General features: G+C 54.7%; 56 protein-coding genes, 1 tRNA gene, 1 other RNA gene and 1 pseudogene (1 of these 59 running past the window's edge). 32 read left to right on the top strand and 27 right to left on the bottom strand.

The features are described from left to right. The 5 genes in view from ACILP4_RS01110 to ACILP4_RS01090 are tightly spaced (each overlapping or abutting the next) and all read left to right on the top strand, a layout consistent with a single transcriptional unit that may run on beyond the window. A protein-coding gene (locus ACILP4_RS01110) for an HPr kinase/phosphorylase (protein ID WP_395618916.1) crosses the window boundary here: on the top strand, positions 1 to 323 show its 3' portion. Its footprint begins 151 nt before the window's first position; 323 of the gene's 474 nt are visible here — the last part of the coding sequence; its start codon lies beyond the left edge, outside the window; the stop codon is at positions 321 to 323. Next, positions 320 to 1285 carry an RNase adapter RapZ gene (rapZ, locus tag ACILP4_RS01105; protein ID WP_395618915.1) on the top strand — a complete coding sequence of 322 codons (966 nt, stop codon included), beginning with the start codon at positions 320 to 322 and terminating at the stop codon, positions 1283 to 1285. Before ACILP4_RS01110 ends, rapZ begins: the two co-directional genes overlap by 4 nt. Beyond that, positions 1282 to 1686, top strand: a complete 405-nt coding sequence (locus ACILP4_RS01100) for a PTS sugar transporter subunit IIA (protein WP_295491264.1) — start codon at positions 1282 to 1284, stop codon at positions 1684 to 1686. Before rapZ ends, ACILP4_RS01100 begins: the two co-directional genes overlap by 4 nt. After that, positions 1683 to 1961: an HPr family phosphocarrier protein gene (locus ACILP4_RS01095; protein WP_395618914.1), complete on the top strand. Its 279-nt coding sequence runs from the start codon at positions 1683 to 1685 to the stop codon at positions 1959 to 1961. Before ACILP4_RS01100 ends, ACILP4_RS01095 begins: the two co-directional genes overlap by 4 nt. Beyond that, positions 1961 to 2773, top strand: coding sequence for a TrmH family RNA methyltransferase (locus tag ACILP4_RS01090; RefSeq protein ID WP_395618913.1), 813 nt, complete (start codon positions 1961 to 1963; stop codon positions 2771 to 2773). Before ACILP4_RS01095 ends, ACILP4_RS01090 begins: the two co-directional genes overlap by 1 nt. Before the next feature lie 3 nt (positions 2774 to 2776). Here ACILP4_RS01090 and ACILP4_RS01085 read toward each other — a convergent pair whose 3' ends face one another. From ACILP4_RS01085 to ACILP4_RS01075, 3 genes are read right to left on the bottom strand one after another with little or no spacing between them, the layout of a single operon-like run. After that, a complete protein-coding gene (locus ACILP4_RS01085) occupies positions 2777 to 4117 on the bottom strand; it encodes a DNA recombination protein RmuC (RefSeq protein WP_395618912.1) in 1341 nt (446 codons plus the stop codon). A gap of 54 nt (positions 4118 to 4171) precedes the next feature. Continuing rightward, on the bottom strand, positions 4172 to 4906 hold the full coding sequence (locus ACILP4_RS01080) for a CDP-alcohol phosphatidyltransferase family protein (RefSeq protein WP_395618911.1): 735 nt from the start codon (positions 4904 to 4906) through the stop codon (positions 4172 to 4174). A 32-nt stretch (positions 4907 to 4938) separates the two neighbouring features. Next, positions 4939 to 5673 (bottom strand): phosphatidylserine decarboxylase, encoded by a 735-nt coding sequence (locus ACILP4_RS01075; RefSeq protein ID WP_395618910.1) that lies wholly within the window; start codon positions 5671 to 5673, stop codon positions 4939 to 4941. A gap of 151 nt (positions 5674 to 5824) precedes the next feature. On the opposite strand from ACILP4_RS01075, the gene ACILP4_RS01070 reads away from it, so the two are divergent. Both ACILP4_RS01070 and ACILP4_RS01065 read left to right on the top strand, forming a co-directional pair. After that, complete coding sequence (locus ACILP4_RS01070) at positions 5825 to 7045, top strand: NADP-dependent isocitrate dehydrogenase (RefSeq protein ID WP_395618909.1); 1221 nt, start codon at positions 5825 to 5827, stop codon at positions 7043 to 7045. 99 nt (positions 7046 to 7144) lie between these two features. Next, on the top strand, positions 7145 to 8905 hold the full coding sequence (locus tag ACILP4_RS01065; RefSeq protein WP_395618908.1) for a cation:proton antiporter: 1761 nt from the start codon (positions 7145 to 7147) through the stop codon (positions 8903 to 8905). Here the strand turns inward: ACILP4_RS01065 and alaS are convergent. The 8 genes from alaS to dapA all read right to left on the bottom strand — a co-directional run bounded on the left by alaS (position 8902) and on the right by dapA (position 18908). Then, entirely contained in the window at positions 8902 to 11544 is a 2643-nt protein-coding gene (alaS, locus tag ACILP4_RS01060; RefSeq protein ID WP_395618907.1) for an alanine--tRNA ligase, read from the bottom strand. The genes ACILP4_RS01065 and alaS overlap by 4 nt on opposite strands. 64 nt (positions 11545 to 11608) lie before the next feature. Continuing rightward, positions 11609 to 12235 carry a glutathione S-transferase family protein gene (locus tag ACILP4_RS01055; RefSeq protein WP_395618906.1) on the bottom strand — a complete coding sequence of 209 codons (627 nt, stop codon included), beginning with the start codon at positions 12233 to 12235 and terminating at the stop codon, positions 11609 to 11611. 10 nt (positions 12236 to 12245) lie between these two features. Further along, entirely contained in the window at positions 12246 to 13064 is an 819-nt protein-coding gene (speB, locus tag ACILP4_RS01050; RefSeq protein WP_395618905.1) for an agmatinase, read from the bottom strand. A 173-nt stretch (positions 13065 to 13237) separates the two neighbouring features. Continuing rightward, positions 13238 to 14317 (bottom strand): recombinase RecA, encoded by a 1080-nt coding sequence (recA, locus tag ACILP4_RS01045; RefSeq protein WP_395618904.1) that lies wholly within the window; start codon positions 14315 to 14317, stop codon positions 13238 to 13240. A 135-nt stretch (positions 14318 to 14452) separates the two neighbouring features. Further along, positions 14453 to 16852, bottom strand: coding sequence for a response regulator (locus tag ACILP4_RS01040; protein ID WP_395618903.1), 2400 nt, complete (start codon positions 16850 to 16852; stop codon positions 14453 to 14455). A 135-nt stretch (positions 16853 to 16987) separates the two neighbouring features. After that, positions 16988 to 17554: a DUF2062 domain-containing protein gene (locus ACILP4_RS01035; protein ID WP_395618902.1), complete on the bottom strand. Its 567-nt coding sequence runs from the start codon at positions 17552 to 17554 to the stop codon at positions 16988 to 16990. Further along, positions 17551 to 18033 carry an SsrA-binding protein SmpB gene (gene smpB, locus ACILP4_RS01030; protein ID WP_125230014.1) on the bottom strand — a complete coding sequence of 161 codons (483 nt, stop codon included), beginning with the start codon at positions 18031 to 18033 and terminating at the stop codon, positions 17551 to 17553. Before smpB ends, ACILP4_RS01035 begins: the two co-directional genes overlap by 4 nt. Continuing rightward, the gene (gene dapA, locus ACILP4_RS01025; protein WP_395618901.1) at positions 18033 to 18908 is read right to left on the bottom strand and encodes a 4-hydroxy-tetrahydrodipicolinate synthase; all 876 of its coding nucleotides are present in this window, start codon (positions 18906 to 18908) and stop codon (positions 18033 to 18035) included. The genes smpB and dapA overlap by 1 nt, the downstream gene beginning before the upstream one ends. 87 nt (positions 18909 to 18995) lie before the next feature. Between dapA and ACILP4_RS01020 the strand changes: the two genes are divergently transcribed. Both ACILP4_RS01020 and ACILP4_RS01015 read left to right on the top strand, forming a co-directional pair. Next, positions 18996 to 21017, top strand: a complete 2022-nt coding sequence (locus ACILP4_RS01020) for a lytic transglycosylase domain-containing protein (RefSeq protein WP_395618900.1) — start codon at positions 18996 to 18998, stop codon at positions 21015 to 21017. Between the two features lie 101 nt (positions 21018 to 21118). Then, the gene (locus ACILP4_RS01015) at positions 21119 to 21607 is read left to right on the top strand and encodes a GreA/GreB family elongation factor (protein ID WP_395618899.1); all 489 of its coding nucleotides are present in this window, start codon (positions 21119 to 21121) and stop codon (positions 21605 to 21607) included. Here ACILP4_RS01015 and ACILP4_RS01010 read toward each other — a convergent pair. After that, positions 21589 to 22374 carry a polyphosphate kinase 2 family protein gene (locus ACILP4_RS01010; RefSeq protein ID WP_395618898.1) on the bottom strand — a complete coding sequence of 262 codons (786 nt, stop codon included), beginning with the start codon at positions 22372 to 22374 and terminating at the stop codon, positions 21589 to 21591. The genes ACILP4_RS01015 and ACILP4_RS01010 overlap by 19 nt on opposite strands. 95 nt (positions 22375 to 22469) lie before the next feature. Continuing rightward, positions 22470 to 24254: an aspartate--tRNA ligase gene (gene aspS / locus ACILP4_RS01005; protein WP_395618897.1), complete on the bottom strand. Its 1785-nt coding sequence runs from the start codon at positions 24252 to 24254 to the stop codon at positions 22470 to 22472. Positions 24255 to 24348: 94 nt separating this feature from the next. On the opposite strand from aspS, the gene rnd reads away from it, so the two are divergent. Next, on the top strand, positions 24349 to 25545 hold the full coding sequence (gene rnd / locus ACILP4_RS01000; protein WP_395618896.1) for a ribonuclease D: 1197 nt from the start codon (positions 24349 to 24351) through the stop codon (positions 25543 to 25545). A gap of 1 nt (position 25546) precedes the next feature. On the opposite strand, the gene ACILP4_RS00995 is transcribed toward rnd, so the two are convergent. Both ACILP4_RS00995 and ACILP4_RS00990 read right to left on the bottom strand, forming a co-directional pair. Next, complete coding sequence (locus ACILP4_RS00995) at positions 25547 to 26131, bottom strand: ATPase (protein WP_395618895.1); 585 nt, start codon at positions 26129 to 26131, stop codon at positions 25547 to 25549. 17 nt (positions 26132 to 26148) lie between these two features. Beyond that, complete coding sequence (locus ACILP4_RS00990; protein WP_395618894.1) at positions 26149 to 27204, bottom strand: heavy-metal-associated domain-containing protein; 1056 nt, start codon at positions 27202 to 27204, stop codon at positions 26149 to 26151. A 61-nt stretch (positions 27205 to 27265) separates the two neighbouring features. On the opposite strand from ACILP4_RS00990, the gene purM reads away from it, so the two are divergent. After that, a complete protein-coding gene (purM, locus tag ACILP4_RS00985; RefSeq protein ID WP_395618893.1) occupies positions 27266 to 28372 on the top strand; it encodes a phosphoribosylformylglycinamidine cyclo-ligase in 1107 nt (368 codons plus the stop codon). Positions 28373 to 28507: 135 nt separating this feature from the next. Continuing rightward, positions 28508 to 29270 (top strand): annotated as a pseudogene (gene purN, locus ACILP4_RS00980) (phosphoribosylglycinamide formyltransferase). A gap of 84 nt (positions 29271 to 29354) precedes the next feature. Here purN and ndk read toward each other — a convergent pair. From ndk to ACILP4_RS00965, 3 genes are all read right to left on the bottom strand, one after another. Next, positions 29355 to 29777, bottom strand: a complete 423-nt coding sequence (gene ndk, locus ACILP4_RS00975) for a nucleoside-diphosphate kinase (RefSeq protein WP_395618892.1) — start codon at positions 29775 to 29777, stop codon at positions 29355 to 29357. 69 nt (positions 29778 to 29846) lie between these two features. Further along, on the bottom strand, positions 29847 to 30278 hold the full coding sequence (locus ACILP4_RS00970) for a DNA polymerase III subunit chi (protein WP_395618891.1): 432 nt from the start codon (positions 30276 to 30278) through the stop codon (positions 29847 to 29849). Between the two features lie 12 nt (positions 30279 to 30290). Next, positions 30291 to 31748, bottom strand: coding sequence for a leucyl aminopeptidase (locus ACILP4_RS00965; protein ID WP_395618890.1), 1458 nt, complete (start codon positions 31746 to 31748; stop codon positions 30291 to 30293). Between the two features lie 207 nt (positions 31749 to 31955). On the opposite strand from ACILP4_RS00965, the gene ACILP4_RS00960 reads away from it, so the two are divergent. From ACILP4_RS00960 to ACILP4_RS00930, 7 genes are all read left to right on the top strand, one after another. Further along, a complete protein-coding gene (locus tag ACILP4_RS00960) occupies positions 31956 to 34157 on the top strand; it encodes an LPS-assembly protein LptD (RefSeq protein WP_395618889.1) in 2202 nt (733 codons plus the stop codon). Positions 34158 to 34263: 106 nt separating this feature from the next. Further along, a complete protein-coding gene (locus tag ACILP4_RS00955; RefSeq protein ID WP_395618888.1) occupies positions 34264 to 35604 on the top strand; it encodes a peptidylprolyl isomerase in 1341 nt (446 codons plus the stop codon). Further along, positions 35604 to 36620: a 4-hydroxythreonine-4-phosphate dehydrogenase PdxA gene (pdxA, locus tag ACILP4_RS00950; RefSeq protein WP_395618887.1), complete on the top strand. Its 1017-nt coding sequence runs from the start codon at positions 35604 to 35606 to the stop codon at positions 36618 to 36620. Before ACILP4_RS00955 ends, pdxA begins: the two co-directional genes overlap by 1 nt. Beyond that, a complete protein-coding gene (rsmA, locus tag ACILP4_RS00945) occupies positions 36620 to 37441 on the top strand; it encodes a 16S rRNA (adenine(1518)-N(6)/adenine(1519)-N(6))-dimethyltransferase RsmA (protein WP_395618886.1) in 822 nt (273 codons plus the stop codon). Before pdxA ends, rsmA begins: the two co-directional genes overlap by 1 nt. A gap of 51 nt (positions 37442 to 37492) precedes the next feature. Further along, complete coding sequence (locus tag ACILP4_RS00940) at positions 37493 to 38701, top strand: hydrolase (protein WP_395618885.1); 1209 nt, start codon at positions 37493 to 37495, stop codon at positions 38699 to 38701. Continuing rightward, complete coding sequence (locus tag ACILP4_RS00935; RefSeq protein WP_395618884.1) at positions 38698 to 39729, top strand: arginine N-succinyltransferase; 1032 nt, start codon at positions 38698 to 38700, stop codon at positions 39727 to 39729. The genes ACILP4_RS00940 and ACILP4_RS00935 overlap by 4 nt, the downstream gene beginning before the upstream one ends. Further along, positions 39729 to 40982 carry an N-succinylarginine dihydrolase gene (locus ACILP4_RS00930; RefSeq protein WP_395618883.1) on the top strand — a complete coding sequence of 418 codons (1254 nt, stop codon included), beginning with the start codon at positions 39729 to 39731 and terminating at the stop codon, positions 40980 to 40982. The genes ACILP4_RS00935 and ACILP4_RS00930 overlap by 1 nt, the downstream gene beginning before the upstream one ends. Before the next feature lie 115 nt (positions 40983 to 41097). Here the strand turns inward: ACILP4_RS00930 and ssrA are convergent. The 4 genes from ssrA to ACILP4_RS00910 form a co-directional block, all read right to left on the bottom strand. Beyond that, positions 41098 to 41441, bottom strand: a transfer-messenger RNA (tmRNA) gene (gene ssrA, locus ACILP4_RS00925). Positions 41442 to 41447: 6 nt separating this feature from the next. Continuing rightward, positions 41448 to 41780, bottom strand: a complete 333-nt coding sequence (locus ACILP4_RS00920; RefSeq protein ID WP_395618882.1) for a 2Fe-2S iron-sulfur cluster-binding protein — start codon at positions 41778 to 41780, stop codon at positions 41448 to 41450. After that, positions 41777 to 42823, bottom strand: coding sequence for a cysteine desulfurase family protein (locus ACILP4_RS00915; RefSeq protein ID WP_395618881.1), 1047 nt, complete (start codon positions 42821 to 42823; stop codon positions 41777 to 41779). Before ACILP4_RS00915 ends, ACILP4_RS00920 begins: the two co-directional genes overlap by 4 nt. Then, entirely contained in the window at positions 42820 to 43869 is a 1050-nt protein-coding gene (locus tag ACILP4_RS00910) for a cysteine desulfurase family protein (protein ID WP_395618880.1), read from the bottom strand. Before ACILP4_RS00910 ends, ACILP4_RS00915 begins: the two co-directional genes overlap by 4 nt. A gap of 105 nt (positions 43870 to 43974) precedes the next feature. Between ACILP4_RS00910 and ACILP4_RS00905 the strand changes: the two genes are divergently transcribed. Then, complete coding sequence (locus ACILP4_RS00905) at positions 43975 to 44631, top strand: alpha/beta hydrolase (protein WP_333568008.1); 657 nt, start codon at positions 43975 to 43977, stop codon at positions 44629 to 44631. 157 nt (positions 44632 to 44788) lie between these two features. Here ACILP4_RS00905 and ACILP4_RS00900 read toward each other — a convergent pair whose 3' ends face one another. After that, positions 44789 to 45094 carry a hypothetical protein gene (locus ACILP4_RS00900; RefSeq protein WP_395618879.1) on the bottom strand — a complete coding sequence of 102 codons (306 nt, stop codon included), beginning with the start codon at positions 45092 to 45094 and terminating at the stop codon, positions 44789 to 44791. A gap of 18 nt (positions 45095 to 45112) precedes the next feature. On the opposite strand from ACILP4_RS00900, the gene rpiB reads away from it, so the two are divergent. Genes rpiB through ACILP4_RS00875 form a run of 5 tightly spaced genes read left to right on the top strand, consistent with a single transcriptional unit; the run spans position 45113 to position 48447 of the window. Then, complete coding sequence (gene rpiB / locus ACILP4_RS00895) at positions 45113 to 45565, top strand: ribose 5-phosphate isomerase B (protein WP_395618878.1); 453 nt, start codon at positions 45113 to 45115, stop codon at positions 45563 to 45565. After that, on the top strand, positions 45562 to 46875 hold the full coding sequence (gene glyA / locus ACILP4_RS00890) for a serine hydroxymethyltransferase (protein ID WP_395618877.1): 1314 nt from the start codon (positions 45562 to 45564) through the stop codon (positions 46873 to 46875). The genes rpiB and glyA overlap by 4 nt, the downstream gene beginning before the upstream one ends. Positions 46876 to 46921: 46 nt before the next feature. Further along, on the top strand, positions 46922 to 47266 hold the full coding sequence (locus ACILP4_RS00885; RefSeq protein ID WP_395618876.1) for a hypothetical protein: 345 nt from the start codon (positions 46922 to 46924) through the stop codon (positions 47264 to 47266). After that, positions 47267 to 47728 carry a transcriptional regulator NrdR gene (nrdR, locus tag ACILP4_RS00880; protein WP_395618875.1) on the top strand — a complete coding sequence of 154 codons (462 nt, stop codon included), beginning with the start codon at positions 47267 to 47269 and terminating at the stop codon, positions 47726 to 47728. It begins immediately after the preceding gene. Next, the gene (locus ACILP4_RS00875; protein ID WP_395618874.1) at positions 47725 to 48447 is read left to right on the top strand and encodes an RNA methyltransferase; all 723 of its coding nucleotides are present in this window, start codon (positions 47725 to 47727) and stop codon (positions 48445 to 48447) included. Before nrdR ends, ACILP4_RS00875 begins: the two co-directional genes overlap by 4 nt. Before the next feature lie 35 nt (positions 48448 to 48482). On the opposite strand, the gene ACILP4_RS00870 is transcribed toward ACILP4_RS00875, so the two are convergent. Then, positions 48483 to 48800, bottom strand: a complete 318-nt coding sequence (locus ACILP4_RS00870; protein ID WP_395618873.1) for a chorismate mutase — start codon at positions 48798 to 48800, stop codon at positions 48483 to 48485. Positions 48801 to 48979: 179 nt separating this feature from the next. On the opposite strand from ACILP4_RS00870, the gene rpsD reads away from it, so the two are divergent. From rpsD to ACILP4_RS00835, 7 genes are all read left to right on the top strand, one after another. Further along, positions 48980 to 49594 carry a 30S ribosomal protein S4 gene (rpsD, locus tag ACILP4_RS00865; RefSeq protein WP_395618872.1) on the top strand — a complete coding sequence of 205 codons (615 nt, stop codon included), beginning with the start codon at positions 48980 to 48982 and terminating at the stop codon, positions 49592 to 49594. A gap of 113 nt (positions 49595 to 49707) precedes the next feature. Beyond that, entirely contained in the window at positions 49708 to 51387 is a 1680-nt protein-coding gene (locus ACILP4_RS00860) for a M28 family metallopeptidase (protein ID WP_395619023.1), read from the top strand. A 3-nt stretch (positions 51388 to 51390) separates the two neighbouring features. Further along, complete coding sequence (locus tag ACILP4_RS00855) at positions 51391 to 52371, top strand: agmatine deiminase family protein (protein ID WP_395618871.1); 981 nt, start codon at positions 51391 to 51393, stop codon at positions 52369 to 52371. A gap of 64 nt (positions 52372 to 52435) precedes the next feature. Beyond that, positions 52436 to 53296 carry a class I SAM-dependent methyltransferase gene (locus tag ACILP4_RS00850; RefSeq protein ID WP_395618870.1) on the top strand — a complete coding sequence of 287 codons (861 nt, stop codon included), beginning with the start codon at positions 52436 to 52438 and terminating at the stop codon, positions 53294 to 53296. A gap of 91 nt (positions 53297 to 53387) precedes the next feature. Next, positions 53388 to 54254 (top strand): N-carbamoylputrescine amidase, encoded by an 867-nt coding sequence (gene aguB, locus ACILP4_RS00845; protein WP_395618869.1) that lies wholly within the window; start codon positions 53388 to 53390, stop codon positions 54252 to 54254. Beyond that, positions 54238 to 54771, top strand: a complete 534-nt coding sequence (folK, locus tag ACILP4_RS00840) for a 2-amino-4-hydroxy-6-hydroxymethyldihydropteridine diphosphokinase (RefSeq protein ID WP_395618868.1) — start codon at positions 54238 to 54240, stop codon at positions 54769 to 54771. Before aguB ends, folK begins: the two co-directional genes overlap by 17 nt. 40 nt (positions 54772 to 54811) lie before the next feature. Then, positions 54812 to 54887 (top strand) — tRNA-Lys (locus ACILP4_RS00835). A 414-nt stretch (positions 54888 to 55301) separates the two neighbouring features. Here ACILP4_RS00835 and ACILP4_RS00830 read toward each other — a convergent pair. The 3 genes from ACILP4_RS00830 to ACILP4_RS00820 form a co-directional block, all read right to left on the bottom strand. Then, the gene (locus ACILP4_RS00830; RefSeq protein WP_395618867.1) at positions 55302 to 55955 is read right to left on the bottom strand and encodes a hypothetical protein; all 654 of its coding nucleotides are present in this window, start codon (positions 55953 to 55955) and stop codon (positions 55302 to 55304) included. 1 nt (position 55956) lies between these two features. Then, the gene (locus ACILP4_RS00825; RefSeq protein WP_395618866.1) at positions 55957 to 56166 is read right to left on the bottom strand and encodes a helix-turn-helix transcriptional regulator; all 210 of its coding nucleotides are present in this window, start codon (positions 56164 to 56166) and stop codon (positions 55957 to 55959) included. Positions 56167 to 56469: 303 nt separating this feature from the next. Continuing rightward, positions 56470 to 57083: rod shape-determining protein (locus ACILP4_RS00820; RefSeq protein WP_395618865.1), on the bottom strand; the 614-nt coding region annotated here is incomplete at its 5' end.

The following is a 57083-nucleotide window of genomic DNA, read 5'->3' as shown; positions in this document are numbered from 1 at the left end:
GCGGCAACAGCCTGCCACTACTGGCCTGTGCACCGAATATAGCTGGAAAAATTGAAGTGCGTGGTATCGGGATATGCTCCATCGATTTCGTCCATTCCGCGCCACTGCGCCTCATCGTGCAATTGGCACAGGACGTGGACCGCATGCCGCCGGAACATCAGCGCATCTCTTTAGCGGGGTATTCGGTACCGATGTTCAGGCTGCCCCCTTTTCACCCCAGCAGTGCAATAAAGGTGGAATGGGCGCTGCGCTCGGTTATTGATGCGGGATTGCACCCATTGGCAAACGCGGACGCCGCATTCAATGAAAGCGTAACAATGTGACCAAGAACGCAGCTTCCGAAACACAGAAAATCCTGCTGGTTACGGGCGTATCCGGGGCCGGCAAGACCACCGCGCTGAAAACACTGGAAGATATTGGCTGGGAAACGGTCGACAATTTTCCAATCAAGCTGGCAGGCCAGTTGCTTAAAATTCCCGCATCGGGTGGCGAAGACGGGCCGAATATTCCGCTGGCGCTGGGTTTTGATAGCCGCACACGCGGGTTTGACGCGGAGGCATTGATTCAGCAAATCAAGAAGCTGCAGTCCCAACCTAATCTAGAGATAATGACACTGTTTTTGGATTGCGCGGGCGTCGAGATTGAACGGCGCTATGCGGAAACCCGCCGCCGTCATCCCATGGCTCAAGACCGGCCCGCGATGGACGGCATCTCCATTGATCGGTCCGTGATGGAGCCATTTCGCCGATGGGCGGAGTCCGTGATTGATACCAGCAAGCTGTCGGCACATGATTTGCAAGTCGTCATCCGTGAACGATTTAGCAGTGATACGTCCCCGCACACTAATATCACGGTTTCAAGCTTTGGCTTTTCGCGCGGGGTCCCGCACAATGCCGACCTGCTATTCGACTTGCGTTTTTTGCGGAACCCGCATTGGGACAGCCATTTGCGGCCCATGACAGGTTTGGATGCGGCGGTTGCCGATTATGTTGCCGCCGACCCGAAATATGATGAAGCCTTGCAGAAAATCCGTGACCTGCTGGGTTTCCTGCTGCCGCTCTACGACGCGCAGGGGAAGGCTTATGTCAACATCGCTTTTGGGTGCACGGGTGGGCGTCACAGGTCCGTGCATGTTGCGGAAACTTTTGGCAATTGGTTGCGTGAAGATGGCTTTACCTTGCAGGTGGCACATCGCGATCTGGCATCAAGACCAATTGACGCGCTGGAAGAGCCTGCTAACGGCGCAGACAGAGTAACGTCGCGACAAGGCAGCAACATCACATGATCGGTTTGATTTTAGTCACGCATGGCAAACTGGCGAACGAGTTTCTGGTCGCGCTTGAACATGTTGTGGGGCCACAAAAGGATGTCGCGACCATCTGCATCGGCCCGCATGATGACATGGAAGCGCGGCGCAATGAAATCGCGGCAGCCATCAAAAAGGTCGACACCGGTAAAGGCGTCATCATCCTATCCGATTTATTCGGGGGAACGCCCTCAAATCTCTCCATTTCCTTGCTGGATAGTGGGCGCGTTGAAGTGATCGCGGGCGTGAACCTCCCGATGCTTATCCGCCTAGATAGCGCGCGCAAGAACCTCGACGTGAAAGAAGCGGTCGCAGCCGCGCGTGAAGCAGGACGTAAATATATCAGTGTTGCGTCTGAAGTGCTTGAAGCGTCAAGATGACCCGGATCAGCCGCACCGTCACTATTGTTAACATAAAGGGCCTCCACGCCCGTGCCAGCGCAAAATTTGTGACCTTCGTGTCCCGTTTACCCGAAGGGATCAGCGTTGAGGTCGAAAAGGATGGTCAATCCGTGACTGGCACTTCCATCATGGGCTTAATGATGCTGGGCGCGGCCAAGGGTAGCGAAATCACGATTCATGTCGAAGGTGAACAGGCCGAACTCGCGATTGAAAAGCTGGTCGGTTTGGTAGTCGACGGTTTTGGCGAAGATTGATGCGCCGTGAAATTACCGGATTTTCCAACCCGCTGTTAAAGGAAATACGCGGGCTTCGTGAAAAGAAGCTTCGTAAACGCGCCGGGCTATTCCTTGCCGAAGGGCTGCGCATTATGACCGAGGCGCGGGTAGCAGGATTTCTTCCCGAAATGCTGTTTCGCGTTAAAGACCGGCCCGTACACGACCTTGAGGTGGCGTTAGAGGCCGAAGTTCTTGCGAATAATGGCGACGTTATCGAAACCAGTGCCGAGATCATGGCGAAGCTGTCCGGAAAGGACAACGCCCAAACCGTAGTGGGCGTCTATCGCGACCATGGAACCGCATTGGCGGACGTGGATCGCACGGCAGCTCCAATCTGGCTTGTGGCGCAATCCATGCGTGATCCGGGCAATCTTGGCACGATGTTGCGCACCGGCGATGCGGTGGGGGCTGGCGGCCTGATCCTGATTGATGATTGCACCGACCCGTTTTCTGTGGAGTCCGTCCGCGCCAGCATGGGCGCCATTTTCACGCAAAAGATCGTGCAATGCCGGTGGGAAGACTTCACCGCTTGGTTGCGATCGGGTGAAGGCCAATTGGTCGGCACCAGCCTGCAGACCGACACCGATTACCAAGCTGCCCGCTACAGCGCGCCATGCTTCATCCTGACGGGTAATGAGGCGCAGGGCCTGCCGGACGATTATGAAGCCGCATGCGACCAACTGGTCAAAATGCCCATGCGGGGCAAGGCGGACAGCTTAAATGCGGCGGTCGCCACTGCGGTTATGGCCTATGAGGTCCTGAATCAGTTTCGGCATTCCGAAGCTCGTTAGGCCTCAGGCATTAGCGTCGCGTTGGTCCTCAATCGGTTGCGACATTTCCCCCTCGCCATAACGCGGCAAAGCTTCGACCACAGGAACCTCTTCCAACTCACGCTTGCCGGTTTCAATGTTCAGATCGGCAAATTTCCGTCCCGTCGAAATGACATTGCGTTCGAAGCTACCGACAAATTTATTATAATTATTCACCGCCGACGAAAGCCCGCTACCGACCGATTTCAGATGCTGTGCCGCCACCGCAATACGGTCATACATTTCCTTGCCAAGTGCCCCGATTTGCTTCGCCTCGCGCGCTAGCCCCTCTTGCCGCCAGACGCTGGCAACGGTGCGCGCAATGGCGACCAAGTTTGTCGGCGTCGCCAACAGAACTTTCTTATCAAAGGCGAAATCCCACAATTGCGGCTCATGCTCCAATGCTGCCGCAAGGAAATGTTCACCCGGCACAAACATGATGACATAATCGGGCGCTTCGGAAAATTGATCCCAATAGGCCTTGCGCGATAAGCCATCGATATGGTTCTTCATGGATTGCGTGTGGCGCGCCATGGCAACCGCACGGACATCATCATCCACTGAGTCAAATGCGTCCTGATAGTCGTTTAAGGACACCTTGGCGTCGATCACCAACGTCCTGCCGCCGGGGACATGGATGACGGCGTCCGGCCGCAGCCGTAAACCATCACCAACATCGATACTGGTTTCCAGATCGAAATCGACATGCTCCGACAGGCCGCAGCTTTCGAGCACATTCTTCAACTGCTGCTCCCCCCAGCGCCCACGCGCCTTGGGCGCATTTCGCAAGGAGTTCATTAAGCCAGAAGCGACGCTCGACACGCGTTCCTGACCCAAGCGCATTTCACCGATTAAGCCTTTCAGATCGCCATAGGCTTCGGTCCGGTCCTTCTCGATCTTGCCGACCTGCTCTTCATAAGCCTTCAGCTTTTCTCCTACCGGGCCCAGCAACTGCTTCAGCCGCTCTTCATTCTTCTCGCCGGCCTGATGGAAGCGTTCATCGGCGCGTTGCAGGAACGCGGCCTGCGCCTCGCCCAATAATTTCTGGCCAATCTCACCAAATTGCGCGGACAGGTTTTCTTTCGCATTGCCTAACGCCGCGATCTGTTCTTCAAAGCTCCGCTCGCGTTCTTCCAAACTGGTTTCAAGCCGCGCCAAGCGGTCCTTTACACTGTCCCGCTCGACAACCACCTGATCCAGCATCGCCCGCAACTGCGTGGTCGTTTCCTGCCCTGCTTTGCCCATGCGGCTGCCCGCAAACCAGCCAAGCAACAGCCCGCCCAACAAAGCAAAAACCACGACGACAATGACGATCAACGGCTCCAACGGCCACCTCCAAGATTAGAACGAAACTGGAACATAGCCCCTGAAGGGCGAAGGTCAAGTGGCTTCGGTGACGTTCCGTCGCGCTGTCTTTACCCGTGCGTAGCTCATCACGCTCAACGGCAGCAGAGCGATATAAATGACGCCGACACCGATGAGCGCAACCCATGGCGCCGCAACCAAGGTTGCCGTAAACAGGCCAAGGACCGCCAACGCCATAAAACGCAGGCTTCGGCGCACCTTGATCGACGACCAGCTAAAGGTCGCAACATTGGAAATCATCAAAAGCGCACACAGCAACAGCCATGGCGCAATGAAGCGATAATCGCGCACCCAATCCGCCCCAGTTTCAAACCATATCATCATCGGCAATAAAGCCATCGCCGCCCCCGCTGGTGACGGAACGCCGGTGTTGAAGCCAGCAGACTTATGCGGTTGGTTTTCTGTATCAATCTGTGCGTTAAACCTTGCCAGACGTAATGCCGCACACAGCACGAAGAATGCCGATATGGTCCAACCAAAGCGCGGCATGTCCTGCATGACCCACATATATATGATCAAAGCAGGCGTGGCGCCAAAGGCAATGACGTCCGACAGCGAATCGAGTTCAGCGCCAAAACGGCTTTCGCCTTTCAACATTCGCGCGATACGGCCATCCATGGCATCGAGCACGCCGGCAACCACGATCGCGGCAACGGCATTTTCCCAGCGCCCCTGCATCGCAAACCAAGCGCCGGACAAGCCCGTGCAGAGCGCTAGCGCCGTGACGGCGTTAGGGGCAAGTGCGCGCAAGGATATGCCAGGACGAGAGGGCTGCGCGTTCATCAATGCGCGACGGCGATCAGGTCCTGGTCAACGCCGATTTCGGCGAGAACCGTTTCTCCAGCAACGCAACGCTGCCCCTTGATTACGCGCGATGCCGTGCCGTGCGGCAAATACACATCAACGCGGCTACCAAAACGGATTAAGCCTACCCGCTGCCCATTGGCAACATTGTCGCCTTCTTTCACAAAGGCGATGATGCGGCGCGCAACCAAGCCAGCGATTTGCGTAAAGCCGATACGCACGCCATCGCTACGTTCCACGAGGAAATGTTGGCGTTCATTTTCTTCGCTCGCCTTATCAAGGTCGGCATTGAGGAATTTACCCGCGATATAGACAACGCGCGTAATTGTGCCGCGAATGGGCGTCCGGTTAATGTGAACGTCAAAAACGCTCATAAAAATCGACACGCGGGTCATGGGCTGGTCACCCAAGCCATCGGGTCCGCGAAGTTCCTGCGGCGGAAGGACTTGTTCGATTAACGTAACAAGCCCATCGGCGGGCGACACGATAAACCGCTCGTCAATTGGCGTCGTACGCGCAGGGTCACGAAAGAAAGCCAGCGTCCATATGGTGACGGCTCCCATCGGCCAAGCCAGCGTTTCCCAAGCCATAAAAGCGAAAAACAGGGTTATGCCTGCGGCGATAAGTCCGAACTTGCGGCCCTCAGGGTGGACGGGTGGAAACGACCATTTCGCAACCCCGGCACCGCGGTTTGTCAATTCTTGTCTACTCATCTGACTTAGCTAGGGGATGCGCTGCCATCTTACAACCTAAGATACAATTTCAGCCATTTCAGACATTATTGGCGATGCAGTTGAACAAACGGCAGACTTTGCTATGGCACCGCTCAACATCCCATCTCCCTAATGGAAAGTGCTTTCTCATATGACAAAAATTAAGGTCAAAAACCCCGTTGTCGAGCTTGATGGCGACGAAATGACACGGATCATCTGGGAATGGATTCGTGAACGACTCATTTTGCCATATCTTGATATCGATCTGAAATATTACGACCTTGGCATGGAATATCGCGATAAGACCAATGATAAGGTCACCGTCGATTCCGCCAACGCTATCCGCGAATTTGGCGTCGGCGTAAAATGCGCCACGATCACGCCAGATGAAGCGCGCGTTGAAGAATTCGGCCTACAGAAGATGTGGAAATCGCCCAATGGCACGATCCGCAACATTTTGGGCGGCGTAGTTTTCCGCGAGCCAATCGTCATCGAAAACGTACCGCGCCTGATTCCGGGCTGGACGGACCCCATCGTGATTGGCCGTCATGCGTTCGGTGACCAATATCGCGCGACTGATTTCCTGGTTCCCGGTCCTGGCACGCTGCGTCTCGTTTGGGATGGCGATGATGGGCAGAAAATTGACGAAGAGGTATTCCGTTACCCCTCGCCTGGCGTTGCGCTGGCGATGTACAATCTCGACGATTCCATCCGCGACTTTGCCCGTGCGTCGTTAAACTATGGTGTGACCCGCGAATGGCCCGTCTATTTGTCGACGAAGAACACGATCCTCAAATATTATGATGGCCGCTTCAAGGATCTGTTCCAGGAAGTTTACGAAACCGAATTTGCAGCAAAGTTCAAAGACTTGGGCATTGTCTATGAGCACCGTTTGATCGACGACATGGTCGCATCGGCGCTGAAATGGTCAGGCAAGTTCATCTGGGCTTGTAAGAATTATGATGGCGACGTGCAGTCTGATCAGGTTGCACAAGGTTTCGGCTCACTCGGCCTGATGACCTCCATCCTGATGACACCAGACGGCAAGACCATTGAAGCCGAGGCCGCGCACGGCACGGTTACGCGCCACTATCGCCAACATCAGCAAGGCAAGGCAACCTCAACCAACCCGATTGCGTCCATTTTTGCTTGGACGGGCGGACTTAAATTCCGCGGCAAGTTCGACGAAACGCCTGAAGTCACGCGCTTTGCCGAAACGCTGGAAGAAGTCTGCATTCAAACCGTTGAAGATGGCCATATGACAAAGGATCTCGCGATCCTTATCGGTCCGGATCAGGCTTGGATGACCACAGAGCAGTTTTTTGAGCAGGTTCGCGCCAATCTCGAAATCAAAATGGGTAGCTGGATGTAACGCCAGCGCATGTGAATATGAAAGAGCGCGGGGGCAACTCCCGCGCTTTTTTATTGCCCTGCCCTTTCATTCTTATGCCGCCTGTGCGTAAATGCAGCTATGGCAGGTGAACTACAAACCGAAGGCATTAGCGATCTGCTCGTAATATTGGGCGCAGCGGGAATAGTCATCCCTGCATTTGCCCGGCTTCGCATTACGCCTATCATTGGCTTCATATTGGTCGGCATAATGGTCGGCCCAATGGGACTTGGATCTTTGGTGTCCATGTACCCAATGCTCGAATGGGTCACCATCACCAATCCAGAGGCTATTCATCCCATCGGCGAATATGGCATTATTTTATTGCTGTTTTCCATTGGTCTTGAACTATCCTTCCGTAGATTATGGAAAATGCGGCGCTTGGTGTTCGGCGTCGGCGCAGCGCAATTATTTGGCGCGGGCTTGATTATTGCGGCTGGTTTATATGCTTTCGGATATGGCGCGACCGCCGCGATCGGCATTGGGATTGCATTAGCGCTCTCGTCGACGGCTTTGGTAATCCCAATATCCGGCACGCATTCCGCCGTTGGCAAGTCCGCGCTGGCCATGTTGCTTTTCGAAGATTTGGCCATTGTGCCGATCATATTCATTTTGGGTGCATTGGCGCCGCAAGCCGGCGCGGATTCATGGTCAGGTCTCGTCACCGTATTGTGGCAAGGTGGCCTTGTCATCGTTGCCATGCTTGTGCTTGGCCGATTTTTCCTGCCCCGCTTATTCGGACAAGCCGCACGCACAAAAAGCCCTGAGTTATTTGTATCGGTCAGCTTGCTCGTCGTCATTGTTGCAAGTCTGGCGACGGGTGCAGTTGGCCTCTCGCCCATAGTGGGTGCAATGATCGCTGGTCTCTTAATCGCCGAGACCGATTATCATAATGAAGTGGGTGTTATGACTGCGCCCTTCAAAGGGTTAGCGCTGGGTGTCTTTCTCATCAGCATTGGCATGCAGGTCGATTTGCGTTTCGTCGCTGCCAATTGGGCCGCCTTGGTTGGTGCCGTGGCGGCGGTGGTGCTTGTTAAAGCCGCTGTGACGGCAATTTTGTTGAAATTGAACGGGGCACGAACGGGTACCGCAGCCGAAACAGGCGTCCTTATGGGCAGCCCGTCCGAAACAACTCTCATCGTCTTAGGCGTCGCGGGCGCAGCGCAGATCATTGACACTGCCACCGTTAATTTCTGGCAAGTGGCCACCGCAGTTGGCCTTACGATCACGCCGATATTGGCGCGCATCGGTCATGATATGGCCCGCCGTCTGGAGTTGCGAGAGAGTGATGAGGAGATCTACGAACAAGACCCAACGCATGAACCACGAACGGTCGTAATTGGTTTTGGCCGGGTCGGAAATCTGGTGGCTGACATGCTAATCATGCATGGCCAGCCTTATGTTGCCGTGGAATCCAATATCGACGCGGTAGCCGCGGCGCGGCGCGGGGGTTACAAGGTTGTTTATGGTGACATCTCAAGGCCCGAGACGTTGGATAAATTGAGCTTGGGTCATGCCAAGGCCCTAATCCTGACAATGGACCAACCGGTATTGGCCGAACATATCGTCAAGCGCGTTCGTAAATGGTTACCCGATATCACCATAGTAGCGCGCGCGCGTGATCCGGATCATGCCGCGCGACTCTATCAAGCGGGCGTCACTGACGCCGTGCCCGAAACGCTGGAAAGCTCGCTTCAGCTATCGGAGGCTGTGTTAGTAGACCTTGGCGTTGCCATGGGTCCCGTCATCGCATCAATCCACGAAAAGCGCGACGAATTCAGGCGGCAGATTAAAGAAGCCGGGGGCCTTGAGGAGGCCCCCAAGCTCAAAATCACCTCTTAACCCGCGATTTTCGCCTTGATCGCATCCAACGCGGCTTGCGCCAAATCGGCACCTGCAGGACCACCGCCTTGCGCCATATCGGGACGTCCGCCACCGCCCTGCGCGCCCATGGCCTCGGTCGCCGCACGCACAAGGTCAGGCGCGGTTACGGTGCCATGCAAGGCAGGCGAGACGGCAACTACAACCGTGTTGCTGTTTTCATTGGCAGCAATGATGGCCACGATGCCCGTGCCAATGGCCTTCATCTGATCATCGGCAAGGCCGCGGAGCATTTTTGGTTCAATGCCAGCGATAACCTGCCCCATGAAGGTGACACCACCGATTTGTTCGGCCTCTGCCTTCGGACCACCACCACCAGACAGCGCAAGCGCGGTCTTGGCTTCGGACAGTTCCTTCTCCATCCGCTTGCGTTCGTTCATGAGCGTTTCGATACGCACGCTTACTTCGTCCGGCGCCGTCTTCAACATTGCGGCCACATTCTTCAACTGCGTCTCACGGCCAACAAGCCATAAGCGCGCCGCCTCACCCGTCAGCGCCTCGATGCGGCGAATACCGCTTGCCACTGCGCCTTCGGAGATAATCGTGAACAAAGCGATGTCGCCCAAGGCGTTAACATGGGTGCCGCCGCACAGTTCCAACGAATAATGCGTGTCTTCGCTCTTACCCATCGTCAGCACGCGGACTTCTTCACCATATTTTTCGCCAAACAAGGCTAGCGCGCCCGCAGCGACGGCATCATCGGGGGTCATCAAACGCGTCGTCACCGCGTCATTGCCGCGGATTTGGGCGTTTACGTCCGCCTCGATCATCGCAATCTCTTGCGGAGTAACTGCCTGGTTATGCGAAAAATCGAACCGCAAGCGATCCGGCGCCACCATGCTGCCTTTTTGCGTTACATGTTCGCCCAAGCGATCGCGCAATGACGCATGTAGTAAGTGCGTGGCGCTATGGTTCGCTCGCAACGTGTTACGACGCTGGGTGTCGATTTTCAGCGTCACGAAATCGCCGACTTTTATTTCGCCTGTGCCAATTATGACCTGATGGGCATGCAAACGGCCTAAGGGCTTTGCCGTGTCCGTCACTTCGCCACGCATATTGCTGCTGGAAATTACGCCAGCGTCACCCATCTGGCCGCCGCTCTCGCCGTAAAATGGCGTTTGGTTGGTGATGACCGTGACTGTGTCTTTGGCGCCCGCCGATTGCACTTCTGTGCCATCCTTCACGAGCGCAACCACCTGCCCCTCGCCCTCATTGGCGGCATAGCCTGTGAATTCGGTGCTACCGACACGTTCGGCAATGTCAAACCAGACATCATCCGAAGCCTTTGCGCCAGAACCCTTCCATGCAGCGCGCGCCATTGCTTTTTGATTGTTCATCGCGGTTTCAAAGCCTGCCTGATCAATACCAAAGCCTTGCGCACGCAACGCATCTTCGGTCAGGTCATATGGGAAACCGTAAGTGTCATATAGCTTGAACGCTGTGTCACCTGCCAAAACATCACCCGGTGTCATGCCAGCGGTTGCTTCGTCGAGCAGCTTAATGCCCTTATCCAGCGTCCGGCGGAACTGCGTTTCCTCTTGCTTCAACGTCGCCTCAATCATGGGCTGCGCGCGCAATAATTCAGGATAAGCGGCGCCCATTTCGGCGGCGAGGCTTCCGACCAAGCGGTGCATCAACGGCTCTTTCGCACCAAGAATATGGGCATGGCGCATGGCGCGGCGCATGATCCGCCGCAGAACATAGCCACGGCCCTCATTCGACGGCATCACGCCATCGGCAAGCAGGAAGCTGGTCGAGCGCAAATGGTCCGCAATGACGCGATGGCTCGCCTTTTGTTCGCCAACCGCCTTTGTGCCCGTGAGCTCTTCTGACGCGTTGATCAACGCCTTGAACGTATCGGTGTCGTAATTGTCCGTTACGCCCTGCATAACGGCAGCAATCCGCTCCAGCCCCATGCCCGTATCGATAGACGGCTTGGGCAATGGCACATCGGTGCCGTCGTCCTGCCGTTCAAACTGCATGAACACGAGGTTCCAAATTTCGACAAAACGGTCGCCATCTTCATCGGGGCTTCCCGGAGGTCCTCCGAAAATATGGTCGCCATGGTCGTAGAATATCTCGCTGCACGGTCCGCAAGGACCAGTGTCGCCCATCGACCAGAAATTGTCGTTGGTTGAAATTCGGATGATGCGTTCTTCAGGCAGGCCGGCAATTTTGCGCCACAGTTCAAACGCCTCATCATCGGTGTGATAGACGGTGGTCGTTAACCGTGCGGGGTCCAGCCCCCATTCCTTGGTCAACAACGTCCAAGCATGGGTAATCGCCTGCTCTTTGAAATAATCGCCGAACGAAAAATTGCCGAGCATTTCAAAAAACGTGTGGTGCCGCGCCGTGTAGCCCACATTGTCGAGGTCGTTATGCTTGCCCCCGGCCCGCACGCATTTCTGGCTTGAGGCTGCACGCGGTGTTTCGCGACTTTCAAGGCCCGTGAACACGTTCTTGAACGGCACCATGCCGGCATTGACGAACATCAATGTCGGGTCATTATAGGGCACGAGCGGTGCAGACTGCACTATGTCATGATTGGCACCCCCGAAATAATCGAGGAAGCCGCGGCGAATATCATTGGTCGATGTCATAATGACAGCGACTTAGGGAACGACTCGCCGCGCTGCAAGCCGGATATGCAGTTTGCGGGCACCATCATGCATAGGCATATGGCCCGCCCTTTTGCAGAGCGGCCTGATAGGCTGGGCGGGCATGGATTTTTTCAACAAAAGCAGTGAGGTTTGGCAGATTTGCTGCGCGGCCCATTTTCACCGCGGCTTCGGCCGGAAAGCTCATCATGATATCCGCGCCCGTGAGGGCATCCCCCACAAACCAGCCTGTCGCTTTCAAATTGTCGTCCATGAACGCAAAATGGCTGTCGAGTTGCTGATTGATACGCGGATGCAAAGGCGCCGCAGCGTCGCCCAACCGTGCCGTGTACAGATTCAACAAGATTGGTGTCATCGCCGAGCCTTCGGCAAAATGCATGAACTCCAGATAGCGGATGTGCGCGTCCGTGCCACGCGCAGGAACGAGGTGATCCCCATTATGCCGCGCGCACAGATATTCAACGATTGCGCCAGATTCGTAAATGATTTTACCTTCATCTTCTATCAACGGCGATTTACCCAAAGAATGGACCTTCAATAACGCTTCGGGCGCAAGATTGGTAACGGCATCGCGGGCATGATGGCGAATTTCATAAGGAAGGTTCAGCTCTTCAAGCAGCCACAAGATGCGTTGCGAACGCGAATTGTTGAGATGGTGTACGATGATGGTCATGCCTGCTTCCTTATAAATGGTCGTAATTTTGATGCATTTGCGCCGCGATTTCGCGCACCAGCTTGGCCGCGACGATAGCCGTTATGTCGTTCACGTCGCGCCTGGGGTTAAGTTCGACGATGTCCGCGCCCACGATCCGCGCGCGTTGTTTGGCAATGATGGACAGGACTTCGCGGACCGTTAAGCCACCGGGTTCTGGATGTGCCACACCGGGCGCTTCGGACGGGTCAATGCCGTCAAGGTCAACGCTGATATATAATGGGCCATCAAGGATCGGCACCATCCCGAGATCAAAGTCAAGCATCGGTAAAATTTCGACATTGTAACGCGCCGCCTGTGCGCGGCAGTGCTGGTTCAGCGTGCGAATGCCAACCTGAACAATATGCTTTGCATGCCCCCCTTCCAATATGCGTGCAAAGGGCGAGGCGTGGCTGCGCGGATTGCCCTCGAAATCAGCATATAGATCGGGATGGGCATCAAAATGAAGGATGTTCAGTGGTCCATGCCGCGCCGCCAGCGCCGCAACGACAGGGTAGCTCACCGCATGATCCCCGCCAAGTACCAGCGGGATAGCATCTGCGTTGATTGTCTCAGTGACCGCCTCTGCAATCAGGGTGTCATCGGCAGCGCAGTCAACGTCCGATAAGGGCAAATCACCAATATCTTTGAGCGCGATATCGACGCCGATTTCAAAACCCGACTGGGCGGAAAGATTGCCTCTGTCGCTCCACAATGCCGCGCGAATGGCTGGTGGTGCCAAGGCCGCGCCGCGTTCGAACGAGCTGTTCTGATCGGTCGGTAATCCTATGAGATGAATGACGGGACGCATGCAGCTAGTAGTGGTCCTGCTATCCTGCCTGTCAAGATATTAGCGCACTGCAAGCCATACAGCCGGAACCTCGAGGGCACCTCCATCACAAAGCAAAATGACCCGCCCCAGGGTGGACCGGGGCGGGCCGAAAGCAGCGGCCTCAGGCAAGACCGCGCTTGTTCTTAAAAATCCTAAACGTCGTCGTCCGCATCTGGCCCTGTCATCAGGACCTCTGCGACTTCCTCGGTCTTTCCGCGAATGGCGGCTTCCAACCGAGCCGCTACCTCCGGATTTTCTGTCAGATAGCTTTTCGAATTCTCGCGGCCTTGGCCGATGCGGATCGAGTCATAGCTAAACCAGCTACCCGATTTTTCGACCAATCCAGCCTTTACGCCCAGATCAAGTAACTCACCCGTTTTGGAGATGCCTTCGCCATACATGATGTCAAATTCGACTTGCTTGAATGGCGGTGCCACCTTGTTCTTCACAACCTTCACGCGGGTCGTATTGCCGACAATGTCTTCACCTGCCTTGATCTGGCCTGTGCGGCGGATATCCAAACGCACGGAAGCGTAAAATTTCAACGCATTGCCGCCGGTTGTTGTTTCTGGCGAGCCATACATGACACCAATCTTCATACGAATTTGGTTGATGAAGATGACCATGCAGTTCGACCGGCTAATCGAACCGGTAATCTTGCGCAGCGCTTGGCTCATCAAACGGGCTTGCAGGCCCACATGGCTGTCGCCCATTTCACCTTCGATTTCTGCGCGCGGTACAAGTGCCGCGACCGAATCGATGACGATGATGTCCACCGCGTTTGAACGCACCAGCGTGTCGGCAATTTCCAGCGCTTGCTCACCTGTATCCGGCTGCGACACAATCAAATTGTCGACATCCACACCAAGCTTCTTGGCATAAGCGGGGTCAAGCGCATGCTCTGCGTCAATGAATGCCGCTGTGCCGCCTGCCTTTTGCGCCTCTGCAATCACATGCAGGGTCAATGTCGTCTTACCCGAACTTTCAGGGCCATAAATTTCAATCACGCGCCCCTTGGGCAAGCCACCAATGCCAAGCGCGATGTCCAACCCAAGCGAACCCGTCGACACAGCATCAATACTAATCGCCTCACGACTGCCCAGCTTCATCGCCGAACCCTTGCCGAATGCGCGATCAATCTGCGCCAAGGCAGCTTCTAATGCCTTTTCACGTTCCGAATTTTTCATACCGTTTGCCTGATTCCCATCAATTATCTTGAGACTTGCTGCCATTTTTCCACTCCTTAGCGTCATGCCTATTCCGAAAAACCTCCCCGGAACAACACCTATGTACGCGTTCTGTTCTTAAAGAACAAGAGTGGAACAAAAAAATTTACATGTTCTATTTCAATATCTAACCTGATTACCCTATGCAAGCGCGTCTTGAACCGCTTCGGCAATTTGCTGGACAGAAAAAGGCTTAGCCAAGAACGCGACATTGTCGAGGCTGATCGTTTGGCGCAATTGTTCCTCGGCATAGCCAGAGATGAACAGCAAACGGACATCCCCATAAGTTTTGCGCAATTGTTGTGCCATCGATGGCCCATCCAAATGCGGCATTACGACATCGGATATAACCAGATCATAACGCTTCCCGTCGGCAAAGAGTTTCAGCGCTTGTTCGCCATCGCCCGCGGTTTCCACCACATAACCTTGCCGTACCAGCGCCCGTTCAGCCACAGCGCGCACCATATCCTCGTCTTCAACGATCAATATCCGGCCGCTGCCCCAAAATTCCTTTTGTATGTAGGATTCGCGCTTGCCAGTGTCTGGCGCGGGGACATCGCCACTGTAGGCTGGCAAGAAGATGTCAAACCGCGTTCCCTTTCCTAGTTGAGAGTCTGCAAAAATAAACCCGCCCGATTGTTTGACGATACCGTAGACAGTCGACAGACCAAGCCCTGTGCCTTTCCCCAATTCCTTAGTGGTGAAAAACGGTTCGAATATTTTCGACAGATTTTCCTTCGGAATGCCAACGCCGCTGTCTTCGACAGACAATTGGACATAATCACCGACGGGCAAAAATTCGCGGCCCATAGCGGCGACTTCACGTTGGCTGACAGCCGCTGTGCGGATATGGACGACGCCACCCTTGGGCATGGCGTCACGCGCGTTCACGCCCAAGTTGACGATGACTTGTTCAAGTTGCCCCGGGTCAGCCCGCACTGCGCCAACACCGACCCCATGATGCACCTCAAGCTGCACCGTCTCGCCCAACAGCCGCTTTAACAAGTTGGATACATCGGCCACCACATTGGCGAGTTGCAAGATTTGCGGACGTAAGGTTTGCTGACGCGAAAAAGCCAACAACTGGCGCGTCAGGCTGGCTGCACGGTTGGAGTTATTCTTGATCTGCTGGATATCGTCATAATCGTTGTCGCCGGGCTGATGGCGCATCAACATCAGGTCGCAATAGCCAATGATCGCAGTCAGGATATTGTTGAAATCATGCGCAACACCCCCCGCAAGCTGACCAATGGATTCCATCTTCGTCTGCTGTGCAACTTGGCGTTTCAGAATAATCTCTTCGCTATCATCTTTCAGCCCGAGCAACACTGCAGCCTCACCCAATCCGCGCACCCCTGCAATCGATAAAGCGATCACCTCGTCCGGCCGCTCTTTCAACCGGATCGCGATATCGCCAGAGGTCATCGACCTGCGGCTATAGCGGCGAATGCTCTCGAGCACCGCGCCCTTATCCTCATTGATAACAAGGTCGGCGGGATAAGGTGGGAGTATATGCGCCTCAACGCCTAGAACGCGCGCAAAGGCGTCATTGGCAAACAGAAACCGTCCATCACGATCAACTAGGGCAAGCCCCAGTGGAAGCGTCGATAGCAATTGTTCCACATGTGCCAGTGCCAAGCCGCGATCCACTTTCGCGCTTTCTTCATCGACCACTAGCAAAAGCGCCGCGCTTTCAGCATTTTGTTCGTCCAAAGGCACCTGCAGCAACCGGATTGGCAAACCCCAGAGCCCTTCACTTTCAAAGTACACGCTGCCTTTCTCATCCATCCGGACAAAATCGGCAAAGAGCCGACCAAGAATAGGCTGCTGATCCCCGCTAGCCGCGCGTGATGCAAAAGCGTCATTGGCCGCACACACTCTGCCATCTGTGGTCACGGCGAGCGCCATCACACCGCTGCTGGACATGGCTGCGCCGATATGCCCCGTAATCATCTCAATCGCGCGGCGCTCCATGTCGATTTCCTCGGCCGCCACAAAATGCCACATCAGATATTCGTCGGCCATGCCTACGCGAGCGACTTTCACGCTATAGGCGCGCCTCTCATTTACGATCGCCGCGACATCGGCGTTTCCGTCGCGCCATGCCGCAGAAGCCGCGGCATCCAGTAAGGCGCGATTAGCATTATCCAATCCAATATCTGGTGGAGCTTTCAATCCCGGAAAGGCATTCGTGAAATGGTCATTGGCGCAAACCAAATGACCCGCCCTGTCGCTGATCGCGATGGCAGCATTGTTCAACTGAACTGCCGCATGGGTTATCGACCAGTCGGGTACTGAAAGCGCAGACGCGCCCTCAACAGCAGGTCCGCTACGGAAAAAATGAATAAGGCCAGCGACAGCGATTATCGCAGCAACGGTTGCCCCCAGAAGGATGACATTTTTAGTGGAGAACCAAAGAATTGCGAGCGACAATATGCTCGTCAGCACCAAGGTTCCAAGCTTTTGTAAATCCCGTCGCGAAGATAGCTCGACATCCCCGCCAAGTATCTGAACATCTGTCGGCGGCGATATCTTTTTCAAAACGGCCCCTTACCCGATAAGATCCTGCGGCTCAGACTTATGGTGAAATTTACCCTGCCCTAGGGCTGGAACGCATCGTGTGATTTGTCAAGATTTCGTAATAGCCTAGTGGAACTGCTGCAAACCCACCGAGCTTCATTTACCTGACGGAAATGACTTCGACCGACGACGCCATTTGGCACTGATACGCCACCTCCAGAACCACGCGGCAACAAAGTAACCGACGACCGCAGCACCGATTGAAATAATGGCGAGCCCTGCAATCCCCTGAACAAGTGCCAGAGGCGCCTCGTTCCAGACATAGTCGCCCCAGGCAGATAAAGGCGCGGCTGTTTCGATGAGTTCATAAAAGCGGCCAGAACCATTGTTTAACCGCAAAACGGATTCACCGACATAGATCGACCCGAATAGAATGAACGGCGTAGTCGCTGGCATGCTAAGGAAGGTCATCGCCGCGCCAATGGGAATATTGGCGCGGAATGGCAGCGCCAATAAGGCTACGCCAGCAATTTGGATGCCCGGTATCAACAGGAAAATGCCGACCAGTAACCCCAGCGCGACGCCGCGCGGCACCGAACGGCGGGTGAAACGCCATAACGCCGGATGGAAAACGCGTTGCGCAAAAGGACGCAGAAAACGGCTACGTTCAAAGCTGTCGCGCGTCGGCGCTTGCTTATTAAACCAGGCGTTAAATTTACTCATCCGCGATCCCGCATGATTCGTCCTTGTTCCCGCTTCCAATCGCGCTCTTTTTCGGTCGCACGTTTGTCTGGGGCTTTTTTACCCTTTGCAAGGGCCAGCTCCACTTTCGCCCTACCCCTGCCATTAAAATAAATCGAGAGCGGAACGAGCGTCATACCCTGCCGCATCACCGCGCCATGCAGCTTATTTATTTCACGTTCATTAAGGAGCAATTTGCGCGGGCGCTTTGGTTCATGATTGAACCGGTTGCCGTGGCTGAATTCGGGAATATTGGCATTAATCAGCCAAATTTGATCATCGCGAACTTCGGCATAGCTCTCGGCAATTGAACCTTCGCCAAAACGTAAGGATTTCACTTCGGTGCCTGTCAGGACGATACCAGCTTCATATTTGTCATCAATATGAAAGTCATAGCGCGCCCGCCGGTTTTCAGCGACCGTTTTAACTTTGTTAAATGCTTCCGGCTTTGGACGAGTCATTAAATGAGGCCTGCATTCTCCAAAGCGGCATCAACCTGACGACAACTCGCCTCACTCGGCGGGGTCATGGGTAAACGCAACTCCGTTGGGAAGCCTTCGATGACGCAAGACAAAGCATATTTGATTGGACCGGGGGACGCATCGGAAAACAATGCCAAATGTAAGGGATAGAGCTTGTCATTCAGCGCACGCGCCAAATCATAGTCACCCGACGCACAAGCCGCCTGAAACTCTGCGCATAGCTTCGGCGCGACATTCGCCGTCACCGAAATACAGCCTTTTCCACCCGCTGCGTTGAACGCGAGAGACTGTTCATCGACGCCGGACAACAGACAGAAGTCCGGCCCACAAGCCAAACGATGGTCGGTAACGCGCGGCATGTCGCCGCTGGCATCCTTGATACCAATGACGGTGGGTAGTTGTGCCAGACGGGCGACGGTTTCAGGCTTAATGTCGGTCACCGTGCGCGCCGGCACATTGTATAGCAATATCGGCAAATCGTTCTTTTTCGTCATATGTTCGAAATGCGCGTAAATGCCTTCTTGATTTGGTCGGTTGTAATAAGGGGCAACCACAAGTCCAGCAGCAGCACCGCTTTTCTTGGAAAAGTTGAGATGCAGGATAGCGTTGTTGGTGTCGTTTGAACCGCAACCGGCAATAACAGGCACACGTCCAGCGGCCTGTTCAATGCATACTTCAATAACCCGATGATGCTCCGCATTAGACAGCGTGGACGCCTCACCTGTGGTCCCGGCTGGCACAAGCGCGCTCGAACCTTGCTCGATTTGCCAATCGATCAACGCACGAAAATGCTTTTCGCTAAACGTTCCGTCGCAAAAAGGAGTCACTAGAGCCGGTATTGATCCGGAAAACATATTATATGACTTTCATTCTGATTCAAATTGAACGCTAAGGCTAACATAGTCGTTTGTTCAGCGATTGATAAGGTTGGGGTCCATAATATGTCCAGCATGGTAAAGCATCTCATTTCGGCATCCGTAATCATTATTCCCTTAACCGTGTCTGCATCGGCACAACAATCTGACGGGATTATATGGCAGAGCGGCACCGGACAAATGTCCGCACCATCCGGACAACCTCTTTCACCACCCGTCATTTACGACCCAAGTGAGGGCAAAATCCCTGCCGCGCTGCAGCGTTGGAAAATGTTAAGCGCCCCGGGCAACTATAATTTTAACGACTATGCTTCCTTTTTGATGCTTTACCCCGATTGGCCAAATGCCGATGACATGCGCAAAAAGGCGGAGCAGACCATAAATCCGCTGTCTTACTCTCCTAATCAAGTTGTCGCTTTTTTTGACCGTTTGCCGCCAGTTACCAATGAAGGTCGCGCAAAATTTGCGTTGGCGCTGGATACCGTTGGTGACAAGGCGCGCGCTGCCGCCCAGGCGCGCGAGGCATGGCGCGGTGGCGCCTTGAGCGATGCAGATGAAGCGCGGGTTTTCCGCATTGCTCGCGGCACGCTGACATCCGCCGACCATGATGCCCGGGTGGACCGGCTGCTATGGTCAGGATCGACGCGCGGCGCTGAACGCTGGATCGCGTTTACCTCGCTGCAGCGTCGCCCTGCATTTGTGGCGGCGCTTGCAACACGGATGAAGGCACCCGATGCTGACTTAAAAGTGCAAGAGGCCGGCGCTTTAGCGAACAGCGAAGCCAGTCTTCTGGCGGCGCGGGCGGATGCGATGCGCGCGGCTGGGGACACCTTGGCTGTGCGCCAATTTCTTGCAAGCCGAGGAAATCTGGTGGCACCCGCTCCTGTTCTTAAGGATTGGTACCAATTGCTGCTGACGCATGCACGCGCGTCTGAAAATGATGGCCAATATGACGTCGCATATCGCATCGCCTCCCGTGTGGACGACGCAATCCCCGCTGGCGTTGCCATGGCCGACCAGGATCTCGCTACGCGTGATCGCTATACTAGCCTTACTTGGTTGGCCGGATCGGTGGCCATGGACCGCTTGGGCCGCCCTCGTGACGCCGTGAGCATGTTTGAGCGTTATGCTAAGGCTGCCAAATCAGCGCAAACCCGATCAAAGGGATTTTATTGGGCTGGCAAGGCCGCAGCGAAGGCCGGAGACCCGATGAACGCCACGCGTTTTTATGAACAAGCAGCGGCATATTTTGAAAGCTTTTTTGGCCAATTGGCCTTGGAGCAGCTGCGTCGCCCATTACCGCAAGTACCGCGCGTAGCCGTTACCCCGCCTGTGCTTAAGGACGGCAATGTTCCCCCTGTGCATTTGGCCGCCGCGCTCGCCGCAAAATATGGCAGCTGGCGTGACCAGAGCAACTTTTTCAGAGCCATTGCCCGTCACGCGGACGACCATGATCAATATACGGCTGCGGTTGGTCTTTCGCAAAAGCTTGGTCGCCCAGATCTCGCCGTAATGGCAGGTCGCGCCGCGCGCAGCGATGGCATCCCCGATTTGCTGGGTAACAGTTACCCCACCGTCAATGTTCCAGCTGCGCATAGCCAGACTTGGACGCTAGCCCATGCAATCATGCGTCAAGAAAGTCAGTTTGACCGCGCCGCCGTAAGCCACGCCGGGGCCCGCGGCCTGATGCAATTGATGCCCGGAACCGCGCGGGAGACATCAGGTAAAATCTCAATGGCCTACCGTCCCGATGCGCTGACCGTTGATACCGATTACAACATCGCCTTAGGGGCCACTTATATTGAGCGCATGCTCGATTATTATGACGGAAGCTATCCCTTGGCCATCGCCGCTTATAATGGCGGTCCGGGTAATGTGAACAAATGGCTCCGCGCCTATGGCGACCCGCGCACAGGCAGCATCGATATCATGGATTGGATCGAGAAAATCCCGCTCAGCGAAACCCGCGATTATGTCTATCGCGTTTTGGAAAATGCGGTGATGTATGATCATCTCCACCCCGAAAAGGCTCGGGTGCGGTCATCTACGCCACTGAGCGCCTATTTGGGCAAATCAACGCCGGGTTAACAGACGCCCGTACGTACCGACCGTTATTGCAACAACGCGCGGCGGTGCGGCGTCGCTGGTGACTCTCGACTCTCCACAACCCGAACGGCTAAGGCAAATGCATGGCCGAGCGTACCAACCCGATCACCCCAGCCGGATTCGCGGCCTTACGCGCGCGCTATGAACAATTATTTGCTATCGAACGCCCAGTAGTCGTCGAAATCGTCCATTGGGCCGCAGGCAATGGCGACCGAAGTGAAAATGGCGATTATATTTACGGACGCCAGAAACTCCGCGCGATTGACCGGGAACTGGGTCAGCTGTCGAAAAAGATGAAGGCGGCCCAAATACTCGACCCGTCAAAGCAAGAGGACCGAAGCCGCATTTTCTTTGGCGCTTGCGTAACGATTGCCGATGTTGATGACATACACCGAACGATCACAATCGTCGGTGATGACGAGGCCGATGCCAGCAACGGGCGGATAGGCTGGAATGCACCGCTTTCCCGTGCCTTACGCGGCGCGCGCGTGGGGGATGTCAAAACCGTGCATTTGCCCACAGGGCCAAAGGAATGGGAAATATTAGCTATAGACTATCCCTTGGGGGAATAGCCGATGGTCCGCTGCGCCAAAGCGACAATCTCTGGATCGCTATCCGGAAATTCCTGCGGCACGCTTTTCTCTAATTCTGCAATCACATGCGAAAGAACCGCTATCCGTGCCGCCTTTTGATTATTGCCGTCGATAACGGTCCAGTGTGCCCAAAGCGTGTGCGTACGCACGAACATATCGTTTAACGCTTCAAGATAATCGTCCCGCTTTTCGCGATTGCGAAAATCTTCTGCCGTGACTTTCCAGCGTTTTGCAGGATCATCAAGCCTTTCAACCAATACCCTGTCCTGCGTCTCGGCGGTCACATGCAGGAATATCTTGATGATCTTCGTGCCAATCTCGCTTTGTCGCGATTCAAATTCGTTGATTTCGTCATAGCCGCGCCGCCATTCGGCTTCGGTGCAAAATCCCTCGACACGCTCGACAAGCACGCGACCGTAATGACTTCTGTCCCAAATGCTGATTTCCCGCTTCCCCGGCAATTTATTCCAGAAGCGCCACAGGAAATGCTTGTCTTTTTCCTCTGAGGTCGGCGCAGAAATCGGGAAGACCTGATAAAAACGCGGGTCAAGTGAAGAGGTCATCCGCTTAATGGCGCCACCCTTGCCCGCGGCATCCCAGCCTTCGAAAATGATTAATGTCCGCGCTTCATGCAGAATGTGCAGGGCCTGTAGATCTGACAAGCGATCCTGAAGGCTTTTCAGGTCCTTTTCATATGCCCCGCTATATAATTTGCCGACTTCAAACTGGGAAAGGTCAATGGACATGCCCGCTTTCCAGCATCTATTGCACTGACAAACAAGCGAAAGCACAGATCTGTCCGCAAAAGGGACAGATCCTACTCTACATCATGTCCCAGAAATTAGGCCTTGGGCGGCTGTTCCACGACGCGAATGTTCAATTCGCGCAGTTGCTTGGCCATGGCTGGCGACGGCGCACCCATCAAAAGGTCTTCCGCCCGCTGGTTCATCGGGAACAGCGTAATTTCGCGCAAATTTTGCACGCCGCACAACAGCATGACCATCCGGTCCACCCCTGCAGCCATGCCGCCATGCGGTGGCGCGCCAAATTGGAACGCGCGGTACATGCCGCCAAAGCGCTCTTCAACGTCCGCCTGTGTCAGTCCAGTGAGTTCGAACGCCTTGACCATCAAATCGGGGTGCTGATTCCGGATCGAGCCTGAGGCAAGCTCATAGCCGTTACAGACCATGTCATATTGATACGCCTTGATGGTGAGCGGATCTTGCGTTTCGAGCGCCTGTAGCCCTCCCTGGGGCATTGAGAAGGGGTTGTGCGCAAAGTCGATCTTTTTGTCTTCCTCGCTCCATTCGTAGAACGGGAAATCGATGATCCAGCAAAAACGGAACGCGTCTTTTTCAATCAGGTCAAGCTGCTCACCCGTCCGCGTGCGTGCCGCGCCAGCCAGCTTTGCCGCTTGCTCTTCCTTGCCCGCGGCAAAGAAGCAACCATCGTCCGGCCCAAGTCCAATGGCATCATACAGCGCGCGCATGCCCTCCTCGCCATGATTTTTGGCGATCGGGCCGCCAAACTCGCCGCCCTTGCGGGTGACATAACCAAGGCCAGCATGGCCTTCGCTGCGCGCCCATTCGTTCATGTCATCGAAGAATTTACGGCTCTTGTCGGCAGTCTTTGGCGCCGGGATCGCGCGGACAACGCCGCCACCCTCGACAATACGTTCAAACAAGCCAAAGCCCGATGTCTTGAAAAATTCGGTAACGTCGTTGATGATCAACGGATTGCGTAAATCCGGCTTGTCGGTGCCGTAATCCAGCATCGCCTTTGAATGCGGGATGCGCGGGAACTGTCCTGCTGGAGTCACTTTTTTGCCGTCGGCAAATGACTCAAACACGCCCGCCATCACTGGCTCCATCGTGTCCCAGATTTCTTCCTGCGTGACAAAGCTCATTTCCAGATCAAGCTGGTAAAATTCGCCCGGCAAACGGTCGGCGCGCGGATCTTCATCGCGGAAGCATGGTGCAATCTGGAAATAGCGGTCGAAACCAGCGACCATCAACAACTGCTTATACTGCTGCGGTGCTTGCGGCAGTGCGAAAAATTTGCCGGCGTGGATGCGGCTTGGGACAAGGAAGTCACGTGCACCTTCGGGGCTCGATGCCGTCAGGATGGGCGTCGAATATTCGGTAAAGCCGATATCTTCCATACGGCGGCGCGTTTCGCGAATGATCTGCGTGCGCTTGACGATATTGGCGTGCAACGTTTCGCGGCGCAAATCTAGGAAGCGGTATTTCAGACGTGTTTCTTCAGGATATTCTTGCTCACCCGCGACAGGCAAAGGCAGTTCTTCCGACTTGCTCAAAACGGTTACGCTGCGGGCAAAGACCTCAATCTGGCCAGTTGGCAGGTTTGCGTTCACTGTGCTGGTGCTGCGGGCCTTCACCTCACCATCAATGGTGATAACGCTTTCAAGGCGTAAAGCTTCCAAGATCGGCAAAGCAGGGCTGTCGGTATCGGCCACGATCTGGGTCATTCCATAATGGTCCCGCAGGTCGACAAACAGCACGCCGCCATGGTCGCGCTTACGGTGGACCCAACCCGACAGGCGGACGGTTTCGCCTACATGGGTATCGCGGAGTTCAGCGCATTTGTGCGTACGATAAGCGTGCATTGTTTACTCAATTCAAAAAAGCTGTGGAAAGCGGGCCTGTCAACAGTGCAGCGGCACTTTGTCAAGTCGTGAATGGGTGCTACGGCGATACCCAATGCAGATTCATCCACTTATCACCGACAGCAAACGCCTCGCCGAATTGTGCGCACGCCTTGCACAATCGCCTTTTGTTGCGGTCGACACCGAATTTATGCGGGAAAACACTTATTATCCCGACTTATGTTTGGTTCAGCTGGCAGACGCCCATGAGGCCGCCGCAATTGACCCGAAGGCGGAGGGTCTTGACCTGACACCCATGCTTGAGCTGCTGTGCGAAAATGAGGATGTGTTGAAGGTATTCCACGCTGGTGGGCAGGATATCGAGATATTCTTTAACCTGACCGGCAAAACCCCGCATCCTATGTTCGACACGCAAATTGCCGCCATGGCGCTGGGTCAGGGTGAGCAAGTGGGTTATTCCAACCTAGTCGACCTTTGGATGGGTATCCAGTTGGACAAGGGTGCCCGCTTTACCGATTGGTCACGCCGCCCGCTGGATAAACGCCAAATTGATTATGCCATTGCTGATGTGACGCATTTGTCGGTCATCTTTCCGATGATGCTGGAAAAGCTTAAGGTAACTGGTCGCGGTGCGTGGTTGAACGACGAGATGGAGCGCATTTCCGACGCTGCCAATTATCGCAATGACCCCGAAAACGCATGGGCGCGGATTAAAGTGCAGTCGCGCAAACCCGAAGTACTTGGCCGCCTTCAAGCCATGGCCGCTTGGCGTGAGAAAGAAGCACAGCGCAAGAATATCCCGCGTGGACGCATCATGAAGGATGAAACGCTGGCCGATATCGCGGCACATCCACCCAAAAGTCAGGCCGACCTGCCCAAAGTGCGTGGCCTTTCGCCCGCATGGCGTGACAATGACATTGGTGCGCGCCTGATCGCGGTGATTGAGGCAAGCCAGCCAATGGCGCGTGACGATTTACCCGATCGCGCCCGCTCGTCACCCAGCGGTGGCAAGGATGTTGGGCTGGTTGCGGACCTGCTGAAGCTATTGCTCAAAATACGGTCACGCGAAATCAACGTGGCCCCGCGCTTGATTGTGCGGACAGAGGAGCTTGAGCGCTTGGCTGCTGGCGAGCGCGAAGATCTTGAAGTTTTAACCGGTTGGCGTTTTGACCAATTCGGGCGCGACGCTCTGGACCTTGTTGAAGGGCGGTTGGCCTTTGCCGTCGTCAATGGCAAGCTCAAGATGACGCTGACAAACGAAGAAGACATGGCGCGGGAAACCCCGGCTTAGGTCAGCCTTCGAGAACTTTTTTTACCAAATGCAAGTTTACAGGTGCATTTTCCGAGAGCGCCATGGCGTTTGCGGATCGGGCAAATTTTTCAATGGCAACATAGCTACGTTCGATACGTCGCTTCACATAGCTTAAGGCATCAATGCTAATCGCTGCACCCCGGTCAGCGAGATGTTTTTGCAGCAATTGCTCAATCATCTCGTCATCGGGCGGCGCGATGTCGAGCAACATGGCCGCGCCTAATCGCGACTGCAAATCGGGCAGTGCAATATTCCATTCCGCAGGTTGCCAACGCGATATCAACAATAACGGTACGCCACTCTCTTGCGAACGGTTCCACGCGTTGAAAAGTGTCTCGTCAGAACATGCCTCGGCTTCATCGATGACCGTACCATTCTGTCCAGAAAAATAGCGCGCCATGAGTGTTTTTCCAGAGCGTGCTGGCCCCGTGAGGATGGCGCAACGCTTCGCCCAGCCCGCCGCGCTGGACAGCCCAGCAAAGGCCGCTGCGTTCGAATCCGTGATGATGAGACTGGATGACGCGCCGCTGCGTAGTTCGTCCAAGGGCAAGGCAATTTGGCGCATCGACAGTCTAAATGCGCTTATGGCCGGGGTTGCGGTGCGGAAGGGGCCTGTCCCTCTGGCACAATGGATCTGACCACGTCATCAAGCGACGGCCCCGCGGGACCTTGCAAAGGTGCACCGGTTTGATCCCCTGTCGCAGCGTCTTCGATTTCGCTCTCCAAATCCTCGCCCTCGACCACTTCGGGTTCAAGGACCAGCGATGCATCCGCCCGCAGGCGGCCTGAGTTCAAGGCCGATTGGAACAATTGATCCATCCGCAAAACGGCTTGATCCATCATCGCAGGAATGCCAGCTTCACTCGTCGTACGCAGGGTGAATGCACCCAAAAATCTGTTATCCGGACCATAACGCGCCGAGAAACGCCCTATAACTGGACCACCGGGCCATTGCCGTTCAATCCGCGCGATGGGAATGATAACATCCGCCGCACCAAATTGGTCAAGGATCGTGCGCCACCAAATGCGGCTACGGCGTTCCGGTTGGCCCGCATTCAACAACAACGACTCGCCGCCTGCCCCACTGGGCCGGACATAATCGATGGTGCTGTCTGCGGTGCGAAATTTGGCCCAGCTCCGTTGCCATGATGTGCGCTGTTCAAATACCGTAGGGGCGCCTGCCGAATAAGTGACGGGCAAAAGCATCAAGGGTGCAGAACGCCTTGTAACGCCGCTGACGCCCAACAACTGACCGGCACGCACGCGGTCAAACAGGACGCCGAGCTTTGCAACATAACGGCGGGGGCCAATTTGTTCCTGTTCCACGACAATGGCGGCCGTAATGCCGTCCAATGTCGAATCGGACAGACTAGCTCCTACTTCATTATGGGTTTTGCGCCACAACGCCGCCCATGCAACGCGCTGCGCCTGTTCCCACCCCTTTTGCCTTGCGTCAAAGGCGTTATCGCCAACCACGTTGACCGAAACGCCTGTAACTTCAAAGTCGCCGGCGCTCGCGATCGGCGCAATACCGCGCTTTGGCCCTTCAATCTGCGCCACAACGATGCCGCCGCCGACTAGCGCCAAAGGCAAGCCAATTGCAGCGATGCGGAACCAATTCTTACGCAAATTTGTCATCTCGGCACCTTTAGGCGACATAGGCGTGGAATTCCAAGCTTGTTCTCGCTAACGGCAACAAATGGACGCAAAAGATCAAAGCTCAGAATCCTACACCTACGCCAAGGCGGGTGTTTCCATCGAAACCGGTAATGCATTGGTGCGCGCCATTGCGCCACTGGCCAAAGCAACGCGTCGTGCAGGTGCAGACGCGGACCTTGGCGGATTTGGCGGGTTCTTCGATTTGAAAGCAGCAGGATTTAACGACCCTTTGCTGGTTGCTGCAAATGACGGCGTAGGAACCAAGCTGAAACTAGCGATAGAATCCGGACGACATGAAGGCGTCGGTATTGATTTGGTCGCGATGTGCGCAAACGACCTGATCGTACAAGGCGCAGAGCCTTTGTTTTTCCTTGATTATTATGCAACCGACAAGCTCGATAATGCTATCGCGACTTCCGTTGTGGCCAGTATCGCAGAGGGCTGCAAACTGGCGGGCTGCGCGCTGATCGGCGGCGAGACGGCGGAAATGCCCGGCATGTATTCTGATGGTGATTATGACTTGGCTGGCTTTTGCGTCGGCGCCGTTGAGCGCGACCAAGTCCTGACCGCCGATAAGGTTGTCGCGGGCGATGTCATCTTGGGCCTCGCATCTTCGGGCGTGCATTCCAACGGCTTTTCCTTAGTACGCAGACTTGCGGCAGATAAAGGCTGGAAGCTTGATCGCCCTGCTCTATTTGACCAGAATGTCATTCTAATTGACGCGCTGATGGCGCCAACACGGATCTATGTGAAGTCCTTGCTACCACTTGTGCGCACAGGTAAGATCCATGCGATGGCGCATATCACTGGCGGCGGTTTGCTCGAAAATATTCCGCGTATTTTGCCGGCGGGGCTGCATGCCCATGTCAACGCAGACGCTTGGACGCAGCCGCGCCTGATGGCTTTTTTGCAAGCGCAGGGTAATATTGAGCCTGAAGAAATGGCGCGCACATTTAACTGTGGTGTCGGCATGGCTGTCGTGGTTGCGCAGTCCGATGTTGCGGATGTAACCGCTTTGCTTGAGGCCGCTGGCGAGACTGTGTTTAATATCGGCCATATTGCCGATGGAGACAAAGGCTGCACCGTGACGGGCTCTGTCGAAACGTGGAGCGCGCAATCCGATTGGACTGCGACTTATGTGGGCTAAAAACCGCACCATCACCCTGAACTCGTTTCAGGGTGTATCTGTAAAAATGGCTCCGGTTAATCTGGCACGATGGATGCTGGAACGTCAGTCACCAGAGGTGAAACAAGTTCAGCATGACAATATTTTGGTAATGGCATGAAAGCCAAAGTCGCAGTCCTCATTTCAGGCGCGGGCACCAATATGGCAGCCTTATTGTTCGCCTCTAAACTGCCAAGCTGTCCCTATGAAATTGTTTTGGTGGCCAGCAACAATCCCGACGCCGACGGCCTCAAAATCGCGGTGGCTGAGGGCATCCCGACATTCACAGCGTCGCATATCGGCCTTGACCGTGCCGCGCATGACGCGATCATGCATGGCGCAATCGTCGAGGCAGACGCCACTTTTGTCGCCTTGGCCGGGTATATGCGGATATTGTCCACGGAATTTGTGGAAAAATGGGATGGACGCATGCTCAATATCCACCCGTCTTTGCTGCCGAAGTATAAAGGCCTGCACACCCATCAACGCGCTATTGATGCCAAAGATACAGTCGCTGGAACCAGCGTGCATTTGGTCACGGCGGAACTGGATGACGGCCCAGTGCTTGGTCAATTTGAAGTTGCGATTTTGCCCGATGATACGGCGGACACGCTCGCCGACCGCGTTAAAATGGCGGAGTATCAATTATACCCCAGGACGCTGGCCGATTTTGTCGCGCGTGATACCAAGCCGGTTATCTAATTATACAGGCTCACAAACTCGCTCTCACCCAAGCCGAAGCTGACGCAATATTATTCCTTGGCCTGCCTATTTCGGTGATAAATGGGTCGGCATCAGGTCGACTCTTGGTGGCACCGATTGGGACCATATTAACGACTGGTATGTCAAAAGCTGGCGCGCAGCTGAGTTGCTTTCCTAGGAAAGGAACCTCAAAGCCACTCGACCGACGCCCGACTTTCCTGATCAAGTCAGGAGAGTCGGAACATCAAATATTTAGATTGGCTTACCCAACAATCTCTTCAGGTTTGAAGAAATAAGCGATTTCGATGGCAGCATTTTCATCGCTGTCCGAACCATGCACAGTGTTGGCTTCGATGCTTTCGGCCAATTCCTTACGGATGGTGCCTGGCTCAGCATTTTCAGGGTTCGTCGCACCCATGATGTCGCGGTTGCGCTGCATAGCATTTTCGCCTTCCAGCACTTGAACGACGACGGGTCCGCTGATCATGAATTCAACGAGTTCACCAAAAAATGGACGCTCTTTGTGTACGGCGTAAAAGCCTTCGGCCTGTTCACGCGACATGTGGATGCGCTTTGATGCAACAACGCGAAGGCCAGCTTCTTCAAGCATCTTGGTTACTGCGCCCGTCAGGTTGCGACGTGTTGCGTCAGGCTTAATGATCGAGAATGTGCGCGTAGCCGCCATGAGATACTCCAAATATATAGGGGGTTAATTTGCCGCGCCTCTAACGACGCTGGGCCATTTTGGCAAGCTTTATGGGCCTTGCACCCATTTGCCACCGTCCTGTTTCCAGTAACGCCTTTCCACGCCCTCGCTTAAACTTCGCCACGCCGCGCGCGCATTGTCCGTGTGGCTGGGCGCAAAAAGATAAAAAATGCGGTCGAAATCCTTTTCAATGGGACGCCAGTTGCCATCGGCGATGACCACAAAGCGCGCTTTATTGGCGGCTTCGGCATTATTGGACAGCAATATGGGTTGAAGTGCATCCTCTCCTTCCCCAGCCATATTATGCGCCAAAAAACTGTCCGTCACTGCCGTCCAAAGCGCGGAAGATATGGCATCCAATTGTGCGCTGTCGTCACTGATAATCAACAACCGCCCGTCATCGTCCAATATACGCTGGGCAATGACGGGAATTATTTTTTCAGCAGGATCGCGGGTAAGTTGATAAAAATCGACCTGCATGATGCTGTTACATCAGCCTTCGAAATTGTCTGCGACGAAACGATCAAGTAAACGCACGCCAAATCCCGTTGCACCCTTGTCCCATACGGCCCCTGCCTTGTCGGCCCACACAGTGCCGGCAATATCAAGATGCGCCCATTTCACACCGTCTTTGATAAAGCGGCCCAAGAATTGCGCTGCGGTAATGGAACCTGCGCCTTTCCCGCCAATATTCTTCATATCGGCAATCGGGCTATCGATCATCTTGTCATAAGCCTTTGACAAGGGGAAGCGCCACAATGGGTCGCCTGATGCCTTGCCCGCCGCCGTTAGCTTATCGGCAAGTTCATCACTATTCGAGAATAGCCCTGCATATTCACTACCAAGCGAGACAATGATCGCGCCCGTTAGCGTCGCCAAATCGACAATATATTCTGGGTTATGCTTTTCCTGCACCCAATGCAGCGCGTCGCAAAGAACAAGTCGGCCCTCTGCGTCGGTGTTCAGTACTTCGATTGTTTGCCCCGACATGGACGTCACGATATCACCGGGACGTTGCGCATTACCGTCTGGCATGTTCTCCACAAGGCCGCATACGCCGACGACATAGGCCTTAGCCTTGCGTCCCGCCAATGCCTTCATGGCACCAGCCACCGCGCCAGCGCCGCCCATATCCCATTTCATATCTTCCATACCTGCCGCTGGCTTTATGGAAATGCCGCCAGTGTCGAACGTAACACCTTTACCGACCAAGGCGACTGGCCTTTCTTGGGTGCCGCCAGTGCCGTCCCACTTCATTACCAACAGCCGAGCGGGACGGCGTGATCCTTGCGCCACGCCCAACAACGCGCCCATGCCAAGCGCCGCCATATCCTTATCATCCAGCACGCTGATCTCGACGCCCAGTTCTTTCAAATGCTGGCAACGCGCAACAAAACTTTCGGGATAAATGATGTTCGCGGGTTCAGTGACCAATTCCTTCGTTAGGGCAACGCCATCCGCTACCGCACGGTAACTTGTCCAATGCGCGCTGGCCTCTGCCGGCGCAGCAACGACAGTGAGCGACTCCACGGTAGGCTTTGACGTTTCGGGTAATTTGGTGCGATATTTGTCCATCCGCCAGTTGCGCAACGTAGCGCCATAAGCAACCTCTGCCGCATGCTGCGCCGTCAAATTAGCTCCATGAACAGCGATATGTTTTGCGCCCGAGGTCTGCACCTTAGCGATAATGTCTCCGCCAGCTTTTTGGTAATCAGCCGCCTCACCTTCCGCCACACCAAGCAGCATGATATGCACCATCTTGCCGCCTTGTTCGTTGATCAAAAGGAAATTCTGCCCGGCAGCACCCTCGAACCGCGATAGCTTTGCGGTCGCGTGAATAATGTTCGTGTTTTGCAAAGGAAATTCGACTTCAGCAAAGCTGCTTTTTGTAACGATAAAAACGAGCACGTCGGCATCTTGGGGGCGCGCATCAGTGAAATTGATCTTCATGGAAGTAAACAGCCTTTCCGCTGGGTGTCATGTTTGACGATGCTATAGGCCTATTATCTGTTCCGATTAAAGCAAAAGATGGTGTGAATATGCGAGTGTCTAAACGCAAATAATGCCATGCATGGCAACATGGGTGGACCCAAAGCAATAGCGGCGATAAAGGGCGTATCGGTTTTTATGATTATTCCCGCCCCCCGGCCCGCCCTTATGCGTTTTTTGCTTATGCCGATATTGCTCGGATGCGGTTCATTGCTTACCATTGCAATGGCCCAAAGCGAAGCATCTGCCAAAACAACGCAGCAGGAAAGCGACCAAATCGGGTTTTCCGCTGAAGTTGTCGAATATGACTCTAATACCGAAGTCGTCACGGCCAAAGGCAACGTCATTGCCAATCGTGACGGATATTCCGTACGCGCAGATAAAATTGTTTGGAACCGCTCAACTGGCCAAGTTGTGGCCGAAGGCAATATCCGAACGGTCGGACCAGAAGGCGACGTCGCTTATGCCGACACAGTCGAGCTTACCGATACCCTGAAAGACGGCGTCATCAATAATATGCTTGTGGTGCTGGCCGACGAAAGTCGCTTGGCCGCCAATAACGGCACACGCATGAATGGTGTCTACACGCTGAACTATGCCGCTTACACCGCATGCAAGGTCGAAACTGCCGATGGATGTCCGAAAAACCCAAGCTGGGAAGTGAAAGCCGTTAAAGTTGTTTATGATCCAGCCAAGAAGCGGGTTGATTACGAGGGCGCGCGTATCGAGCTTTTTGGATTACCGGTTGTACCGCTGCCATATTTATCGCACCCTGTGGGAACACAGGCTGGCAGCGGCTTTTTGGTCCCTAGCATCGGCTTTTCCCGCAACAACGGCATTGAGCTCGAACAATCTTATTATTGGCGCATTACCCAAAGTCAGGATTTAACCGGATCCGTCACTGCATTTTCCGATGCAGCACCTTTGGGACGCGTGAATTTTAGGTCATTGGGAAAATATGGCGCGATCAACCTTGCAGCATATGGCACGTATAGCGACCGCATCAGCACGAGTGACGTTTCAACCTCGGTTGGGTCAAATGTGTTTCGCGGATATCTGGAGGGCGCTAGTCGTTTTCAATTCGACCCAAATTGGTCATTTTCGACTTCTGGTCGCTATGCATCCGACCGAACATTCCTCCGGCGCTACGACATAAGCCGCGACGACCGGCTGCGTTCGACGTTTTCGGTCGAGCGCATCGGCGGCAACAGCTATTTTTCATTAGCAGGCTGGGCTGTGCAGACTTTGCGTACAGGCGACCCACAAGGGCTCGCGCCTATCGCGCTGCCCGAATTAGACTACCGCTTGCGCATGAATGCTCCGTTGGTTGGAGGAACTGTTCAGCTTCAAGCTAACAGCCTCGCCATTGCCCGTACGGAGGGCCAAGACACGCAACGGGCATTTGTTTCTGTCAAATGGGACCGGCGGACCATTAATGGTCTGGGTCAAGAAATGACGTTTACCATGCTGGCGCGCGGAGATGTCTACAATAGTGACGATAATGCAAGCACGCTTACAGCCATTTACCGCGGTGAAACCGGCTGGCAAAAGCGCAGCATATTTGCAGCATCCGCAGATATCAAATGGCCGCTCGTAGGACGGGCCTTTGGCGGTACACAGATTTTAACACCGCGCGTTCAGGTGGTCGCAACGCCAGCCATAAGCAATCTGAATATTCCAAACGAAGACTCGCGAGCTGTCGATCTTGAGGACAGCAATATCTTCGCGCTGAACCGGTTTCCAGGCTATGATCGGTTTGAAGATGATTACCGCATAACTTATGGCTTCGACTGGGCCTTACGGAAGTCCAATTTTACGGCCGATGTCAATTTGGGGCAAAGCTACCGCCTGTCTAACCGCGCGTCGATCTTCCCAGACGGAACGGGACTATCCGACGAAGCATCAGACATAGTAGGTCGTTCAGAATTTCGTTTTAAAAACATCGTAAAGCTTACACATCGCTTCCGGCTCGATAAAGACAATTTGGCCATCCGTCGCAATGAGGTCGACGCCACCATCGGCTCGCGTGGAACCTATCTGCAGGCGGGGTATCTTAAGTTGAACCGCAACATTGGCCCCACCTTAGAAGATTTGAAGGATCGCGAAGAAATTCGTCTCGCGGGGCGTATCCGTGTGGCCCGCTACTGGTCGGTTTTTGGATCGACCATTCTTGACCTTACCGATCCCAAAGAGGACCCTACAATCCTCTCGGATGGTTTCGACCCAATTAGGCATAGGCTTGGCGTTTCCTATGATGACGATTGCTTATCATTAAGCCTAGCATGGCGGCGCGACTATCAACCTGTCGGCGATTCTCAGCGCGGCAATAGCTTCCTGTTCCGTCTGGCGTTTCGCAATCTGGGTGTGTAAGGCGTCATTTATTAATATTCAGACGGGTTTGTGGCCACTCATCTGCTGTTCAGCAAGCATTGGCTACTTATCCGTCCAAAAATGATACTGTATTGGATCAATATAAATGAATTTTTATAAGCGCTTGTCCCTCGCTGCCGTGCTCGTTTCCGTTACGGCTCTGACACCGCTAATTGCCCAAACGGACTCTGATAATGGTGCACCTGCGTCCAATTTGGATATACCCGAAGGACAACAGTTGTTTGGCAAAAACGACCCCAATGTGCGTCGTGCAACAGCGCAGGTGAATGGTGAAATCATCACCGGCACGGACATTGACCATCGCCTCGCGCTTATCGTAGCGGCGAATGAAAACAAGTTACCGCCGGAAGAACTCGCCCGTTTTCGCGCGCAAATTCTTACCAATTTGATCGATGAAACTCTGCAGATCCAAGAAGCGGCCGCCAATGAAATTGAAGTTACCGAGGCTGAAGTAAACCAATATTTCGATCGCGTAGCACAGCAAAACTTTAACCGCCCAGCAAATGAGGTCGAAAAATATCTGATATCCATTGGTGCGTCGGTCGCAACACTCAAGCGCCAAATTAAGGGTGAACTTTCGTGGAGCCGTCTGCTTTCCCGCAATGTACGTCCATCTGCGAATGTAAGCGACGACGAAGTTAACGCTATCATTGAACGCATTAAAGCAACCAAGGGCACGACGGAATATCGCTTGGGCGAGATTTATCTGGCAGCAACGCCTGAGTCATTGCCAGCAGTGCAAGAAAACGCACGAAAAATAATCGAACAATTGCGCCAAGGCGGTAACTTCGTAGCTTACGCCCGTCAGTTTTCTGAAGCATCCACCGCGTCTGTCGGCGGGGATCTTGGCTGGTTGTCGCTCGCGCAATTGCCACAGTCGTTAGCCACAGCCGCCGCCGGCATGAACAGTAATGAGGTTCAAGCGGTGGCGTCACCCGGCGGTATCTCCATCCTTTTATTGATCGACAAACGGCAGGTTGCCACGGCTGATCCGCGAGATTCGGTGCTAAGCTTGAAACAAATTGCTATCACTTTCCCTAAGGGCACATCTGAAGCGCAGGTGACGCCATTGGTGAAGAGATTCAATGAAGAAACCCAGAAGATTACAGGTTGTGGCGTCGCGGACGAAATGGCCCGCAATCTAGGTGCCGATGTCGTTAACCGCGACGGTATCAAGATCCGCGAATTACCCGCTCCCTTACAGCAGGTCATGCTTGATTTGCAGGTTGGCCAGTCGACGCCGCCTTATGGCTCATTGGAAGACGGCGTTAGGGTATTCGTCCTATGCGGTCGTGACGCACCACAAGAGGCCGCGTCCGAGAGTTTTGACGAAATCATGTCGCGCTTGGAAGAAGAACGCGTAAACAAGCGCGCCCGCATCTACCTGCGCGATTTGCGCCGCGACGCTGTTATCGAATATAACTGATGCCATTGGGCCGACTGGAACTGCCGCTGGCCGTTTCGGTCGGTGACCCGGCTGGCATCGGGCCGGAGATTATCGGAAAAGCATGGGAAGCCCGCCACGCCTCTGGCTTGGCGCCTTTCTTTGCCATTGGCGACATTGGAAGTTTCGCGCCACACTGGGATGGCCCAGTTGTCCGCATTGAAGATCCTGCGGATACATTTAAGCATTTCGATAGCGCGTTGCCGGTCATTCAATTACATAACTGCCTATCGGTTGTTCCGGGCCGCCCCGATCTTGATGGCGCGCATTGTGCGTATCAGGCGCTGGAGATGGCGATTGGTTTTGCCCGAGCGGGCAGTGCCGCCGCGTTGGTCACTGGTCCCGTTTCCAAATCGCAGCTTTATGCCGTTGGGTTTACACACCCCGGTCAGACCGAATTTATTGCTGAACGTTGCGGCGTAGCCAAGAATAATGCGGTGATGATGCTCGCTGGCCCCGACTTACGCGTGGTCCCAATGACGACACATATTCCGCTGGCCGATGTAGCAGCAACGCTGGACGCTAGGCTGATCCGCCAACGTCTGCGCGCCACAGCCAAGGGCTTGCAGCGCAATTTTGGTATTGAAAATCCAAGGCTCGCTGTCGCTGGTTTCAATCCCCATGCCGGAGAAGCGGGCAATATGGGCCGCGAAGAGCTAGAAATATTTGAGCCAGCCATTGCGCAGGTCAGAAGCGAAGGGTTCAATATCATTGGCCCCTTGCCAGCCGACACTATGTTTCACGCCGAAGCGCGCGGGCAATATGACGCTGCTTTATGCGCTTATCATGACCAAGCACTTATCCCACTGAAAACACTATATTTCCATGACGCAGTCAACATAACCCTTGGGCTACCTGTCGTCAGGACATCACCAGACCATGGCACCGCTTTCGGTATAGCTGGCCAGAACAAAGCAGTGCCATATTCCATGATAGCAGCAATCAAAATGGCGGAGTCAGCGGCATTGCACCGACTTGCCGCCGCCGATGGTGGTTGATGACAGTTTCGCTGCCCCCACTTCGGGACATCATTGCCCGCCATGGACTATCCGCCAGCAAGGCGCTTGGCCAAAACTTCCTTTTTGATGAGAAGTTGCTTGATCGTATCGCGGCCATCCCCGGCCCTTTGGCCGGTGAACATGTGTATGAGGTAGGCCCGGGGCCCGGTGGCCTCACACGGGCGCTTTTGCGCGCCGGCGCACATGTTGTTGCCGTTGAGCGTGACCACCGATGCTTACCCGCGCTCGCCGAGCTAGCGGAAGCTTTTCCAGGACAATTGCGCGTTATTGAAGGTGACGCACTTAAAATCGATCCCTTTGCCGAAATAGGCGTGCCATTTCACATCGTTTCCAATTTGCCGTATAATGTGGGCACGGCCCTGGCTGTTGGTTGGCTTGGTGGCAATGCATGGCCACCAACGTGGAAAAGCCTGACGCTCATGTTCCAGCGCGAAGTTGCCGATCGTATTGTATCCGCACCCGGCACTGGTGCATATGGCCGCCTGGCCATATTGGCACAGTGGCGGTCAAACGCTTCGATTGCGATGCCAGTCCATCGCTCCGCCTTTACCCCGCCGCCAAAGGTCATGTCCGCCGTAGTGCATCTTACGCCCAAGGAAGCGGCACATGGTGTCAAAATGTCCGTTTTGGAAAATCTGACGGGGGCAGCCTTCGGGCAGCGGCGCAAAATGCTCCGTCAAAGTCTCAAAAGCGTTCCGGGTGCTTTGGAGGCACTCCATAAAACCGGCATTGCCGAAGATCGCCGTCCTGAAACCGTAAACATCGCTGAATGGTGCGCGCTCGCGCGGGAAGTTGGATAAACCCCTCTGCTAGGGGTGGTCCTTTTATGCGACCAAAGCTAAGACAATGTCATGCATACGCTAACCGCCAGCGAACGACAGGTTCTTGAAACAATTCAACAGCAGTCCATGCTTGACCAGGTGCACAACTGGTCAGCGGTGAATAGCGGCTCAAGCAATCTCGATGGCTTGGCCGCTACTGCAAAAATGCTGGCGGAGGCGTTTTCGGTTCTTCCCGGCGAAGTTGCCTTGGTTGACCCCGAACCGGTCGACCGTGTTCTGACCGACGGTTCTATAAAAACGGTCGCGCATGGGCAGCATCTTTTGGTCACCGTGCGCGCCGATGCACCAACACAATTGTTGTTTACGGGCCACATGGACACGGTTTTTCCTGCAGACCATGAGTTTCAGAAGCTGCGCTGGTTGGAGGACGGGGTACTCAATGGTCCCGGTGTTGCCGACATGAAAGGCGGCATATCCATTATGCTTGCGGCATTGCACGCGGCGGAACTTTCGGGAAGCCTTGCGCGCACTGGCTATCAAATTCTTATCAACAGCGATGAAGAGGTCGGCTCACCGTCATCCGCGAAACTGATTGCCAAGCTGGCGCAAAACAAATTGGCCGCGTTGACCTATGAACCTGCACTGCCCGATGGCACGCTTGCTGGAGCACGTGGCGGGAGCGGTAATTTCTCAGTCATTTTTTCAGGGTTGTCTGCCCATGCGGGCCGAAACCCCGATGATGGCCGCAATGCGGTTTTGGCTGCCGCCGACCTCGCGCTGCGTCTTAAGCAGCTTTCGCGCGACGGCCTTTCGGTGAACCCTGCTAAAATTGACGGCGGCGGCCCGAATAATGTCGTACCCGATCATGCGATATTGCGCGTAAACTTCCGGCCACATACGCCGGAGATTGTAACACAAACCGAGGCAGATTTGCATCGGATCATCGCCGACATCGAACGCGAACATGACGTGCGGGCCCATCTGCATGGCAGTTTTGGTCGCCCACCCAAGCCAATCGACGATGAAGCCGCCAAGCTATTTGGCCTAGTCAAACAATGCGGCGCAGACCTTGGCCTGTCCATCGCCTGGCGCTCCAGCGGTGGTGTATGCGATGGCAATAACATCGCGGCGTGCGGTGTCCCAGTGGTCGACACGATGGGAGTCCGCGGAGGCAATATTCACAGCAAGGATGAATTCCTGATAGTCGAAAGCCTGACCGAGCGCGCACAATTGTCCGCACTGACCATCATGCGTTTATCTGAAAAAGGTGCTTTATGACTTTTCTCATCCGTCCGGCGAATATGGGCGATTTGCAACCTATTTACGAAATGGCGAAGCGCACCGGCGGTGGCTTCACGAACTTGCCTCCGGACAAGAAAGCGCTGTCCGCAAAGCTGGAGCGGTCTGCTGCTGGATTTGACCGTGTGGGGGATAATGTTGCCGACGACCTATATGTATTTGTGCTACAGAATAGCCTCACTGGCGAAGTGCGCGGCACTTGCCAGATCTTCGGAAATGTTGGGCAGAAATGGCCGTTTTACAGCTATCGCATTGGCGCATTGACTCAGCATAGCGTTGAATTGGAACGCACCTTCCGTGCGGACATTCTCAACCTGTCGACTGATCTTGAGGGCGCTACGGAAGTCGGCGGTTTGTTCCTGCACCCCGGCGAACGCGCTGGCGGGCTTGGCATGTTGATTGCGCGCAGCCGTTATCTTTTCATTCGCAACCACCGCCAACGGTTCGCAGACAGAACTATTGCCGAATTGCGCGGTGTGATCGACGAGGCCGGCGGTTCTCCATTTTGGGACGGCGTCGCTGGGCGCTTTTTTGGAATGAGCTTTCAAGAGGCCGACGAATTCAACGCAAAATTCGGCAACCAATTCATCGCCGACCTTATGCCCAAGCACCCAGTCTATATTGCCATGCTTCCAGAAAGCGCAAAGACCGTTATTGGCGTGCCGCACCCTTCTGGCCGAGCGGCCATGCGTATGCTGGAGAATGAAGGTTTCGCCTGGGAAAACTACATCGATATTTTTGACGGTGGCCCAACAATGACCGCCCGCACGGACCAGATTCGCAGCATCCGTGAGGCAAAGGACGTCACGATAACAGAGATAAGCAATTCCGTAGACGAACAGAAGAGCGACCAAAAAAAGTTGCTCACGCTCGGCCGCTTGCACACATTTAAGGCAGCTTATGGCTGGATCGATGATCGCGGCGATGACGTCATCATCGATGCAGATTGTGCGCAGGCGCTGAATATTTCGGTTGGCGATCAGGTGACCTATGTGGAGCGGTCTTAATGGCCTTGGTCGAAATCAATTTTGACGGAATCATAGGGCCGAGCCACAATTATGCCGGACTAAGCCTTGGCAATTTAGCCTCGTCAAATAACGCAGGCGCAGCATCTTATCCTAAAGCTGCGGCCCTGCAGGGCATCGAAAAGATGCGCGCCAATATTGGTCTTGGGTTGGCGCAGGGGTTCTTCATGCCGCTCGACCGACCGAACCATGATTGGCTCAGCGGGCTTGCGACAGATATGCAATCGGCCGAACCGCATATTCGGGCAGCCGCTTTTTCCGCTTCGTCCATGTGGGCGGCAAACGCCGCTACTGTTTCGCCGGCACCAGACACAGCCGATGGCAAATGCCATCTGTCGGCGTCAAATCTGCTTACAATGGCCCACCGAAGCCATGAGTGGACAGGCACGCTGGCGCAATTGAAATTGGCCTTCGCGAATGAACAACATTTTGCGGTGCATGGCCCCGTGCCAGCACCATTTGGCGACGAAGGTGCAGCCAATTTCATGCGGCTATGTGCATCGCATGATGCAGCGGGTGTCGAAATATTTGTCTATGGCAAAACCGGCGGCCTCTTCCCGGCGCGGCAACATATTGAGGCGTCAAAGGCCATTGCGCGCGCGCACCGACTTGACCCAGCCAAAATTTTGTTCGTGCAGCAATCCGAGGTCGCCATTGCCGCTGGGGCGTTTCACAATGATGTTGTCGCGGTGGCAAATGAGCGCGTTCTTTTCACGCATGAACAGGCATTTGAGCACCCAGACCAGACCTATGCCGACATCAAGCGGATGATGCCTGAGGTAGAGATTATCATCGTCCCAGCAAGCCGGGTGAGTCTGGCAGACGCCATTCAAAGCTATCTGTTCAATGCGCAATTGGTCACTTTACCAGATGGCGGCATGGCGCTTATTTTGCCCAACGAAGTGCACGAAAATGCCCGGGTTTGGGGCTGGCTGACCGAGATGGTAGAAGGCAATGGCCCCATCCGCAAATTAGTGCCAGTTGATGTGCGTCAATCGATGGCAAATGGCGGAGGCCCAGCCTGCCTGCGCCTGCGTGTTGTTGCTGACCCTGTAAGCGTTGACCAACGTTTCATGGCCGATGCGACAAAGCTGGATACCATCGCCGAAGTTGTTGCCGCGCATTGGCCGGAAACTATTGCGCCGGACCAACTCGGTAACCCAGATTTGCTGGATAAGGTTCGGTTGGCGCGGTTGGCGTTGCTGGAGGCGACCGATCTCCTTGCGCTCGCCTGACGGCCAAGATTTTTAACAACGCGCCGTAGCTTTAACCATTGCGATCAGAGTATCGCTGCTCGTTGCATTGGTAATGAAAAGGGTCCCGGATTCTGTTGCCCGGCTCCGGGGGGCCGCTGTAACCTTTCTGTTGCCCGGCCGGTTCGGCCGCGTTCTTTTAGTGTAAGTTTAGACCGTGAGGCCCAAAATTACGCTGCGAGAGCAAGTGCTTCGTTATCGTTTGCACCTATTGGTTATGAACCATTTCACGGCTTATTCATGCCGGGCAAAAACAATGCTTTTCAACGCACGTCGATCCTAGTTCAACCCCTCCAAGACCTCTGGCAAACAGAGATTTTGGTGGAGCTGCCGGGTACCGCCCCCGGGTCCGCTGCACCTATTGCACATCGCAATTTATCACCATAGCCGGGCGAACCCGGCACCGACCTATATAGGCCCTTTTTCGTGAATGGGAAGTGAAGGCGGTTAAAGACCTTGCATATTACGGCTCTCAGCCGGAACATGGACGATCAACCCGTCGAGAGCAGGCGTCAACGTAATTTGGCAGGACAAACGGCTCGTGCGCCGTGCGCCCGTGGCGAGGTCGAGCATATCTTCTTCATCCTCAACCGCAGGCGGGAGCTTATCAAACCAATCCTTGTCCATGATTACATGGCAGGTAGAACAAGCCATCTGGCCTTCGCATGTTCCCTCTAGCGGCTGACCAACAGCTTGTGCGAGATCGAGTAGGCTCTGGCCGTCAACGCCTTGCGCCTCTTGCGATTCGCCCTCGGCATTGATGAACCTGACTGTGATCATAACATCGCCTCTGCTGCCCGGTTGATTGCCTCTGCGGCAATATCAATCTCTTCCGCTGACGTATAGCGGCCAAAGCCCAAACGGATGGAAGATTTTGCCTGCGCATCCGTCAGGCCGATGGCCTGCAACACATGGCTTGGCCGACCTGAGCCGCTCGCACAGGCGCTTCCCGCAGAAAATGCGATGTTTCGGCATTCAGAGATCAGCCTCGCGGCGTCAACGCCGTCGCGGCGAATGTTGAGATTGCCTTTATAGCGCTCCGTTGTTGCGCCATTGATGGTCCAGTCAGTAAACGCCGCCAATGCGCGGTCCCACAAGGCGGAAACATGCGCGGCATCCGTATCCATCCGTTCAGCTGCCAATTTCGCCGCGGCACCAAAGCCAGCACATAAAGCAGGTGACAGCGTACCGGAGCGCATCCCCTGCTCTTGCCCCCCACCCAAGATTTGTGGAGCCAATGATACGCCGTCGCGCACCCATAAAGCGCCGATTCCCTTTGGCCCATGAATTTTGTGCGCAGAAATCGCGATCATGTCTGGGCCATCCGGAATAGGCAAACGGCCGTAGGCCTGAACGGCATCGCACAACAGCAATCCGCCGCTTTTGTGGGTTAGCTCAGCGATATCGGCAATAGGTTGAATGGTTCCGATCTCGTTGTTGACCAACATGACCGCCTGCAACGTCGCACCTGTATTCACCTGATCGAGGAGGCCATCCTTTCTGACCGGCAACACCTCACCGCCCAAATGCTGCACGCAATCCAGAACCGCAGCATGCTCAGTTGCGGCCGCGCTCACCGGCAGACCAGATCCCATAATTGCCAAATTAATCGCTTCTGTCGCGCCGGAGGTAAAGATAACGCGCCCGCCGGTCGGCAACAAAGCCGCCACCTGATCACGGGCGACCTCAACCGCTGCGGCCGCTGCTCTGCCCGCGGCATGTGCGCTGTGCGGGTTCGCAAATCCGCTCTTTAACCAAGGCTCCATGGCCGCAAATGCTTCGGGCGCGAGCGGCGTCGTGGCTTGATAGTCCAGATAAATCATGCGGCTTTTGCACGGGCGGCGATGCTGCGCCAGACATCGATGAAGCGCGCTATGTCAGCCTCATTCGTGGCCGCGCCAAAACTGACGCGGATAACTTCAGACGCTGATGCATCATCCCATCCCATCGCACCCAAAACATGGCTGGTTTTTAGCGTCCCAGACGAGCAGGCACTGCCCGCAGAAACCGCAATCCCCGCCATGTCAAAGTTGATAAGCTGGCTCGATGCAGCAACGCCCGGCATGCGGTAACTGCCAATGGTCGCTAACCGGTTGCTTTCCGACGCAATGACAACGCCCCCGGATTCGACAACAGCATCTTCCAACATTTTACGGAGGCGGACAGCGCCTTCCATCCAAGCAAACCCGGCTTCAAGCGCCACAGCAAATCCAATAGCGGCAGGCAAATTCTCCGTCCCACGCCGATAGCCTTGCTCCTGCCCCCCCGTTGGTGACAATAATCCAAGATTGCGCAAGAGCAATGCCCCCATGCCTGGCGGCCCGCCGAGTTTATGCGCCGACACGGCAATTATATCAGCATCCGGCAGCGGCAGCTTACCAGCACTTTGTGAACAATCGGCGAAAAATATGCCGTTAACCGCCCGCACAGCGGCCGCAATCTCCGCCATGGGTTGGATAACGCCGGTTTCATTGTTCACGGATTGAACAGCAAATCGCGCATTGCCAATAATTGCTCCGACATCGACTTGTCCATTAGCCCCTACCGGCAAACGGTTCGGCCCGGTGACTGCTAGCACCGCATCATGCTCCACCGCACTCGCTACCGACGCCGTACCCCGAAGTCCAAGCGCTATCGCTTCGCTGGCTCCGCTTGTCAGGATGACTTCGCCATCCCAATCCAGCGCGATCGCAATCCGCCTACGTGCGTCCTCAAGCGCAAAGCGAGCTGCCCTGCCCTCTTGATGCGGCGAGGATGGATTCGCCCAATGCGCCATGGCTTCGGCCATCGCCACGCGCGCCGCCGGAATGACAGGCGTCGTGGCGGCATGATCAAGATAGATGCGGCTTTGGTCGGGCATAATTTCCATGACAGTTGCGAAAATCGTCACTCCTTCTATATAGCCCTTCCAATTCCTGCAAAGCCCGAACCGTCGGGTAAAGCTCGGCACACATTCTTAGAATCGAAATTTTATATGCCCGCCATTGCTATTCCCGGTCCAGAAGGTCGCCTCGAAGCTCGTTTCTCGCCGCCGCCGCGCCCACGAGCCCCAATTGCAATGATATTGCATCCACACCCGCAAGCAGGCGGGACAATGAACGACCGTATCACGCAACAGCTTTACAAAACCTTCGTGGCGCGCGGTTTTGGCGTCTTGCGCTTCAACTTTCGCGGCGTTGGCCGAAGCGAAGGCGAATTTGACAATGGTATCGGTGAATTGTCTGACGCAGCATCTGCGCTCGATTGGGTGCAAAGTTTTCATCCTGAGGCGTCGACCACATGGATTGCCGGTTTCAGCTTTGGCGCGTGGATCGGCATGCAACTTCTGATGCGACGTCCGGAAATCCGCGGCTTTATCTCGGTTGCGCCACCCGCCAACATGTATGATTTCAGCTTTCTGGCGCCCTGCCCCTCATCAGGCATCATCATTCAGGGCGTGAATGATGAAGTTGTTACCCCCAACGCGGTGCAAAAGCTTGTCGATAAACTGCGAACCCAGCGCCACATCACCATCCATCATGACGAAATTCCGCGCGCGAACCATTTCTTCGAAAATGAGATGGAATTGCTTATGGCGTCGGTGAACGGCTATCTCGATTTCCGGTTGGATCCAAACTGTCCTATTAAGTGATTTTTTCACGCAGAGGCGCTGAGGCTTTACCGCTGTCATTCTGAACTTTATTCAGGATCTTAATCCTGAGCGTTCGCAGACATAAGAACCTGCAGCAATTTCAGGGTGACGTTGGATTAGTACCTCTTTGCGTCCTCTGCGCCTATGTATGAACCAATCAGGGTCGTTCAACAGAGCCAGTCACCAAAGACTGCCCCTTTTCATCCGGCACCACCCAAATCGCCACATTCGCAAAAACAACCAAGGCCGCCGCGACCATCAGCCACATTTGCTGGCTAGCACCATCCCGCCGCCAGCGTTTCCATGCCCCATAGAGAAGTAGGAAAGCGGACAGCATGGCGATGGACAATATGGCATTAAGCATGATCGCACCCATAAAGACGGTGGATAAGCTGCGCAATCGCGGAAATTCGGCATAGCCTTTTGGCGCGCGGTCCCATAGGGGGAGCTTAGTCCGACTCAAGCTGCTACAGGATGTGCCATGCGTATCGCCATCGCCTCAGATCATGCTGCTCTCGCGCTGAAATCAGCGCTGGTTGAATATCTACGCGCTGCCGGGCATGAAGTTGCAGATCTTGGCCCCCATGACGAAGCGTCGGTTGACTATCCCGATTATGGATACAGACTTGCAAGCGCCATTGCCGATGGTTCGGCAGAACGCGGCGTCGCCTTGTGCGGGTCCGGCATTGGGATTTCCATCGCCGTCAACCGAAACCCTGCTGCACGCGCCGCTCTCGTATCTGAACCGCTGTCTGCTCGGCTCGCACGCGAACATAATGACGCAAACGTCATCGCCATGGGCGCGCGCCTGATTGGTATCGAGATGGCGAAAGCCTGTATTGATGCATTTCTCTCAACCGCATTTGGTGGCGAACGGCACCAACGCCGCGTTGACAAGTTATCCAACCCACTGACAACCAAGGAACCAGCATGAGCATGCGCCCCGCACACGACCTTTCCGATGTTCAGCCCGACGGCTTTTTCACGCGCGGCTTGGCTGAAACCGATGCAGAAGTGTTTGCCGGACTTACCCATGAACTGGACCGCGAACAGAATCAGATTGAGCTGATTGCGTCCGAAAACATTGTGTCAAAGGCTGTGCTTGAAGCGCAGGGTTCGGTCTTCACCAACAAATATGCCGAGGGTTATCCGGGCAAGCGTTATTATCAGGGTTGTGCGCCCTCAGACGAAGTTGAAACATTGGCCATCGAACGCGCCAAAAAGCTTTTCAACGCTGGCTTTGCCAACGTGCAACCTCACTCCGGTGCGCAGGCAAATGGTGCGGTCATGCTTGCGCTCGTAAAGCCAGGCGAAACTATTTTGGGTATGAGCCTGGATGCTGGGGGTCATTTGACGCACGGCGCAAAGGCAGCCATGTCCGGCAAATGGTTCAACGCGGTGCAATTCGGCGTGCATCCTGAAACGCACCTTATCGACTTCGACGAGGTCGAGCGCCTCGCCAAAGAGCATCGTCCAAAAATCATTATCGCGGGCGGTTCAGCTTATCCGCGTATTATCGATTTTGCGCGCTTTCGCGCCATTGCTGACGAAGTCGGCGCGATTTTCCATGTTGATATGGCGCACTTTGCCGGCTTGGTTGCTGGCGGCGTTCATCCAAACCCGCTTGAGCATGCCCATGTCGTGACCAATACGACGCATAAAACACTCCGTGGGCCACGTGGAGGCATGATCATGACCAACGACGAGGCTATTGCCAAGAAGATCAATTCTGCCGTCTTCCCGGGGCTCCAAGGCGGTCCATTGATGCATGTCATCGCCGCTAAGGCCGTCGCCTTTGGTGAGGCACTTCGTCCCGACTTCAAAACCTATGCCGCAGCGACGATTGCTAATGCAAAGGCTCTGGCTGCAACGCTGCATGAACGCGGCGCTAATTTAGTTTCTGGCGGCACGGATACGCACTTGGCGTTGGTGGACCTGACCCCGCTTGGCATTACCGGACGCGATGCGGACGAGGCGTTGGAGCGCGCGGCGATCACCTGCAACAAAAACGGCATTCCAAACGATCCGCTGCCGCCCATGAAAACCAGCGGTATTCGTGTTGGCTCGCCTGCCGGAACGACACGCGGCTTTGGCGTTTCTGAATTCAAAGAGATTGGCCATATGATCTCTGACGTACTTGAAGGCTTGCGTCAAAAGGGTGAGCATGGCGATCCTGCGGTCGAAGCCGAAGTCCGCCTTCGTGTCCGCGAATTGTGCAGCCGCTTTCCAATCTACCCGTCTTGAATTATAGAGGTGACTTACCCATCTAATACACAGAAGGGAATTGACCATGGGATTTTGTAACGAATGTGATGCGGCATATGGCGAGGGCGCAAAATTTTGCGCAAATTGTGGTGCAAAAACACCGGAGCAACGGGCCGCCGAAAGCATACCAAATCAAGCACGGCATTATGTGGGTGAAGCAGCCGACGAGCTGTGGGGTGCAACTAAGGACGCGTTTCACACCGGCAAGCATCTCGCCGATCAAGATACCGTCAAGAAAGTCGCTGGCGGCGCGGCTATTGGCGCGGCTGCTGGCATTATCGCCCCCATAGGACTTGCCACCGGCGCATTGATTGGTGCAGGCATTGTCGCGTACCGCCATGTAAACAAGAAAAAGAATCAGGAAAAATAATTGCGCTGCCCATTTTGCGGACATGATGATAGCCAGGTAAAGGACAGCCGTCCGACTGAAGACAATAGCGCGATCCGCCGTCGGCGGCAGTGCGAGGGTTGCGGTGGGCGCTTCACAACCTTTGAGCGCATTCAGTTGCGTGAACTGGTAGTGATCAAAAGCGAAGGCAAGCGTGAGCTGTTCGACCGGGAGAAGCTGGAACGTTCGCTATCCGTCGCATGCCGAAAGCGCCCAGTGGACCATACGCAAATCGAAAAACTTGCCTCTGCAATCCAGCGGCAGCTTGAAACCTTGGGTGAAAACGAAATCGAGTCCAAACGCATTGGCGAATTCGTTATGGATGGGTTGAAGGCGCTTGATAGCGTTGCCTATATCCGTTTCGCGTCGGTGTATAAGGACTTTAGCGAAGCCAAGGATTTTGAGGATTTCGCTGGAAGCGTGGTCGAAGCAGCGCTCAAATGAGCGCGCCGCCCATCATCATCCTGTGCCGTCCGCAATTGGGCGAAAATATTGGCAAGGCGGCGCGCGCCATGCTCAATTTCGGTCTTACCGAAATGCGTCTTGTCGCCCCGCGCGATGGATGGCCAAACCCTAATGCAGGTCCAGCGGCATCGGGCGCGGACATTGTTTTGGCGAATGCCCAAGTTTTTCCGACGCTGGCAGAGGCAACTGCAGACATTGCCCATGTCTATGCGACAACGGTGCGCAAGCGGGGTGTCACGAAACCGGTTATAACGCCCGAAGTGGCCGCCCGAGAGGTATTCGGCAACACGGGACGAAGCGCGATATTGTTCGGGGCCGAACGATCCGGCCTTGAAAGCGACGAAGTCAATGTTGCTCGCGCAATCATTACGGTGCCGATTAATCCTGAATTTGGTTCGTTGAACTTGGCACAAGCGGTCATTCTTTGCGCATATGAGTGGTCAAAAACGCAAACGCTGGCGAGCCCGCCCAAAACGGATTTGGAACCACCTGCGACGCAGTTCGAGCTGGACGGCCTCATTGCGCAGTTAGACGCCATGCTGGAACCGCTGAATTATTTTACCCCCGTCGACCGAGCGCCTGTTACCCGCCGGACCTTGCGCAATTTGCTGACAAAGCCAGCATGGAATGCACTTGAGGTCAGGACATTACGCGGCGTGCTCACAACATTAAATAGACGGCGACCACCCGAAGATTAAGTTTGCGCCCCTTAGGACAGCCGCTGGCCATGCTATCAGACGCGCTTGGTATCCCATTTATCAAGTTCGTAAGCGATAGAAGCTTCAACCAAACGCTCCCACAAGTCAGCAACCACCTCAACGGGAATGCCGGAGCCACTCGCTGCGTCTTGGACGTTTTTGAGAACCTGTTGCTTGCGCGCTTCGTCACGAACGGCGTTGCGGTCTGTTTTGATACGGGCAGCGGCATCCATATAGGCAAAGCGAACAGCCAGAAGCTCGACCAATTGCGCGTCAACCGAATCAACGCCCGCACGCACTTGGGTCATATCATTGCACTTGGCGGGTTCAATTGGGCTGGAGGTGCTACTCATGGCAGCGCCTTTACGGTTCAGCACTCGCAAAGTCGAGCCAGATGTTGACATAAGGCCTATCAACCGCCATAGGCGCCGCTTCGCAATCGACCCTGCATTCCGGTGAAGCAGGTGTCCGGCATGTCCCAGATGTGTCGCGCGGGACCGGAAACAATGTTGTTAGCAATTGGAGACTGAATATGTCGATGCGCAAAAGCTCGAAGTATAAACTTGACCGCCGTATGGGTGAAAACATCTGGGGCCGTCCAAAATCCCCTGTAAACAAGCGCGAATATGGCCCAGGCCAACATGGTCAGCGCCGCAAGGGCAAGCTGTCCGATTACGGCATCCAGCTGCGTGCCAAGCAGAAGCTCAAGGGCTATTATGGCGACGTGACTGAGAAGCAGTTCAAGCGCGCCTATCAAGAAGCCAGCAACATGAAGGGCGATACATCGCAGAACCTTATTGGTCTGCTGGAGCGTCGTTTGGACATGGTCGTGTACCGCGCCAAGTTTGCACCTACCATTTTTGCTGCACGCCAGATCGTTAGCCATGGCCACATCCGCGTCAATGGCGTGAAGTGCAACATCGCAAGCCGTCAGGTTGCCGTTGGCGACGTCATCAGCCTAGGTCCGAAAGCTAAGGAAATGGCACTGGTTATCGAAGCCCAAGGCCTCGCCGAGCGTGATATTCCTGAATATGTTGCAGTAGATGGCACCGACAAGGTTACCTTCGCCCGCGTACCAACGCTTGATGAAGTGCCTTACCCTGTGAAGATGGAACCAAATCTGGTCGTCGAATTCTATTCGCGTTAATTTTCGCATAAAGAATACCAAGAAGGCGGCCCATGTGGCCGCCTTCTTCATTTGAGCCGCGTGGACGGGTCTGCCACAAAGCGTACAACAAAATTTCCCATTAGGAGAATATGATGCGCCTGCTTTCCTTGGCTCTTGTTTCCACCCTTGCCCTGTCCGGCGGGTTCCATAAGGCGGCATCGGCAGATGTTGAGACATCAGCGCTCCCCCAGATTGAGCTCCCAGCCCTGTCCGAAAAGACAATGCAGGACGTCACCCGCGAGTTGTCGCTTGATGCATATGAAGGTCGCGCTCCTGGGTCTATCGGAGAAGAAAAGACCGTCGCGCACCTGATCTCGAAATTCAAAGCGGCAGGGCTCGAGCCGGGCAATAATGGCAGCTGGACACAGGACGTCCCCCTGATTGAAATCACCGCGAAAAATGTTTCAGCCTTGAACATTGCCGACCGGAACGGAAAGGCCATGTCCTTTGCCTATGGCAGTAAATATGTCATCGGCAGCTATCGTGAAACGCCCAAAACGGCGATCAATCAAAGCGATATGGTTTTCGTCGGCCATGGCATTGTTGCACCGGAAAGGGGTTGGAACGATTATGCCGGCATCGATGTGAAGGGAAAGACCGTTGTCGTGATGGTCAACGACCCCGATTTTGAAAATGAAGGCCTAGATGGTCCGTTCGGTGGCAAAGCCATGACCTATTATGGCCGCTGGACGTACAAATATGAAGAAGCAGCGCGTCAGGGTGCTGCTGCCGTTTTGATCATCCACGACACTGCGCCTGCCGCTTATGGCTGGAATGTCGTTAATTCGAGTTGGACTGGCACACAGTTCCTCGCGCAATCCAAGGACGGCGGCAAGAGCCAGACTCAGGCCAATGGCTGGATACAGAAATCTGTCGCCAAGGACATTTTCGCTGCAGCGGGTCAGAACTTGGAAAAGCAAATGGCCGCCGCAAAGCAAAAGGGTTTCAAGGCACTGCCATTGAACCTCACCGCATCATTAAGCTTTGAAAACGACATTGCGCGCAAGGCCAGTAAGAATGTTATTGGCGTCATGAAGGGCACAAAGCGCCCTGACGAATATGTGCTCTACACCGCGCATTGGGACCATCTGGGGCGCTGTACGGCTGCAGCGGATGGCGATGATATCTGCAACGGCGCCGTTGACAATGCGACGGGCACAGCAGCACTAGTTGCGCTTGCGGAGGGCTATACCAAAGCCGGTGCGCCCGATCGATCCGTCGTATTCCTTGCAGTCACTGCCGAAGAAAGCGGCCTGCTCGGTTCCAAATTTTATGCCGAAAACCCTGTCTTCCCTTTGTCGCAGACCGTTGGCGGCGTGAATATGGATGCGTTTTCAATGTCGGGCCCTGCCAAGAACCTGACCGTCATTGGCAAAGGCAAGTCGCAACTTGATGCCTATTTAGAAGCAGCCGCAAAATCGGAAGGTCGCACACCCGAAATGGAGCCGACCCCGGAAAAAGGTTTTTATTATCGTTCCGATCATTTTAGCTTCGCCAAGCTTGGCGTGCCTATGGTCTATTTCGAAGGCGGCGATGATCTGGTCACTGGCGGAAAAGCCGCGGCCAAGTCAGCGGCGGACGATTATGAAATGAACCGTTATCACGCCCCCGGCGATGAATTTGACGAAAAATGGGATTGGTCGGGCGTGATGTCTGATCTAAAACTCTATTACCGTGTCGGCCGGATGCTTGCGATGACCGATGGATGGCCGAACTGGAACGAAGGCGACGAATTCCGCGCCGTTCGTGACAAGAGCCGCAGCGGGAAATAATCCATGGCTTTTTGCATGCCCGCGGAATGGGCACCACATGAATCGGTTTGGATTGGCTTTCCAAGTTCGCCAGATGCCTGGGGTGAACCACTCCATCGCGCCCAGCAACAGATTGCGGCTTTTGCCAATGCCCTTCATGCCTCTGGCCGTGGTGAGCATGTCTATTTGATTGCAGGCAGCGCCGAAGCCGCCGCAATTGCCGCGGATCTTGTAGATAGCGGGGTTCATGTCGAACAGCGCCATATAGGGGACGTCTGGCTGCGCGATACCGGCTGCATCATTGTAAAAGATGGTAATCTTCGTATCGCCCGCGATTTTGGCTTTAATGGCTGGGGTGGCCGCTTCGATTATCCGGGCGACAAAAGCATTGGCCACGACCTCGCCATTGCTGCAGGCTTTGACGTTACGAAGGCTGACTGGATATTGGAGGGCGGCTCAATCGATGTGGACGGTGAAGGTCTTGCCGCAACAACGGTTGATTGCTTGTTGAACCCTAACCGTAACCCTTCGCTCAATAAGAAGGCGATTGAAGCGCGGCTTCGTGATGACCTTGGAATTGAACGCCTGCTGTGGCTGGGCGACGGCTTGGCGAATGATCACACCGATGGGCATATCGATAATCTCGCGCGCTTTGTCGGTGTTAACCACATCCTCATTCCGCAAGGCGCAGGGGCAGATGACCCCAATGGAGCCGTTTTTGAAGATGCTCGGAAACGTGCCGAAGCATTTGGGTGCCAGGTCAGCCTCATGCCCTCGGTCGGCCGATTCCTGCAGGACGGAGAAGCGGTTCCCGCCAGCTATATGAATTTTTACATCGGCAATACCGCCATTGTCGTACCTATTTATGGCGTGCAAAATGATGATGCAGCTATTGCCACTTTGGCGTCATTATTCCCCGACCGACAGGTTGTGGGCGTCATGGCGGACGCAGTCTTGACCGGCGGCGGTAGTTTTCATTGCTCCAGTCAACAAGTGCCCAAGTGACACTATTGGAATTTCAAGCGTCCATAACCATATCCGTTGCACGCAAACAAGAAGAGGATTTCCAATGAAAAAAGCTTTTCTACTCGCCCTAGCTGCAACCACTTTAGCCGCCCCAGCCTTTGCAAACCACCATGGGTCCAATAAGGCCGACCACGAGAAGGTGCATAAGGCACATCAGGAACGTCTGGCCAAAATCCTAGCCGACCCAGCCCGAGCAAATGACGCCAAGCGCGACCAGTATCGCCACCCAGCCGAAACATTTGAATTTTTCCGCCTTCGTCCAGATCATGTGATTGGTGAATATGCTCCTGGAGGTGCTTGGGTTTCGCGCCTTCTTGGCCGCTATGTCAACGAAGATGGCAAATATACTGGCCTCTATTTTGGCACAAAGACCCATTTCAGCGACCAGCAAAAGCAAGGCATTGCAGCCGCCATCACCAAATTTCCTTCGGATGTTGCGGCTGTATCTGGCCGCCCCGCAACCGACTTTAATGCGTTTTCCCTCAGTGAAATCCCTGAGAATGCAAAGGGCAGTTTTGACCGCATTTTGGTGATGCGGATGATGCACAACCTGATCAGCTGGAACATTGCGGACGCCGAAGTAAAAGCCATGCGCGATCTTTTGAAACCCGATGGCCTTCTCGGCATCGAACAACACCGTGCGAAGGCAGACGCACCCTATAGCTATACCAATGGCAGCAAGGGCTATATGCGCGAAGCCGACATCATCAACTTCATGAAAATCCATGGCTTTGAACTGGTCGCCAAGAGCGAAGTGAACGCCAACCCCAAGGACAGCGCAAACTGGCCCGACGGCGTATGGACGTTGCCGCCTGCACTGCGTTTGAAGGATGTCGATCGCGCAAAATATGAGGCCATTGGCGAAACCGACCGGATGACATTGTTGTTCAAAAAGCGCGACTGATGATTTTGCGGCGAAGTTGTGCCGCAAAATATATTGTATCTGGCGACAATCGTGATTGCGGTGCGTTTCGGGGTCCGGCTATAGACGCCACATGACCAGAAATATAACCGTTGCCGCGCTGCAACTGCCTTTGTCGGCAAACGAAGCCGAAAACATCGATGCCGTGAGCGATCTTGTCTCGCAGGCAGCAGATCTTGGCGCGCAAATCATCCTGCCGCCTGAACTGTTTTCAGGCCCCTATTTCTGTAAAACACAGGAAGAAGCACATTTCGCGCTCGCGCAGCCAGCGTCGGAGCATCCTGCGGTTAGGGCGATGGCTAAACTGGCCAAAGGCCTTAATGTTGCCATCCCCGCTAGCTTCTTTGAACGCGACGGCGCACATTTCTACAACAGCATCGCCATGATCGACGGCAATGGCGAAATCATGGGCGTGTATCGCAAGAGCCACATTCCCGACGGCCCCGGCTATCAAGAGAAATATTATTTCCGTCCCGGTAATACAGGATTCAAGGTCTGGGACGTCTTCGGTGCGCGCATCGGAGTCGGCATTTGCTGGGACCAATGGTACCCAGAATGCGCGCGGGCCATGGCGTTGATGGGCGCGGAGCTTTTATTCTACCCCACAGCCATCGGTGCAGAGCCGCAGGATGCGACATTGGACACACGGCACATGTGGCGGCGGGCAATGGTCGGTCATGCTGTATCGAACTGTATGCCCGTCATTGCGGCTAATAGGGTCGGCAGCGAAGACGACCATGGTCAGACGGCACAAAAATTTTACGGCACCAGCTTCATCGCCAATGAATGGGGCGATGTGGTCTGCGACCTGGACGACGCTGAAACTGGTCTATTGGTATCGACCTTTGACCTAGACCAAGCCCGCAAGCACCGTGCCAGCATGGGCTTCTTCCGAGACCGCCGCCCTACATTATACACCCGCCTTGCCGAGGACATTTGATCTGTCGCATCTCTATCTCATTGGCATCGGTTCAAACCAGCCACATCCCGTCATTGGCACGCCGAACCGTATCATCCCGCAAGCGATAGCGGCGCTCGAGATGGATGACATTGATGTCTTCGCGCATTCCGCGACCATTCAATCCAGCCCGATGGGGCCATCATCACGCCGTTTTGCCAATGCGGCGGCGGTAATAGCGACAGAGTTGGAACCACCTGCACTGCTTGCCCGCCTGCATGAAATCGAAAGCCATTTCGGACGCGTCCGTCGCGGCCAAAGCTGGCGCGCACGGGTGCTGGACCTCGACATTCTCTTATGGTCCGGCGGTATGTGGGCAGACAGCAACCCAGGTCTTTCCATCCCCCATCCGGGCTTACGTTCGCGCGGTTTTGTGCTGACGCCAGCCGCCATGGTTGCCCCCGATTGGCGCGACCCGGTTTCCGGCCTTAACATTCGTCACCTGCAATCGCGATTTAACCGACCAAAGGCGCTTGACCAGTCCCCCCACCGCCATTAGGGGGAGCGCTCTCCTTTGAACCCATGAAGGTTCAGGTCGGGGGCCCTTAGCTCAGTCGGTAGAGCAACTGACTTTTAATCAGTAGGTCGCTGGTTCGAACCCAGCAGGGCTCACCATTATGTCTAAATAAAACAGCATGATGCAGTGGTTTACTAATTTCGTGTTACCCCAGAACCTCTCGGGGCTACACGGGGGCAGCACGGGCCAAGGGAATTTTGCGGCAGTAACTATCTACCTCGCACCAAAAGTCGCACCCCCACCCCCTTCAAAACGCTACCCAACGAGACCCCACCGGGGTGCCACCCCCCTATTCTGGTTGATGGGACCCACAGTTCCTTCTTACATATTATTCTGCTCGTTCAGAGAGGGGCATAGATGCAGGCCAGCACAACAGCCCATAATCACCATGCATGTCTAGTTATGGGCCGGTTGCAGACAGGCAGCTTTCGGCTCGACGAACGCGCAAAGCGGACTTTCCAGTTACGACCCAACTGCAGACCTTCGGGTAGACCTTTAACTGCTCCAATAACTCAGCGTGGCTGCATTAACCCTTTTCGGGCGCTAGCGACAAAGATGGCCATCAAAAATCCCCCCGATGTTAGCGCAACCAGCGCTAGCGGCGTTGGCGCCGTAACAAGCCCCAGCCATGATGCGGACCCCCATACCAGCGTCACCGACCCTACGCCAGAAAAGGCAATATTCCCGGCATCGCGGCTAAGCTGCAACATCATCTCGTCATAATAATTCCAATCGCGGATCGATACTGCAATCAGCAGCGCCAGAGCCGCGAGCAGTCCGCCCATGGCAGCAGGACCCGATATTGGCCCATGCGGTCCAGCCATGGTTAGCGCCATCAACGCCGCACCCAAGGCGATCATGCAAATCGCGGACCCGCTCAAAATGCGGCTCTGGTCGCGGATCTCGTCTGCGTCCTCTACATTTAGAATGCTGGCCCCTAATTTGGGCGCTATCAAGCCAAAGCCGCAGATCACGCCAATTAACAAATAGATGAGGCCAACACCGCCGACAGCCAACTGGTCGACTGTTACATTTTCAGCACCTAGAAGGCCCAAGCCAAAATAGCTGCTAAGTCCGCCAATCAAGGCACCAACAACCAATTGGAAAGCCAGTTTGCGACCCTGTTGCATTTTCACTTCCGATACCGTGCTTTTCTTGATGGTCATCTTAATTCCCTCCTGCTTCCCAATGGTCGATAAATATGTCCGGTACCTGACAGACAAACAGTTTTGCCATCCGCATAGCCAGCGGTAGGCTGGGATCATATTTGTTAGTTTCAACGGCGTTTATTGTCTGCCGCGAAACACCCAGCAGCCGAGCCAATTCACCTTGGCTCCACCCAGCCGTCTCGCGATAGTCTTTCAAACGGTTTTCCAACTCGCACTCCTTTGTGACAAGAGCTCTTTACAGCCCGTACATCTGCCTGTCAAGAACTCTTGTCATCTGCGAAATATCGGATGCTTGGTCGGTGACTGCTGCTATTGGTTTCGATGTCCTTAAAGCGGACTGTCAACTTTCCACCCAGTTGTCGCCGTTCAGAAGGTGGTGACGGTCGCCTAAAAGCTGCCGCTGCGGTGATCATCGTATTCGTTTCGGTATAATGTCCGAAATTGGGCCGGGAGCGGACAGTCCGCTTTGCGCCCATTAGGCTTAGTCTCACTCTTGGCTAGACCATAAAAACTAATGGGCAAATATACGAAACTGTTCGTTTTCTAGGGCGAATACCGTGCCTCTGGCAACGCAAGTCAGGGGATCGTCTGCCACCACTACCGGCAATCCAGTTGCCTCGCAGATTGCATCATCCAAGCCACTCAAAAGCGCCCCTCCGCCTGTAAGTACAATTCCTTGGTCTACGATGTCCGCCGCGAGTTCAGGCGCCGTATTCTCAAGAGCTATTCTAACACCTTCAATAATAGCTCCGACCGGCTCCGATAGTGCTTCTGCAATCTGCGTTTGGTTAATCGTGATTTCGGCGGGTACGCCGTTCACTAGGTCACGCCCCTTAATGCTTAACGTAATGCCATGCCCTTCTATTGGACGCCGCGCGATGCCAGCTTCCTTTTTTATCCGTTCTGCGGTTATATCTCCGATTAGCAGATTGTGGTTTCGGCGAACGTAGGACACAATCGCATCGTCCATCTTGTCCCCGCCAACGCGAACAGATGCTGTGTAGGCAAGCCCGCGCAAAGAGAGTACGGCTATTTCGGTAGTGCCTCCACCCACATCGACTACCATCGATCCTATAGGTTCTGTAACTGGAAGGCCCGCTCCAATAGCCGCTGCCATTGGTTCAA

This window comes from Sphingorhabdus sp., assembly GCF_044239045.1.
In the GTDB taxonomy this organism is placed as follows: domain Bacteria; phylum Pseudomonadota; class Alphaproteobacteria; order Sphingomonadales; family Sphingomonadaceae; genus Sphingorhabdus_B.
The sequence above is the reverse complement of the archived record's forward strand: the minus strand, read 5'-3'. Positions and strand labels throughout refer to the sequence as shown.

Excerpts from the sequence above, each read along its gene's own strand:
- ACILP4_RS01100 (WP_295491264.1), top strand. The coding sequence starts at position 1,282 with ATGATCGGTTTGATTTTAGTCACGCATGGCAAACTGGCGAACGAGTTT.
- ACILP4_RS01095 (WP_395618914.1), top strand. The coding sequence starts at position 1,683 with ATGACCCGGATCAGCCGCACCGTCACTATTGTTAACATAAAGGGCCTC.
- ACILP4_RS01090 (WP_395618913.1), top strand. The coding sequence starts at position 1,961 with ATGCGCCGTGAAATTACCGGATTTTCCAACCCGCTGTTAAAGGAAATA.
- ACILP4_RS01075 (WP_395618910.1), bottom strand. The coding sequence starts at position 5,673 with ATGAGTAGACAAGAATTGACAAACCGCGGTGCCGGGGTTGCGAAATGG.
- ACILP4_RS01070 (WP_395618909.1), top strand. The coding sequence starts at position 5,825 with ATGACAAAAATTAAGGTCAAAAACCCCGTTGTCGAGCTTGATGGCGAC.
- ACILP4_RS01065 (WP_395618908.1), top strand. The coding sequence starts at position 7,145 with ATGGCAGGTGAACTACAAACCGAAGGCATTAGCGATCTGCTCGTAATA.
- alaS (WP_395618907.1), bottom strand. The coding sequence starts at position 11,544 with ATGACATCGACCAATGATATTCGCCGCGGCTTCCTCGATTATTTCGGG.
- ACILP4_RS01055 (WP_395618906.1), bottom strand. The coding sequence starts at position 12,235 with ATGACCATCATCGTACACCATCTCAACAATTCGCGTTCGCAACGCATC.
- speB (WP_395618905.1), bottom strand. The coding sequence starts at position 13,064 with ATGCGTCCCGTCATTCATCTCATAGGATTACCGACCGATCAGAACAGC.
- recA (WP_395618904.1), bottom strand. The coding sequence starts at position 14,317 with ATGGCAGCAAGTCTCAAGATAATTGATGGGAATCAGGCAAACGGTATG.
- ACILP4_RS01035 (WP_395618902.1), bottom strand. The coding sequence starts at position 17,554 with ATGAGTAAATTTAACGCCTGGTTTAATAAGCAAGCGCCGACGCGCGAC.
- smpB (WP_125230014.1), bottom strand. The coding sequence starts at position 18,033 with ATGACTCGTCCAAAGCCGGAAGCATTTAACAAAGTTAAAACGGTCGCT.
- dapA (WP_395618901.1), bottom strand. The coding sequence starts at position 18,908 with ATGTTTTCCGGATCAATACCGGCTCTAGTGACTCCTTTTTGCGACGGA.
- ACILP4_RS01020 (WP_395618900.1), top strand. The coding sequence starts at position 18,996 with ATGTCCAGCATGGTAAAGCATCTCATTTCGGCATCCGTAATCATTATT.
- ACILP4_RS01015 (WP_395618899.1), top strand. The coding sequence starts at position 21,119 with ATGGCCGAGCGTACCAACCCGATCACCCCAGCCGGATTCGCGGCCTTA.
- ACILP4_RS01010 (WP_395618898.1), bottom strand. The coding sequence starts at position 22,374 with ATGTCCATTGACCTTTCCCAGTTTGAAGTCGGCAAATTATATAGCGGG.
- aspS (WP_395618897.1), bottom strand. The coding sequence starts at position 24,254 with ATGCACGCTTATCGTACGCACAAATGCGCTGAACTCCGCGATACCCAT.
- rnd (WP_395618896.1), top strand. The coding sequence starts at position 24,349 with ATGCAGATTCATCCACTTATCACCGACAGCAAACGCCTCGCCGAATTG.
- ACILP4_RS00995 (WP_395618895.1), bottom strand. The coding sequence starts at position 26,131 with ATGCGCCAAATTGCCTTGCCCTTGGACGAACTACGCAGCGGCGCGTCA.
- ACILP4_RS00990 (WP_395618894.1), bottom strand. The coding sequence starts at position 27,204 with ATGACAAATTTGCGTAAGAATTGGTTCCGCATCGCTGCAATTGGCTTG.
- purM (WP_395618893.1), top strand. The coding sequence starts at position 27,266 with ATGGACGCAAAAGATCAAAGCTCAGAATCCTACACCTACGCCAAGGCG.
- ndk (WP_395618892.1), bottom strand. The coding sequence starts at position 29,777 with ATGGCGGCTACGCGCACATTCTCGATCATTAAGCCTGACGCAACACGT.
- ACILP4_RS00970 (WP_395618891.1), bottom strand. The coding sequence starts at position 30,278 with ATGCAGGTCGATTTTTATCAACTTACCCGCGATCCTGCTGAAAAAATA.
- ACILP4_RS00965 (WP_395618890.1), bottom strand. The coding sequence starts at position 31,748 with ATGAAGATCAATTTCACTGATGCGCGCCCCCAAGATGCCGACGTGCTC.
- ACILP4_RS00960 (WP_395618889.1), top strand. The coding sequence starts at position 31,956 with ATGCGTTTTTTGCTTATGCCGATATTGCTCGGATGCGGTTCATTGCTT.
- ACILP4_RS00955 (WP_395618888.1), top strand. The coding sequence starts at position 34,264 with ATGAATTTTTATAAGCGCTTGTCCCTCGCTGCCGTGCTCGTTTCCGTT.
- pdxA (WP_395618887.1), top strand. The coding sequence starts at position 35,604 with ATGCCATTGGGCCGACTGGAACTGCCGCTGGCCGTTTCGGTCGGTGAC.
- rsmA (WP_395618886.1), top strand. The coding sequence starts at position 36,620 with ATGACAGTTTCGCTGCCCCCACTTCGGGACATCATTGCCCGCCATGGA.
- ACILP4_RS00940 (WP_395618885.1), top strand. The coding sequence starts at position 37,493 with ATGCATACGCTAACCGCCAGCGAACGACAGGTTCTTGAAACAATTCAA.
- ACILP4_RS00935 (WP_395618884.1), top strand. The coding sequence starts at position 38,698 with ATGACTTTTCTCATCCGTCCGGCGAATATGGGCGATTTGCAACCTATT.
- ACILP4_RS00930 (WP_395618883.1), top strand. The coding sequence starts at position 39,729 with ATGGCCTTGGTCGAAATCAATTTTGACGGAATCATAGGGCCGAGCCAC.
- ACILP4_RS00920 (WP_395618882.1), bottom strand. The coding sequence starts at position 41,780 with ATGATCACAGTCAGGTTCATCAATGCCGAGGGCGAATCGCAAGAGGCG.
- ACILP4_RS00915 (WP_395618881.1), bottom strand. The coding sequence starts at position 42,823 with ATGATTTATCTGGACTATCAAGCCACGACGCCGCTCGCGCCCGAAGCA.
- ACILP4_RS00910 (WP_395618880.1), bottom strand. The coding sequence starts at position 43,869 with ATGGAAATTATGCCCGACCAAAGCCGCATCTATCTTGATCATGCCGCC.
- ACILP4_RS00905 (WP_333568008.1), top strand. The coding sequence starts at position 43,975 with ATGCCCGCCATTGCTATTCCCGGTCCAGAAGGTCGCCTCGAAGCTCGT.
- rpiB (WP_395618878.1), top strand. The coding sequence starts at position 45,113 with ATGCGTATCGCCATCGCCTCAGATCATGCTGCTCTCGCGCTGAAATCA.
- glyA (WP_395618877.1), top strand. The coding sequence starts at position 45,562 with ATGAGCATGCGCCCCGCACACGACCTTTCCGATGTTCAGCCCGACGGC.
- ACILP4_RS00885 (WP_395618876.1), top strand. The coding sequence starts at position 46,922 with ATGGGATTTTGTAACGAATGTGATGCGGCATATGGCGAGGGCGCAAAA.
- ACILP4_RS00875 (WP_395618874.1), top strand. The coding sequence starts at position 47,725 with ATGAGCGCGCCGCCCATCATCATCCTGTGCCGTCCGCAATTGGGCGAA.
- ACILP4_RS00870 (WP_395618873.1), bottom strand. The coding sequence starts at position 48,800 with ATGAGTAGCACCTCCAGCCCAATTGAACCCGCCAAGTGCAATGATATG.
- rpsD (WP_395618872.1), top strand. The coding sequence starts at position 48,980 with ATGTCGATGCGCAAAAGCTCGAAGTATAAACTTGACCGCCGTATGGGT.
- ACILP4_RS00860 (WP_395619023.1), top strand. The coding sequence starts at position 49,708 with ATGCGCCTGCTTTCCTTGGCTCTTGTTTCCACCCTTGCCCTGTCCGGC.
- ACILP4_RS00855 (WP_395618871.1), top strand. The coding sequence starts at position 51,391 with ATGGCTTTTTGCATGCCCGCGGAATGGGCACCACATGAATCGGTTTGG.
- ACILP4_RS00850 (WP_395618870.1), top strand. The coding sequence starts at position 52,436 with ATGAAAAAAGCTTTTCTACTCGCCCTAGCTGCAACCACTTTAGCCGCC.
- aguB (WP_395618869.1), top strand. The coding sequence starts at position 53,388 with ATGACCAGAAATATAACCGTTGCCGCGCTGCAACTGCCTTTGTCGGCA.
- ACILP4_RS00830 (WP_395618867.1), bottom strand. The coding sequence starts at position 55,955 with ATGACCATCAAGAAAAGCACGGTATCGGAAGTGAAAATGCAACAGGGT.